Origin of the sequence: Selenomonas sp. FOBRC9 (assembly GCF_000287655.1) — a bacterium.
GTDB lineage: Bacteria > Bacillota > Negativicutes > Selenomonadales > Selenomonadaceae > Centipeda > Centipeda artemidis.
In genome coordinates this window covers 1-55,770 of sequence record NZ_ALJR01000044.1, presented here as the reverse complement: position 1 = coordinate 55,770, position 55,770 = coordinate 1, and the positions used below count along the sequence as shown (strand labels likewise).

The following is a 55,770-nucleotide window of genomic DNA, read 5'->3' as shown; positions in this document are numbered from 1 at the left end:
ACGTTCACGTTCTCCGCGCTCGCGGGCAGCGCCAGTTTCTTCGGCAGGAGGAAATTGCGGCCATAGCCGTCCGCAACCTCCACGATCTCGCCCTTTTTCCCGATATTTTTAACGTCAGCCTGTAGTATCACTTTCACTGCGGTCACTCTCCTCTATATATTTCCTTGCCTGTTCAATGACGGCGGCGCGCACCTCGCGCAGCGGGACGTTCTTCACCTGTGCGCCCGCGACGTTCGCGTGGCCGCCTCCGCCGAACTGCTCCATAATCACCTGCACGTTCATATCGCCTGAGGCACGCGCGCTGATGCCGACCGTGTCGACGGTCATTTGGAACACATAGATGCTCATGCGCACCCCGTCCACGCGCAGCATCCCGTCCGCAGCCTGCGAGGCGATGATCTGTCCGTTCTGAATCTGCTCGGGGATGCTGCCGACGATGAGCCCGCCGGGGAAAAACTCCGCCGTCGCCTTCGCGCGTGCGAGCGCGACCGTCGTCTCGTAGTCGCTCTGAAAGAGGCTGCGCACGAGCACGGGATCCGCCCCCGCACGGCGCAGGTACGCCGCCGCGTCGAACGTGCGGATGCCGGTGTTCACGTTGAAATTCTTCGTATCGACGACAATGCCCGAGTAGAGCGCCGTCGCCTCGAACTTCGTCGGGCGGATGTTCTCGCCGAAATACATGAGCAGTTCCGTCACCAGCTCGCTCGCCGAGCTCGAAGCGGTCTCGATGTAAACGAGCAGGGGATTTTTGACAAAATGCTCACTGCGGCGGTGGTGGTCAATGACGACCACCTTCGGGATGCGCTCGAGCAGCGACGGATCCGCGAGAATGTGGGGGATATGCGCGTCAACCACGACGAGCAGCGCCGATGCGGACGCGACGCTCGCGATGTCCCCCGCACGGACAAAGACGTCCGCATAGGACTCGTCCTTGCGCAGGACGTCTTCGAACCGGTCGATGCCCTCGTTCATATCACTGAGGACGATGTGCGCCTTTTTCCCGAGCGCGCGTGCCATGCACAGCGTACCCATCGCCGCGCCGAAGCAGTCATAGTCCTCGTTGTGATGTCCCATGATATATACTTCGTCCGCGCCCTCCATGATGTCGCGCAGGGCGTGTGCCACAACGCGCGCCTTCACCCGCGTGTGTTTTTCAACCGCCTTTGCCTTTCCGCCAAAGAACTGCGTCTTGCCGCCGATATCGAGCGCGACCTGATCGCCGCCGCGCCCGAGCGCGAGGTCGAGTTTCGCTTCCGCCTCCTCGCCGAGGGTTTTGAGCGACTGATCGGTCGAGAGCGACAGCCCGATCGAGAGGGTTACGGGCAGCCCCTTCGTATTCGTCAGTTTGCGCACCTGATCGAGGATATCAAACTTCTCCGCAATCGCGTGATCAAGCGCTGCGCGGTCGAGCAGCGCGACGAACTCGCCGTCCGAGATGCTGCGTATGAACCCGCCGAGTCCCTCCATCCATGCGTCGAGACGTTCGCGCACGGCGAGCAGCAGCAGCGAGCGCTCCGCCTCCGTCTGCCCCTGCATGATCTCGTCGAAATTGTCGATCTGGATGTAGAGGAGGGCAGTGCGGCTCGCGTGGAACCGCATCTCGAGGTTCGCCTGCTCCGTCTCGTCCTCCACGTAGAACGCCATCAGCGGATCGTGCTGTGCGGGCGTCGGCAGCGGGCGATGATAGACCCGATACGTCCGTCCTTCGTGCGTAAAACGGTACTCGCCCTCCATCCCCCAAAGGAGCTCGATCACGAGTTCCTGCCAAAAATCCGCTACGGCAGTTCCTTGCTCCGGCGGGGGCGTCCCGAGATAGTCGCCAAGCTGACGATTGCACCACTCGAGATGACCATCCTTGCTCACAACGAGGATCGCCTGCGGCAGTCGATCCACCGCATAGTTCATTACCTCGTTTACATTACGGATAATGCCCATACAGTAGCGTTCAAATCGCCGCTCTCTGTCATGACAACGTTCCCACGCGAACGCGGCAAGGGCAGCCCACAAAACGAGCGCCGCCATGCCGACATAGGTATTGTAACAAAACGTCACGAGCGCAAGCGCAAGCATGACGATCAAATGAATCGTCAAATCGATCCACGCGGATAAATTCCGCGGCATAGAATCACCTTCTTCCGAAACGTGAGAAGTGCATCCTCACCGTTTCGCATTCCCCCTGGCGGGGTATTATTGCAAGTTTATATCTAATATATGGTTATTGTATATTTTGTTTATCGATACCAAGTTTTTTCCGATAGTCATAGACCATGTCAAACAACCCCGTCCACGAGACGACCTGTGTCACGAGCCCGTTGATCGCCACGAACACATAGAGCAGCGTGCGGACAAAGGGCGCAACCTCAAAGCGTGTCATCATAAAGTGCATCAGCGAGAGCCCTTGGATGAGTCCCGCAAAAAACGAGATAAGATACGCGTTGAGCGCCGCCTCGTACAGCAGCGTAACATCTCTTGTAGAGCCCCAGTACAGCCCCACAATAGCAAATCCGAAGAGATACGGGAAGAACACCGGAAACCGCCACATCGTAAACGGCGGCAGCGATACAGTCACAATGCCGATGCGGCGCAGCACCCGCTGCAGGATTGTCAGCGACAGTGCCGCCTCCGCGAGTGCACTCACGATGAGAAGCGCAGGCAGCATCTGTACGAAGAGCGTTAGCATTTGCTCGCCCGCCGCACGCAGCTGCGTGATCTCCGTCTCCGCGATACCGAGCGACCGATAGATCTCGATCGTCCGGTCGAGCGCCGCCGTCATATCCGCCGCGTCGATCATCAGCGGATTGAGCCCAAAGAGCGCGAACATCAGCGCCGCGCCCATGACCTTGCCGCCGAGCGACGCCGCCGCCCCCGCAAAGAGCGTCTGCACCGCCGAACGATCACGCCGCACGAGCGCCCCGAGCACGAGCCCCGTCGGCGCGAACGCGAGCACGAAGAACGCGCCCATCACAGGCGTCGCAAAGAGCATCAGGAGGAGAAGAGACGCGGCTGTCATCAGCACGCCCCATTTGAGCCCAACGCGTACGACCACAAGCGCCACAAACACCGGCCAGAGCAGCCCCAGCACCATCGTCAGCATGGGCAGATAGATCGCCGCGAGCGCATAGACCACCGCCGCGGCCGTCATCACCCCCGCCGTCGCGGCAGGGCGCGCACCTTGCTCGTTCATCCCGTATCCTTTCCGCGGCGTGCCGCCCGTCATTTCCATCCCATAAAATACGTTCCTATTATAGCAGGTTTTTAGCATACTGTCACGAAAACACATAACAGGACAAGCGTTATGACACAGTGATACGCCAAAATCCCGCGTCACGTCAATATGCCTGCCATACGGAGGAGGTACTGTGCATTCGTCGTCCTGCATCTTCCCTCGCGGATCTTGAAATCAAAGAGAATCTTATCTCCCTCGTAGTGCTCCTCAAAGTGTGCATTCCTGATCGGAATGCCTTCCTTGCCAAGGTCGCACAGCTCAAAGTCGTGCGTCGTGACGATCGTGATTGCGTGCGGCAGCGTCAGGCGGCGGATCGCCTCGCGCGCGCCGACGATGCGGTCGGCGGAGTTCGTCCCGCGGAATATTTCGTCAATCAGGATGAGCATGGGGCGCCCCTTGCGGCTGTATGCCATCATCTTTTTGATGCGCAGGAGCTCGGCGTAGAACGTCGAGATGCCGCCCGCGAGATCGTCTTGAATCTGTATTGAGGTGTAAACCGCCATCGGCGTCAGCGCAAAGGATTTTGCACATACAGGTGCGCCTGCGTATGCCAGCACCATGTTAGAACCCAGCACACGCATATACGTTGTCTTGCCCGACATATTCGAACCCGTGATGACGAGCATCCCCGCCGAGAGATCCGCATCGTTCGGCGTGCCCGCCTCCTCGGTGAGCACAAGCGGCATCGCGCCCTTTGCAACAAGACGCGGCGACGCATCGTCGAGGAACGTCGGGAAGGCGTGCTCCTCGCGCGTATGTCCGATCATCGCGAGCGAGAGCAAGACCTCCATCTCCGCCCACACCTCAAGCCACCCGGGCGCCGCAGCCCCCGCTCGGGTGCGCCACCGTGCAAAATATGCGCGGCAGTGGAAATCCCACAAAAACAGCGCATTTGCGAGGACGAAAAAGACAAAGTTCCGACGCATCGCCACGCAGTCCGCAAGCCGCGTCAGGCTGCTCTGCGCCCGCGTCGCACGCATGGGCGTTGAGAGCGGGGCAAGCGTCTCGCGCAGGGCATCCCCGCGCAGCGGCGCACGCTCGAGCGCACGAAAGATATTCCCGTAGAGCCGCAGCTCCTGCGCCATCCGTCCGAGCGGCGCGAGCACGCGCTGTGTGCGCGGGTAAAAGACGAGCGCGAGCGCCATATTGAGCGACCATATCGTGAGCGGCAGTCCCCACGTCCCGCCGCCAAGCAGCGCCCACAGCAGCGCCGCAAATCCCGCGAGCGAGAATACCGCCCCCACCGCGCAGTATAGGCGGGGCGAGATGGAGACCTGCTGCGCGAGCTCCCGCACGAGCGCACGCGTGTCGTGCCCATCCGGCAGCCGCGCCCCGCGCGCCGTGAGCTCGAGGCAGAGCAGGGGATGCGCCAGCAGCTCCGCCACCGCCGCCTGCCGCCGCCGCGTCCGCATGAGATCACGCGGCGTCGCCGTGAGCGCGCGGGCAAGCCGATCCCGCCCTGCGAGTGTGCGCGCACAGCAAAGGTACTGATAGAGCGACGCCGTACCGAAGATATGCAGATCCGCATCGGGCGGACGCTTCGCCTTGCGGTACTGCGCCCCCGTCACCGGCTCGCTTTTCCACGTTCCCGCAAACCGCGCCAGATACCCCGCCACGACTGAGAGATACGCCTCCATGAAGCGCCGCCGCCTCTCCAGGCGCGCGTGCCGCGCCACGAGCACGGCAAAGAGGACGACGAGAAACAGCCCGAGCAGCATCTCTCCCGCCGCTCCGCGATTATATCCGTGGATCAGCGCCGCCCCCGCCGCCGGGAACACAAGCGTACGCGCGAACACGAGCCGCCGATGCTCCCTGCGCAGGGATGCCGCGAGCATGAGTGCATTTTCCCATGCGTTTTCATAAAAATCTTTCTTCAAAAGGACGCCTCTCCTTCCAATCTTTTTGTAACAATGGCAACGTATATTATAAATCATCCGCACCAAAAAAGACAGTGCGGGCGCCGTATCATAATCTGACCGGACGAATCGTTCGCCCAAAAGGGATGTTTTTCATGATGGCTTTTGGAACGCCGGAAAGCTCAACCTGATGAGCGTCCTCATGATCATCTTCACGGTCATTGAGCTGCGCAAAAAGACCGACCGGCATCACGAGATCATCCTCTATCGGGAGGGCATCGCCATTCGGAATGAAACGGCGGGGGAGGAATACTTCGCGCCCAAAGAAGCGATCTCCTTTTCACGGGATCTCGCCGCCGATACCGTCACCATCCGCGCCGCAGCGCTGCCGCACACCCTCGTGCTGCGGTTCGGCACCGGCATCTTCTCCGATGAGGGCGTGCTGCAAAACAATCTCGAACGACATTTCTTCTAACGGCGCGCCGCCTATGAGGAGCTGCTGCATGAGGGAACTGTGCAGCAGTCCCTTTTCGCATCCGCGGAAATTATAATACGCGCAGCAATCATGTTTCACACGTGCACAAAAGGAAAGGAGCCGCATGATGTTCGGAGGCAGACCGATACAGCATGTCCATCCGCATCCGACAAAAAGACGGCCGACAAAGCAGCACCTATTACTTTTCACCGGGCGTATACAATCCCGCCAAGGAATTATACTCCGCGCAGTCGGACATTGAGGACGCGATGCGGCGCACCGCCGTGCTTCTCGAGACCATGCACATCCCCTATGAAGTAACAGAAAAAGAAGAATGGCGCCCGTTCCTTTTGTGACGCGGCACCCGCCGAATACTTATGAATACGGAGGAGGAGCAGGGGACTATGACCGCTGAAGACAGCGCAGTTCGCCGCCTGGAGGCGGCAATCGCAGCACTGAATGCGCGGATGCGCGGCGCTGCCGGGGATCTCGACTACGAATCCTATCTGCACGAAAAGCGCACCCTTGAGCGTGCGCTCCATTCCCTCAAGCAGAGACAGCAGCAGACAAAATGAAACCGGAATCATTTCATTCTGATTTCAGCGACATATGATAGACTGAACATACGAAAGAAAGGAAGATACCTATGTCACAGCGTATGACGATGGAAGAAGTCCTCAAAGAATACGGCGTACCGCAGCTGCGGCTGGATGTCCATGCGACGCGCAGCGACCTGCTGAAACTCCGCGAGAAGCTCATCGCGATCCGCGATCTCTCCGACGGGCGCGAACAGGGCTATCTCGACATCGACTGCAAACTCTACATTGACGTTGACGATATCGACCGCTATCTGTCGGGAGAGCTTGATACGGTGGGGGAGATTTATGCATTTCCGGAAGATGTGAAGTCTTATAAGGAGTGACGCGGGATTTTGGCGCATAGCTGTGTCATTTTCGTCAAACGCTTCGTCGACGTAGGGCTCATCTACGCCTTCCTCGCGTTTTCCTCAATTCCTTGCTCTGCATCCAAACTTCCGCGTCACTTACTGTACGGTTTGATCTGCGGGATTTTGGCGTATAGCGGTGTCATTTCATACGGCGATTCGTTATGCCGCCCTAAATCGTTTGAGGGCTCAGCCGCGCGGCGTTTGCCGCAGCGATTTTTAAGCGCCGCTTTTTTGACAAGGCAAATGCCAAGCGGCGCCGCCGCGGGACAAATAGACGTAAACATCATACACCGAATTTTACATAAAAAAGGAGAATCATAAATGAACCTCAAGAAAATCCTCGCCGCCGCGATGATCACCTCCATGACCGTCGCCGCCGCGCCGATCCTCGTACCGACCGCCGTGCAGGGCGTCCTCGTATCGGAGGCCGAGGCTGCCCGCGGCGGCGCCCGCATCGCACCGCGTTCCGCGCCTGCCGCACCGAAGGCAGCGCCCGCGCAAAACAACAGCGGCAAATCCGTCTCCGGCAACGGGGGCAGCTACGCCCCCTCCAAGAGCGCAAATGATCTCGGCAAGACCGCTCCGAACGCCGCCAAGCCCGGCACGGCGGCGGGCACGGCAAACGCCGCAAGGAGCGGCACCGGCTGGGGCAACGCCCTGCGCAGCATCGGGTTCCTCGCGGGCGGAATGCTCCTCGGCTCCATGCTCGCCTCCATGTTTGGCCTGGGCAGCGGCTTCCTCGCCGATTTGCTCGGTGTCCTTGCAAACGTCGCTCTCGTCTTTATCGCTGTCATGGCGATCCGCTGGATCTGGAACCGCTTCCGCGGTCGTAAAGAAGAGGAGAACGTCTACCGCAGTGCGCCGCGCGTCCATGATATTTCTCCCCGTCCCACCGTCACCGACATCCGTCCGCAGGGCGTCTCCAGTCCGTCACCGACCGATATAAACGTCAGCGACAGCCCCCGCAGCATCGCCGACCGCTATCGCAATCGCTAAAACGAGAATGCACCTAAACTGCCCGCGAGGGCGGTTTTATCCATAAAGGAGATCGCTATGCTTCCTGAAAAATTCTTTGACTGCCTGAAATATGAAGGCGTCGTCGCCATCGGCACCGCCTCCGCAAGCGGCGAAGCACATATCGCGAATACGTGGAACAGCTACCTGATCGTCACGGACGAGGAGCAGATCCTCATCCCGGCGGCAGGGATGCGCAAGACCGAGAAGAACAGCAAAGAGAACCCCCATGTCGAACTCACACTCGGAGCGCGCGAAGTCGAGGGATATATCGGCCCCGGCACCGGATTTCTGCTCACGGGAACCGCATCCTTCCTCAAAGAGGGCACATTATTCACCCGCATGAAAGAAAAATGCCCCTTTGCCGCACGCGTCCTTGTTTTCACCCCGGAAAGCTGCCGCCAAACACTATAATTTCATAGCATCACTGCATCTAAAATAACCGCTGCGCGTTTATATTTCGCACGGCGGTCTTATTTTTTCCTCTAAAACCGTCTGTAGGAAAATAAATAAAAATCAATTCAATAAAATAAATATAAATATCTATAAATAAAGATAAATAACTTTAAATTCGATGAAGATCCTCCCTCTGAACAGTGCAAAACATTCGTATTCTGTTGCTGCACGCATATAGATCCCGGGAAGCCCCCCGCGTATCGCCCCCGGCAACTGCCGGGTACAACGTATCGCCGCCGGATATAACACTGCGTGCGCCAAGTCCCCGTTGCCTCTCTCCTCTTGAAAAAGCCGGCTGAGCCGCTATAATAGAAGGTACAGTAAGAATCATAAAGGAGCATAACATCATGGTCAAACCATCCACCTACGCCGCCGTTGATACGCTCATTGCACGCTATCCCGCACTCGAGGGATGCGGCACCGATATCCGCGCGGCAATCACGGCGCTCTGCGAATGCTACCGGGCGGGCGGCAAGCTCATCGTCTGCGGCAACGGCGGCTCCGCCTCGGACGCCGAGCACATCGTCGGCGAGCTGATGAAAGGGTTCCTCCTGCCGCGCCACCTCGATGAGGCAATGCTCGATAAGCTTCACGCGGTATGTGACGCGAAAGATCCGCGCGCCGTCGATTATTTCATGCAGAACTTACAGGGTGCACTGCCTGCGATCTCGCTGCCTTCCCAGCTCGCCATCAGCACGGCGTTCTCAAACGACCAGGCGCCCGATCTGACGTTTGCGCAGCAGGTATTGGGGCTGGGGAAGGAGGGGGATATACTCCTCGGCATTACGACCTCGGGCAATTCAAAGAATGTCATCTATGCATTTGAGATCGCAAAAGCACTCGGTCTTACGACGGTCGCTCTCACCGGAACACCCGGCGGGCGCGTCGCGGCAGACGATCTTGCGGATATCGTAATCAAGGCGCCCGCAAGCGAGACGTACGTCATTCAAGAATATCATCTGCCGATCTATCATGCGCTGTGTATAGCTGCCGAGGAGGAATTCTTCGGATAGACGTGAGGCGCGATCTTTGCGCACAGCGTTGTCATTTGTCGAATACTTCGCTTGACGTAGCTCTTAACTACGCCGGCGCTCATATTCTCCGCATTCCTAGCTGTGCATCAAAGCTTGCGCCTCACTCAGGTTGCGGCTATGATGCGGGACTCTGGCGCACAGCGATCACGCTTCACTGTACCGATAAACAAGGAGGATGACCATGCCCTTAACCCACGCCGACTTCATGAAGCTCGCAAACGGCAGCGACATCCGCGGCGTCGCCGTTCCCGGCGTTCCGGACGAGCCCGTAACGCTGACCCCGGAGGCGGCGAACCGTATCGCGGCCGGCTTCATCCGTTTCCTCGCGGAGCAGACGGGCAAACACCCCGACGAACTGCGCATCGCCGTCGGGCACGACTCGCGCATCTCCGCACTCGCCATCAAGGACTGCGTGCTGACGGGCATCACCCACACGGGCGCGCACGGCATTGACTGCGTGCTCGCCTCGACGCCCGCCATGTTCATGGCGACCATCTTTGAGGACACTGCCGCCGACGGCTCCGTCATGATCACCGCGAGCCACCTCCCGTACAACCGCAACGGGCTGAAATTTTTCACCCCGGCAGGCGGCACGGACAAAGAGGATATCATCAAAATCCTCACATACGCATCGGAAGCGGAGGAGGCGCACGGTACGCTCGACCATGTGATGAAATTTGACCTCATCGGGCGTTACAGCGAATATCTCGTGGACAAAATCCGCACGGCGCTCGGCGGCGGTGCGCAGCCGCTCACAGGAATGCATATCGTCGTCGATGCGGGCAACGGCGCGGGCGGCTTTTTCGCCGGCCGCATCCTCACCCCGCTCGGCGCGGACACGACGGGCAGCCGCTACCTCGACCCGGACGGGCTTTTCCCGAACCACGTGCCGAACCCCGAGGATCCCGCCGCCATGCGCGCCGTCAAGGAAGCCGTCATCGAGTCGGACGCCGACCTCGGGCTCATCTTCGACACCGACGTCGACCGCATGAGCGCCGTACTCGCAGACGGCACGGACATCAGCAGGAACGCCCTCATTGCCATGATGGCGGCGATTCTCGCCCCCGACTATCCGGGCAGCACCATCGTCACCGACTCCGTGACCTCCGACGGGCTCACCGAGTTCCTCGAAAATCATCTCGGGCTCAAACATCTCCGCTACATGCGCGGCTACAAGAACGTCATCAACGAATGTATCCGCCGGAATGAAGCAGGGGAGGTCTCCCCGCTCGCGATTGAGACCTCGGGGCACGGCGCGCTCAGTGAGAACTACTACCTCGACGACGGCGCGTATCTCGCGGTGAAACTCCTCATCGCCGCCGCAAAAGCGCACAGCGAGGGGCGCACTCTCGCGGATCTCATCGCCCCGCTGCGCGCCCCCAAGGAAGCGCGCGAGCTGCGCATCAAAATTGAAGGCGCGAACGATGTAAAAGCATACGGCACGAAGGTTCTCGCTGCATTCGAGCAGCGCGTACGGGATGCGGGTCTCTCGATTGCCGCCCCCTCCTACGAGGGCGTACGCGTCGTTTTCCCGGACGGCTGGGCACTCCTGCGCATATCCCTGCACGATCCGAATATGCCGCTCAATATCGAGTCGAACGCCGAGGGCGGCGCAGATGAGATTGAACGGCGCGTTAAATCATTTCTTTCCGGCTTTGACCATATCAATCTATCTTGTTTTAGCGTATAGTACAGAATACTCGTACCACGCACTGCCTTCTTCAATAGAGAGGCAGTGCGTTTTTCATAAAAAGGATATATTTTCTGCTTGGACTGTGCTATAATGAAAAAAATATGTAAATATATCTGCAATCAAATTAATGTTCTTATTGGGGAGAATATGGCAGCCGGGGGGATGCCTGTATGAACAAGATTGTATCTTTCCCGCGGGGCAATTGGATTACCCTGCTTTCCGTTACATTGCTGACACTCATCGTTGCCTCGGCATGGCATACACTCAAGACACCGCTCGATCCCTCGATCCGGGCGGAGTATGCGTACATCGAGGGCGAACCGGACTATAAGGATGTCATTGGATTCCGTGCGGATCGCTACGATTGGCACCCTTATGATTTTCCGGTGCCGCCAAAGGTGCCGAAGGGAACGACGACCGTTTATATTTCGTTTGAGATTCCGGTTTCGGCACGGTTCGTCGGCGATCACATCCTTTTCACAACGTCAAATCAGGATGCCTATGTTTACGCGGACAACGATCTCGTCTACACACACGGCGATTGGTCGTCGCTGCTCGACACGCGCGGGCGTGCGTTTCACTATGTGCACTTTGACAGCAATCTCGCGGGCAAGCGCCTGACCATCATGCTGCGCAGCTCCGATCCGAACTGGCTGGGAAGCATCGGCTATCTCGCATTTGGCAACGAGGGGAACCTGATACGCAAACTCAGTACGACGGATGCCATCTACATCTCGAGTTTGTCGATTGCCGTCACGCTGATCATGCTCCTCCTCATGGGGCTCATGTGGCGCGACTCGACACACAGGCGAAAGACCCATCTCTATCTCATCACATTCCTCGGCGTCTTTATCCTATGGACGGCGGGAACCTCATCGTTCTTTCCCCGCGTCTTCGGTCTGAGCCATCTATGGTGGGAGCTGCATCTCATCACGCTTTATATCCTGCCGCTCTCCGTGATCCCGGTCATCCGGGAAATCGTCTCGCCGCGCTACATCGGGCGGATCCAATCGACCTGGCGCATATTTGTCCTGGTCTTTGCCGTCTCAACGCTGACCGAGATTGTCGGTCTGAGCGGCTATACGAATTTCCTCTACATTTATTATCCGGTTCTGCTCGTCGGGTTCCTCGTACTCATCCACGCTGTGATCCGCTCGAGCTGGAAGCATCACCCCGCGTGCCGCTACGCCTCTTTGACGCTCATCTCGTTCGTCATCTTCGGCGGCATCGACGCCTATCATTGGGAGTACCATCAAACGGCGGTCATGCTCGCAACGACGGTATTTTCCGTCTATACGACCCTGCCGTTCATCTTCTTCCTCATGCGCGAGCAAATGCTGAGCGACGCAAAGCTCGCCCGCGAGAATACGGAGCTATCGCAGGAGCTGCGCGAGTCGCAGGAAGAGGCGGTGCGGGACGCACTCACGGGCTGCTATAACCGGCTCCAGCTCCAAAAAAGTTTCGATGCATTTTCTGCGCTTGCCAATGAGCGCGGATTCAAATTCTCGTTTGCGATCTTTGATGTGGATCATTTCAAGTCGGTCAACGATACGAAGGGGCATCTCGAGGGTGATAACGTACTCAAAAAGATCGCGCGCACCGTACACGACGAGATCGACCGCCGCCATGTGTTCATCCGCTACGGCGGCGACGAGTTTATACTGCTCGCCCTGCACTATGATCTCGAGACGATGGCCGCATTCTGCGAGGAGCTGCGCCGCAAGCTCGAGGTCGTCCTCGCCGGTGTGACCATGAGCTTTGGCGTATCCACATGGCACGGAGACAAGGATCGCCTGCGCGCCCTCATCGACCGCGCCGACCGTGCGCTCTACGTCTCCAAGGAAAAGGGGCGCAACGCCGTCTCCACCGAAAACGAGGAGACCGACGGCTAGAGAGCTTCCATATACCAAAGGTCATCCGCAGCAAACCGCGGCGGATGACCTATTTGATTGAAAATTTTTCATGCTGCAAGCCTTCGGAACGGCTTGCGGCACCGAGAGGAGTCTTTATGCATACGGTATCGTCCCTGCGCTTTTTCACCACGGCGGGTCGATTGTCCCGGCGCAGTTTTGCCCTGACGCTCGCCGCACTGTTCGGCGGGACGGGGCTTTTTCTCACGTTTTATAACAATCTGGCTCTCCCGATCGTCTACAGTGTCTCCGCTTCTTTCCCCGGTGAGCCGCTTCGGGCATTCCGGCTTCTCAACACCGCAAGTTCTCTGCCCGCATTCTTCATCGGTCTGTTCCTCTTCCCGCTGCTCGCCGTCCCCGCCGCCGTTCTCTCATTCCACAATGCGGTGCCGAGCCTGATCTCCGCTGCGCTCGTCTCACTCACCGTCCTCTGCTGCATCGTCAGTATTGTCAGTATCGCCCGTTTGCTCCAAAAGGACACCCGACAATACATTTGAGCTGCGTCACGTTTCTATGGTATAATGATAAACGTACGATCATCGTATTATGAAAGGAGCTATTATGCACACCATCGATAACGGAATCAAGGAGAACTTCTTCAACTATGAAGGACGGCTCAATCGGAAACGCTATCTCTTCCGCAACCTTGCGCTGTTCGGCATCGGCTTTGCACTTTACATCATCATCATGATCCTCTTTATAATCGCCGCCGGCATCCAGCCGCAGCCCGCACAGAACGGGGGGGCACTTACGGCGGCGATGCTCGGTCTATATGGTCTGTTCTTCCTGCTCTGCCTGCCGCTTACGGTCTCCGCCTACATGCTGATGATCCGCCGTCTGCACGATCTCAATATGTCGGGCTTCTTCTGCCTCCTGAATTTCGTGCCGCTCGTCAACATCGGCCTCGGGCTCTACCTGTTCTTCAAAAAGGGAACCGAGGGCGACAACGACTACGGTTCCGATCCTCTCGATATGACGGGGTATGTCTACGGCGAGACTGCGCCCGCAGTGCCGGAGCATAACGACAATCCCTACGCCCGCACAGATACCGCGCCGAAAGAATAATATCATATGAAACGAGGGGGTGCCGCACGAGTTTGTTTCGTGTGACACCCCTTTGCTTTTCCTCTGCATAACTTTTAATGTTTTCACGATACCGTAAATGAAAGGATTCCCATGCACCCGATCGACCATGGCTTCCGCGCTCACTTCTTCGCGTGGCGCGGCCGTCTCAACCGCATGCGTCATTTCAAGCGGCAGCTTGCCGTCTTCGGCCTCATGTGCGCAGCGATGCTCCTGCTTGCCTCCGTCTTAGATCTGCTCAGTCCGCATTTGCGCCATAGTGAAATCGTCACATGGATCATCATAGCTCTCATGGGGGTCGTGGTACTTGCATACGCTGTATCCAGTGTCATGCTCCAGATTCGCCGCCTGCACGACCTTAACCTGTCAGGCTTCTTCCTGTTGCTCCGCCTCGTCCCGTTCGTCGATGTCATCCTCTGTCTGTATCTCATATTTGCAAAGGGAACGGAGGGCGACAACCGGTTCGGCCACGATCCGCTCGGATCCGCCGACATACGCGATTTCACGAAAGAACCACCCCCCGTATGCGCCGCCCCCGGCACACCCGCCACACAGCAAGGCGAAAATCACAATAGGCACACAAAGAAGGGAGAATATATCCCCCTTGATCTTTTTTCCCGCAGCGGCAGACTCTCGCGGCGTGATTTTGCACTGACCGTCGGCATCCTATTCGGGGGCTCCGGCCTCATATTCCTGCTCCTAGAGGTGCTCTCCATTCCTCTCATCTACTACGTCGCGGCATTTTTCTTTCGCGATATGACGACCGCATTCTGGACGATGATGACCGGCGCTTGGTTCATCGCGTGTATCGCCGTTTGCCTCGCCCTGTTGACGCTCTCGCTCCCCGCCGTCATTCGCCGCCTGCACGATATGAACTGCAGCGGCTGGCTCGCCCTGCCGCTCGTCCCGTGCTCGCTCATCATCCTTGGGCTCACGCTCGTCTCGTCCCTCCTAAGCATCGGCATTACCTTGTCGGTGATGATCAGCGGCACCCCGACCGGATACATCGGCGGATTCCACTTGACGACTGATATGAATGATATTCTCGCCGGCTCGATTTTTTTCATCGTTCTCATATTTATGGTCACCCTTCCGCTCCTATCAGCCTACGCTGCATTTCTCTTCTTCAAAAAAGGCAGTCCCGCTGAGAACCGCTGGGGGGCTCCGTCTATCTCTAATAAGCTCCCGCCTATGCGCGCGGCCTTCCTTTCCACGAACGGCAGTATCGAGCGCAGACCGTTCATCGTACAAACGCTGTTGCTCCTTACTGCCGCGGGCATCATCGTCCCAACTGCCCTATATCTCGTCAGCGTTCCGATATTCTTTATCCTCATAGGGCTCGGCCTCCTGCCATTCGGCACACATATGCACCTATTCGCCATGGCTCCGGCGCTTTATCCCATCGCTGCGCTCCCGCTCGTCATCCGCCGCCTGCGCACGCTTGGACGCAGTCCCTATGAAGCGGTCTTTGTCTTCGCTCCGCTCATTCCCATTCCCTTCGCGCTCTTGCCGATATCGGAATCCTTCGGTATCCTGCAATTTATCTCATTCGCCCACGATATACCGCTCCGCAGGCTCCTCGACCCGCTCGTCGTCGCGCCAACCGACGGCTCCCTCATGTTCGCCGCATTCTCCTTCGTCTGTGCCGTCGCCGGCATCATCGGCATCGCCCGACTCGTCAAAAAATGAAAATTGAGCCCCAACGAAAAGAACGGAGCCGACGCACATTTTGGCTGTGCATCGGCTCCGTTTTCTATGCGGTTTTTGATATTTTCTTATTCCATCGGCGGATCGACGGTCATGTTCATGGTTGCCATGGAGGCGACGCGGTCGTTCTCGGCGATGGTCATGAGCTTGACGCCCTGCGTGTTGCGGCTGATGAGGGAGATCTCGTCGACGGTCGTGCGGATGACGATGCCCTCGGTCGTAATCAGCATCAGCTCTTGACTGCCGCGGACGACGCGGATGCCGACGACGGAACCCGTTTTCTCCGTGACCTTCATATTGATGAGCCCTTTGCCGCCGCGCGTCTGCGTGCGGTACTCGTCCGCCGCGGTGCGCTTGCCGTAGCCGCCCTCGGTGACGGTGAGCACCTCGGAGCCGCTCTTTAGGATGTCCATGGCGACGACCTCGTCTCCGTCGGAGAGGGTGATGCCGCGCACGCCGCGCGCGATGCGTCCCATGGAGCGCACGCCGTCCTCGGGGAAGGTGATCGCCTTGCCGTGGCGCGTGCCGAGCATGATGCGGTTCTCGCCGTCCGTGAACTTCACGCCGATGAGTTCGTCGTCCTCGTCGAGATTGACGGCGCGCAGTCCGCTCTTACGGATATTCGCAAATTCGGCGAGCGGGGTCTTTTTCACGACGCCCTTGCGCGTGCCAAGGAAGAGGAACCGGTCGGGCTTGAACTCGCGTACCTGAATGACGGCGGTGATGCGCTCGTCCGCTTCGACGGCGAGCAGGTTGACGATGGCAGTGCCCTTCGCCGCGCGTCCGCTCTCGGGGATTTCATATGCCTTCAGCACAAAGGCGCGTCCGCGGTTCGTAAAGAAGAGGATCTCGTGATGCGTGGTCGTGATGAGGAGGTCGCTCACGATGTCCGTTTCCTTCGTCCCCATGCCCTTCACCCCGACACCGCCGCGCCGCTGGCGGCGGTAGGTGTCGAGCGGGATGCGCTTGATGTAGTTGCTCATGGTGAGGGTGACGACGACGTCCTCCTCGGCGATGAGGTCTTTGATGTCCATCTCGCTCGCGTCGAAGGTGATCTCCGTGCGGCGCTCGTCGCCGTACTTGTCGCGCACCTCGATGAGCTCGTTTTTGATGATGGCGAGGACTTTGCTGCGGTCGGCAAGGATGCTCTTGAACTCTTCGATCGCGGCGAGCACCTCTTGATACTCCTGCTCGATCTTCTCGCGCTCAAGTCCTGTGAGACGCTGGAGACGCAGATCGAGGATCGCCTGCGCCTGTTTCTCGGTGAGCTTGAATCCCTCCATGAGCGCGGTGCGCGCGATGTCGGCGGTGCGGCTCTCGCGGATGGTGGTGATCACGGCGTCAAGGTGGTCGAGCGCGATGGTCAGTCCTTCGAGGATATGGGCGCGCGCTTCCGCCTTTGCGAGCTCGTACTGGGTGCGCCGCGTGATGACGGTCTCTTGGTGACTAATATAATGCCCAAGGACTGACCGCAAATTCATGATGACGGGCTGTCCGTCAACGAGCGCGAGCATGATGACGCCGAAGCTGTCTTGGAGCTGCGTGTGTTTATAAAGTTGGTTGAGGATGACGTTCGGCGCGCTGTCGCGGCGCAGCTCGATGACGATTCGCATCCCGCTGCGGTCGGATTCGTCGCGGAGATCCGTGATGCCGTCGATCTGCTTGTCGCGGACGAGCTCGGCGATTTTCTCAATGAGACGCGCCTTGTTGACCTGATACGGGAGCTCCGTGACGATGATGCGCGGCTTGCCGTTCGACATGGTCTCGATGTGGGCGCGCGCGCGCATCTTGATGACGCCGCGTCCCGTGGTATATGCTTTGCGGATCTCCTCCGTGCCGAGGATGAGTCCTGCCGTCGGGAAGTCGGGGCCTTTGATGACGCCCATGAGCTCCTCGACAGTCGTGTCGGGGTTGTCGATGAGCATGAGCGTGCCGTTGATGACCTCGGTCATGTTGTGCGGCGGGATGTTCGTCGCCATGCCGACCGCGATGCCCGCCGTGCCGTTGACAAGGAGCTGCGGGAACTTTGCCGGCAGGACGGTCGGTTCTTTCTCCGAGCCGTCGTAGTTGTCCGTGAAATCGACCGTTTCCTTATCGATGTCGCGCAGCATCAGCTCCGCGATCTTCGACATGCGCACCTCGGTGTAGCGCATCGCCGCGGCGGAGTCGCCGTCGACCGAGCCGAAGTTGCCGTGTCCGTCGGCGAGCATGTAGCGCATGGAGAAATCCTGCGCCATGCGCACGATGGCGTCGTAAACGGAGCTGTCGCCGTGCGGGTGATATTTACCGAGCACTTCACCGACGATACGCGCCGATTTTTTGTACGGCTTCGTGCTCGTCATGCCGGAGCCCTGCATCGCGTAGAGGATGCGGCGGTGCACCGGCTTTAGCCCGTCGCGTACGTCCGGCAGCGCGCGCGCCACGATGACGCTCATCGCGTAGTCGATGTAGGAGTTCTTCATCTCGTGCTCGAGATTGACCGGGACGACGCGGCCCTCTCCAAAATTCAAATCCAAAATGTCACCTCTTCGTGTTCGTCTCATAAAAATCCACGGTCATTATAGCATTTTCGCGGGGAAAAGTCTACGCACGAGGCGGAGTCTGCGTGAAAGCATGGCGAAACGCACGGATTTATGATAGAATTATCCTATACAATGTTTTCAATGCACGATAAGGTGGTTGTTGCAGTGGATCGGATGCCGCAGGAACTCATGGAGCTCGTACGCGGCGGTGAAAGCGTCACCGTCGAGTTTAAGAAGTCGCAGACGGACATCACGAAGGATGTGTATGAGACCGTGTGCGCTTTTTCCAATCGCAACGGCGGGCATATATTTCTTGGTGTAAATGATCACGGCAAGATCGTCGGAATTGCGCCGGATCACATTGACCGGATGAAGAGGGACTTTGTGACATCCATCAACAACGAAAATAAAATGTACCCGCCGCTCTATCTCGCGCCGATGGAATACGAAGCGGAGGGAAAACGTCTCCTCTACATCCGCGTGCCGAGCGCGCAGGAGGTCTGCCGATGCCGCGGGCGGATTTTTGATCGGAATCACGACGCCGACATTGACATCACGCATCATTCGGACGAGGTGTTTCGGCTCTATGCGCGGAAAAGCGGCAGCTACTATGTGAATAAAATCTTCCCGGTCTTTGGCGTCAGGGATCTCCGCGCGGATCTGCTCGATCGTGCACGCAGGATGACGCGCATACGCACGAACAATCATCCATGGATGAGCATGACGGACGAAGAGATCATCCGCAGTGCGGGTCTCATGCTCACAGAGCATCACACGGGGCGCGAAGGCATCACGCTCGCCGCCATCCTGCTGTTCGGCACGGATCAACTGATCATGTCCGTCCTGCCGCAGTACAAAACGGATGCGCTGTTCCGCGTGTTCAATACCGACCGCTACGATGACCGCGACGTTGTGACGACCAACCTGCTCGAAAGTTACGATCGCCTGCTGGCATTCGGGCAAAAACATCTGAGCGATACGTTCCACCTGGAGGGCGTGCAAAGTGTCAGTGCGCGGGATCATATTTTGCGCGAAGTAGTATCCAATTTGCTCGCGCATCGGGATTTTTCGAGCGCCTACGTCGCAAAACTCATAATCGAGAAGGAGCGCATGTTCACGGAGAATGCAAACCTTTCGCACGGTTACGGCACCCTGAATCCCGCGGCTTTTGAGCCGTTTCCGAAGAATCCGCCGATCTCAAAAGTGTTTCGTGAGATCGGGCTTGCCGACGAGCTCGGCTCCGGGATGCGAAACACCTATAAATATACGGAAATGTACTCCGGCGGCGCGCCGCAGTTCGTCGAGGGAGACGTGTTCCGGATCAGCATCCCGCTGCCCGAAGCCGCAACTACTATGGTGGGGGCGGTCGGGGATGATACGGATAGAGGGGATATAAATGGGGGTATAACCGGGAATGATACGGATCATGGGGGTATAAATGGGGGTATAAATGGGGGTATAAATGGGGGTATAAACGACACCGGCACTATAAATGATACTATAAAACTATCCGCAGCAGAAAAAAATGTCTTGCTTGAACTCCAAAAGAATCCAAGAATAACAGGAAAAGAGCTATGCGTTGTCCTTGGTATCGGAAAAAATACAGTCACCCGCGTTACAAAAAGACTAAAAGAACACGGGCTGATTGAGAGGATCGGTGCGCGAAAGACCGGCTCTTGGAAGGTCAACCTATAACCCGCGCGGGCGATGCCTTGCAGCATCTGAGATCCACATGACGCCCCGCGCCGTCCGGCATATTCCCTTGTATCACACAATCTATGGCTATAAAATTTGAACTGAAAGGCGGTCACTATGTCTAACATCATCCATATCGCCCCGGACGACACGGCGGGGATAAGTGCCGTGCGCGCCCTCTTAGAGCACGAGGGGCTGCGGCTCGACGCGCATGTGGACTACACCTGCGCGATCCGCGATGCGGACGGCACATTCATTGCGACGGGGAGCTGTGCGGGGAATACACTGCGCTGTTTTGCGGTCGTCACCGAACACCGCGGCGAGGGGATGCTGCGCCGTTTGCTCGATCACCTCATGGGCGTACAGGCGGCGCGCGGGAACGGGAACGTCTTTCTCTATACGAAACCGACGACCGCACCGTATTTTAAGCAGCTCGGATTCTACGAGGTCGCACGCGTGCCGAACCGCGTGGTCTTTATGGAGAATCGCCCCGACGGCTTTTCCGGAATGCTTGCCAAATGGAAGGCGGAGACGCCCGCAGGCACATATGAAAACATCGGCGCGGTCGTGCTCAACGCGAACCCGTTCACACTCGGGCACCAATATCTCATCGAATACGCCGCCGCGCGCAGTGGTCTCCTGCACGTCTTTATCGTCAGCGAGGACGTGAGCTTTTTCCCCGGCGCCGTGCGCGAGCGGCTCGTGCGGGCGGGCACGGCGCATCTGCCGAATGTCGTCTGCCACGCGAGCGGTCCCTACATCGTCAGTCAGGCGACGTTCCCGAGCTATTTTCAAAAGGATGAGGACGAGGCGATCCGCGGACATGCGGCGCTCGACCTCGTCGTCTTTACAGAGATTGCCGCCGCGCTCGGCATCACGCGCCGCTTCGTCGGTGCGGAGCAGGCGAGTCACGTCACGAGCCTCTACAACGACAGTATGCACCGCCTCCTCCCGCAGGCGGGCATCACCTGCGAGATCATCCCGCGCAAGGAGCACGCGGGCGCGCCCATCAGCGCATCGAGCGTCCGCACCTGCATCCGCGAGGGACGCATGAAAGAGCTTGCCGATCTCGTCCCCGCGCCGACGCTTGCCTATCTGACGTCCGAGGAGAGCGCCGATGTACGCCGTGCAATCCGGCGCGCCGAGAACGTCATACATTATTGACCGCCCCAAAATAACAGAACACTGCATGAAAAAGCTGCCGCATGACAAATACGGCAGCTTTTCTCGTCTATAAATATTATGCTGCGCCGCGGAAAAACCAGTTCGAAAGAACGGGCGTCCCTCCTAAATAATAGAATAGCCCCCATATGCCCCAGAAAACGGCGACGCTCACCCCTGCCCGCGCTTTTCCATACCGTCAAAAAATATCGCAGAAGCAGCAGCGCGACCAGTTGAATCACGATGTACGACACCACGAGAATCGTAATCTCAAACAGCCGATCTTCCAGAAACTCCGGCTCCACCAAAAGGAGCGCCGCGCCGTACAGGAGGAAAAACCCGCCCCCGGCAGCGAGACAGAGCCGTCTCCACGGGATTTCCTTGACAATAGGAACAAACGGAACGATCACCAAAATCGCGGGAACGGCGACCCCGACGCCGTATGCGCCGCCCTTGCCGCACGCAATCAGCGTATAGACAGCGAGAAATATCAAATCAAAGGCAAAATAAAACGACACCGCCATGTAAACGGCCAGTGAAATACAGCGCATCCGATCCGAAGTATCTCGATCCATTTCCTTTCCTCTATGGACGCAGCACATCGGGTTGGAACTCTGCGCCCCCGCAGGATTCGACGAATAATGACGCTAGGCACAAAAATCCCACCTCTCATCACCGCAGCCTAAGTGACGCGGAAGTTTGGATACACGGCTAGGAATGAGGAGAATGCAAGTGACGGTGCCTTCTTATGAACCCGCAGCAATCCACGCCGCCCCCGTAGGGGCACGGCACTGCCGTGCCCTCAAGCTCGCTATGGCGGCGTAACGTACTGCTGCATAAACTGACGACGCTAGGCACGAAAATCCCGCCTCTCAATACCGCAACTTAAGTGACGCGGAAGTTTGGATGCAGAACAAGGAACAAGAAAAATACAAGCGAAGGCGTAGTTAAAGACCTACGTCGAGCGCAGTATTTTTCACAGTGACACAGTTATGCGCCAAAATCCCGCGTCACGTCTCCACCGGCGTGAACGACACCGGCACCTCCGTCAAATCCGTCTCCATCCGCCGGCACACAACGCCCGCAGAGGCGAGCATCCGCTTCGATGCCTTCGTGCTGTCGGTGGCGGCGTATTTATCGGAGAGATAGACGACCTCGCGGATGCCGCTCTGGATGATGGCTTTGCAGCACTCGTTGCACGGAAAAAGAGAGACGTAGATGCGGCAACCCTTGAGCGATGTGCTCGCGTTGAGGATGGCGTTGAGCTCAGCGTGGACGACGTAGGGATATTTTTGATCGGCGAACTCACCCGTCCGCCCCCACGGGTACTCGCTGTCATCGCACCCGTTCGGCATCCCGTTGTAGCCGACGCCGACAATGTGCTTATCCTCGTTGACGATGCACGCGCCGACCTGCGTGTGCGGGTCTTTGCTCCGATAGGCGGAGAAAATCGCGATGCCCATAAAATACTCGTCCCATGTGATGATCATTGTACTTCCTCTTTTCCACAATCAAGCCACGTCCACGCGGAGCACCCCGTCCACCTGCCGCAGCGCATCCACAATAAAGGCGGGTTTGATGTTCTCCGTGTTAAAAACCTCAAAGCTGACGTAAATGCGCCGCTCTCCCGCCTGCGGCGCCTCGTCCTCGTCCGTATGCACCTTCACCCCGCGCGAGCGCAGATGCAGATCCTCGATGCATGCACTGATGCGCATGATCTGTCCCGGGCGGTCGACCGTGTGCACCGAGAGCGAGAGCAGGCGGTCGCTGTCCACCCACGCATCGAGCCGCGAGAGATTGCCGAGGACGAGGAACACGATGAGCGTCGTCACCGTCGCGCTGAAGTAAAATCCCGCGCCGACCGCGAGTCCAACGCCTGCCACAACCCAAAGGCACGCCGCCGTCGTCAGCCCCGTGACGGTCAGCCCCTCCTTCATAATCGCGCCCGCCCCGAGGAAGCCGATACCGCTGACGACCTGCGCCGCGAGCCGCGCGGGATCGGCGTTCGTCTTGCCCTCGACGTTGTCGTAGAGCGCCTCGGACATGATCATGATGAGACACGAGCCGAGCGAGACGAGCATGTTCGTTCTGAGACCCGCCGATTTGTGCCGCATCTGCCGCTCGTAGCCGATGATGCCGCCCATGATGCACGAGAGCACGAGCCGCAGACAGATTTCCCATTCTTGCATATGTAAAAATACCTTTCCGATGAGAGCAAAACATAAAATTAACACATTGTCATAAGTTATCCCCAGCTGTGTAAAAGTCTGTGGATAAATTTGTGTAAAAGCCCGAAAATGCCTTTATCCACATATCTTTGCACAGTGTGGATAAAAAATCCGAACGATGCTCCGATTTCTGTGGATAATGTGGATAAAGCAGTGGATAACCCTATATATAGAATCTGAAAAGTATCTGAATCCTATATTTTGTAGGGAGCCTCATCTCACTTATCCACAGACCGGAGTGGATGAACACCGCGTTCCTCCGCTGTCCACAGTATGTAGGGATGCGCGATCAGCGACGAATTGTAGTAACGTTTTTCCCCCGTAACTTCTCTTGTTATCCACTGAGGGAGGTCGATTTTTTCCTGCTCATCGCCGAGCTCCACCTCGGCAACGCAGAGCCCTGCGTTCGCCCCGTGAAAGATGTCGACCTCCCACAGATGCCCCGCGTGCGGGATCCGGCAGCGCGTTTTCTCTACAAGAGGCGCATCGCAGAGCGCGAGTAATTCCCGCGCGTCGGCGGCGGGGATCTCATACTCGAACTCCGCACGCGCGGCACCGACGTTTTTCCCCTTTATCGTCAGATAAGCACGCTCTCCCGCGATGCGCACCCGCACCGTCCGTGCGGGATCGCGCGAGAGATACCCCTGCGCGATCGGCGTTCCGGCAGCATCCGGATGAAAATCCTCCCGCACAAGAAATTTTCGCTCGATTTCAACCCCCATGAGAACCGCGTCCCTTCTATGAATACTTGATGAAATAGGTTGCATAATGGCGCCGTTTGCTATATATTATTGTGATACCAAGGGAATATTATATAGTAGTATAATCTAGAATGACGTGAAAGTGCAAGGAGAACAGTTAAACCATTGAGCAAATTACCACCTCCGCTCCGACCGACAAGACCAAAGAAACGTATCTGGCCGTTTGTCGTCCTCGGTACGATCTTCATCTTTGTCCTTGCGGCGATCGCGGGCGTGTTCTTCGCCGAGAGCAGTCTGCTCGACAAGCGCAGTGACACGCAGCAAAAAGAAGAGCTCCTGACCGCCAAGGACAAGGCGACCATCATGATCATGGGCGTCGACGAGCGCGCGGACGACGTGGGACGCAGCGACACGCTCATGGTCGCGACCATCGACCCGGCGAAAAAGGAGACGGCGCTCCTCTCCATCCCGCGCGACACACGCGTCGCCATCCCGCGCAACGGCTACGATAAAATCAACGCCGCCTATGCCTACGGCGGCGAGAAGCTCACACAGCGCACGGTCGAGGATTTCCTCGGCATCCGCATCGACCATTATGTCATCATCAACACGCACGCCTTTCAAAAGATTGTCGACGCCATCGGCGGCATCGACATCAACGTGGAAAAGCGCATGTACTATGAAGACCCGTGGGACGATGACGGCGGTCTCATCATCGACCTGCGCCCCGGGATGCAGCACATGGACGGCAAAACCGCCGTCACCTACGTGCGCTACCGCGACGAGGAGGGGGACATCGGGCGTGTCCGGCGTCAGCAAAAGTTTATGAAGGCGTGCGTCGACGCCATCACCACACCCGCCATCCTCCCGCGTCTGCCGGGCATTATCAGCAGCGTCATCGACAGCGTAAAGACCGATCTCTCCCTGCGCCAGCTCCTCGAGTTCGCGGGGACACTGCGCGAATCCCAGGCGCACGGTCTGCGCACCGAGATGGTTCCCGGGCGCCCGATGTATATCGACGAGGTGAGCTACTGGATTCCGAACATGTCGGAGCTCCGCCGCTCCATGGCGAGCAACCTCGGCATCGTCCTCAGCTCCGCCGAGCGCAGCCGCATGGAACGCGCCGTGCGCGAGTACGAGGAATCCATCCCGGCGGGCGCCACCGAACTCCCGGCAGGCGACACCTCCGTCGGGCGCGCCGTCAGTGCCGACGAGGCGCGCGGAGAAAAGAACGGCAAAAAGGATGCGGAGGACAAAGACGCCAAGAGCGGCGGCAAATCCTCCAAATCCCGAACGCCGGGCAGTTCCTCCGCCGCATCGGGAAAGGACGGAGACACATCGTCCTCCTCCCGCACGCGTGGAAGCACCGGCGGCAGCACATCGACAGAGTCAGCGGACACCGGGCGCCATGCCTCCTCGCGCGAGAACGGCAGCGGCACCGACGTGCGCAGCTCTTCCGGCGGAGCGCAAAGCAACGCCCCCACACGGGGCACTCCCGGCACCGGGAAACAAGAGTAATTTAGGAGAAAGAAAGGAAGTCCATCACCATGGCAAGCAAATTTGATGCAGAAGCACTCGACCTCCACAAGAGCCACCACGGCAAACTCGCCGTCACCCCGACCGTCCCGCTGACCTCGCGCGACGATCTCAGCCGCGCCTACACACCGGGTGTCGCGGCGCCGTGCCTTGCGATCAAGGACGACCCCGAGAGCATCTACGACTACACGACGAAGGGCAACATGGTCGCCGTCGTCACCAACGGCACCGCCGTCCTCGGGCTCGGCAACATCGGCGCAGGCGCAGGACTCCCCGTCATGGAGGGCAAATCCATCCTCTTTAAGGGATTCGCCGGCGTCGACTCCGTCCCCGTCTGTGTGAACAGCCCCAAGGTCGAGGACGTCGTAAAGGTCTGCCAGCTGATCGCCCCGACTTACGGCGGCATCAACCTCGAGGACATCAAGGCGCCCCAGTGCTTTGACATCGAAAACGAGCTGAAGAAGACCCTCGACATCCCCGTGTTCCACGACGACCAGCACGGCACCGCCATTGTCGTCGTCTCCGCGCTGCTCAACGCGTACAAGTACCTCGGGCGCGACCTGCGCACCGCGCGGATCGTCATCAACGGCGCAGGCGCTGCAGGACAGGCGATCGCGCGTCTCCTCTTTGCATACGGCGCAACCACCGTCGTCCTCTGCGACACCACGGGTGCGATCTACGAGGGACGCCCCGAGAACATGAACCCGTACAAGGAGAGCATTGCAAAGGTCTCCAACCTCCAGAAGGAGCGCGGCACACTCGCCGAGGTCGTGAAGGGCAAGGACATCTTCATCGGCGTCTCCGCCCCCGGCAGTCTCACGCAGGAGATGATCAAGACCATGAGCCCGGAGCCCGTCGTCATGGCGATGGCAAACCCCGTCCCCGAGATCCTGCCCGACGAGGCAAAGGAAGCGGGCGCGCGCATCGTCTGCACGGGTCGTTCCGACTTCCCGAACCAGGTCAACAACCTCCTCGCATTCCCCGGCATCTTCCGCGGCGCCCTTGACGTCCGTGCCAAGGAGATCAACGAGGAGATGAAGATCGCCGCCGCCGGTGCCATCGCGTCCCTCATCCCCGAGAGCGAGCTCAACGAGACCAACATCATCGCGAGCCCGCTCGACCCGCGCGTCGCCCCGACTGTCGCCGCCGCCGTCGCAAAGGCAGCACTCGAGACGGGTGTCGCACGCAAGACAGACATCACACCGGAGGATGTGGCAAGGCATACGCGGGAGCTGTTAGGACAGAAAGTGTAAGGCGTGAGCCGCGATCTTTGCGCACAGCGTTGTCATATCGGTGAACGCTTCGCTAGGAGTAGCTTTTTACTACGCCGTCGCTCGCGTTCACCTCATTCCTAGCCGTGCATCAAAGTTTACGGCTCACTCACTGTACGGTGTGGCGTGACGCGGGATTTTCGCTTTTCACTTGGCTATACAAAAAAGGACACGATGAAACGTGTCCTTTTTCTATCGGTAATGATTACGGGAGAGATTTTATGAAGGAAGCAAGCTGTATCCCACAGGGAACAGAAATCGAACGTACCGGATTTCACTATACACTGTCGCTGATCGGCGGTAAATATAAAATGGCTGTGCTCTACCTGCTCGCAGAACACGACGCCCTGCGGCACAACGAGCTGCACCGCCGCATTACGGGCATATCGTTCAAGACCCTCGCCTCCGTACTGCGCGCACTCGCCCGTGACGGACTCGTTGCGCGGACGGAATACCCGCAGATTCCTCCCAAAGTAGAGTATGCGCTCACACAGCGCGGACGCTCGCTGATCCCCATCCTCTACATGATGTGCGATTGGGGGGAGCGCCACCGCAATATGCGCAAAACCCTATGACAACGCTGCCGCAAAGCGGGCATATTCCTGCGCGCTCGCCTCAACCTCCCACGCAGGCGAGCTGTAATCTTCGCCTGGCACATCTTCGGCACCGTAGAAGACAAAGAACGGTCGGTAATCCGCGCGGCAGTAGATGCGCAGCATCGTTTCAAACGGTGCGAGGAGTTCCGCGAGCGTATAGTGATAGCGGCCGCCGCGGTCATAATCCTCCGCGCGGATGCCGGTACTGACAGCAAGAGCGATTTTGCGCCCCGCGAGCTTGTCCCCGCCGTTTCTCCCATAGGCCCATCCGTGTGTCAGCACCGTATCAAACCTTGCTTTGAGGATCGGCGGACAGGAAAACCAATAAAACGGGAACTGAAAGATCAAGCTGCCGTGCGTCTCAACCAAATGCTGCTCGCGTGCCGCATCAATGCAGCCGTCCGGATAGACGTCCGCAAGCACATGAATCGTATATTGATCAGGATACTTTTGCAGCTCACTGAGCCAGCGTTTATTGATCACAGAGTCTTTCAGCGCGGGATGCGCCGCAATAACGAGTGTTTTCATCAAAGCGCCTCACTTTCTTCTCGAAGAAAGTATAGCGCTGTCGCACCGCGGTGACAAGAACGCACCTTTGCGCACAGTACTTACCTCGGAGAAAGTATTCGACATGATGCGGCACAAAACAAAGATATGTTTTCAAAAAATTAACATCTCATTGCAGGAAAACCACATCCGCTTAACGAAATCAAATACAACAAAAAATGACGATTTCGATATTATTTCTGATAAAATCCGGATGATCCTTCGCTTGTTTCAGGCACGGGAAAAGGAGATATAAACCGAAGATATTCATCGCTACAGTTGTATTGCGGTTCTATCACAAACGTGATACAATCGAAAAAGGGAGATGATACTATGCCAAAGACAGAGACACTGCATATCCGTGTGACACCTGACCTGAAAGAGGATGTGGAAACGACCCTGCGTCCATTGGGGCTGTCCACGGGTGAAGCGGTGACGATTTTCCTGCATCAGGTTCTCCTGCATCGCGGACTGCCGTTCCCGGTGCAGACACCGCATTACAATGCACGGACGCTAGCCGCTATGGAAGAGGCGCGCGACATCGCGGAGGGGCGCATCCCTGCGAAATCCTATCGCTCGGCAGAGGAGTTCATCGAGGATATTCTTCATGCTTGAAATCAAGCTCACTGGGCAATTCAAAAAAGACTTAAAGCGTATAGAAAAACGCCGCTATGATTTATCGTTACTGACCAATGTTGTCAATGCGTTGGCACGCGGTGAAAAATTAGCGTCGCGGTATCGTGATCACGCATTGACGGGGAATTTTAAGGGCTATCGTGAATGTCATATCGCTCCGGATTGGCTGCTCATTTACTTCATCAGGAACAACCAACTCGTCCTTACACTGTCGCGCACGGGGACACATGCCGACCTGCTCAATATATGACAATATAAAAGGACAACCCATGCGGATTGTCCTTTTTTGATGGCACCGATTCTTAAAGATGTTATTCAAACGATGCATCTTCATATCCGCCGCGGTTATAGCGGCGGCGTTTGGGAACGATGACGACGTAGCGGCGAGGATTCTCGCCGGCGCTGTAGGTGGTAACGCGGCGATTGTCCTGGAGCGCCATGTGGATGATCTTGCGTTCGTGTCGGCTCATGGGTTCGAGACGGATCTCTTCGCCGATGCGGCATGCCTTGTCCGCGAGATGTCCCGCGAGGCGCGTGAGGGTCTCTTCGCGGCGCGCACGGTAGTCCTCGACATCGAGGATGATGCGGGTATAGCCGCTGCCGGGATTCTTGTTGACAACGAGATTGGTAAGGTACTGGAGGGAGTCAAGCGTCTGTCCGTGCTTGCCGATCAGGATGCCGAGGTTGTCTCCCTGCATGTTGTAGACGAGTCCGATAGGTGTTTCGCTGGGGATGAGGGTGACGGTGAGTCCCATAGCGGCAAATATTTCGCTGAGGAATCCTTCGGCGCGGGCGCGCATCTCGGGCGATGCAGGGATGAGCGGCAGTTCGCCCTCTCTCTTGGCACGTTCTTCGTACCGCGGGCGGTCATAGGAGGGGCGATCCTCCTGATGGCGTCGTGCAGAGCGTTCGCTGTTGTCGCGGTCATAACGGCTGCGCCGCTCGGGACGTTCCGTGCGCTCAGGATGCACGGCGGATGTATGGCTGCCTTGCTCCGGTTTTGGAGCGCGGGCAGTGCTGCGAAGGTCGGTATGGAAACGTTTCTGTGGACGCGGGAATTCGTCTGCCGCTGCGGTGACGGTGGGGGCGGGAATATTGCTCGTTTCGCTGCGCTGCACAGGGATGACCGGGCGCGTCGTGACGCGGATGTGCGCCTCGCGCTTGCCCCAGAGTCCGAGGAATCCGCTCGAGGGTTCCTGTATGATTTCATAGGTGACTTCGCTGCGTCCGCAGCCGAGCTTGTCGAGGGCGGCGGCAAGTGCGTCTTCTACGGTTTTTCCTGTGCTTTCTACGATTTCTGCCATGTTATGCTGCCTCCTTGGGGGCGGTTTTTTCGTCGCCCCGGTACATCCACCACTGCTGCGCGATTTGGACGATGTTCATGGTGACCCAGTAGAGGACGAGTCCTGCGGGGAAGTTCAGACTGATCCAGCCGATGAAGAGCGGCATGACGGTCATCATGATTTTCATCTGCGGATTCATCTCGGTGCTCGTCATTTTCTGCTGGAGGAATGTGGTCAATGCGGAGAGGACGGGCAGGATGTAAAGGGGATCCGGCGCGGATAGGTGCGGGATCCAGAGGAACGCTTCGGCGGCTTCGCTCGGGTAGGCGAAGTTAAAGAGTGCGTAGTACATGCCCATGAGGATCGGCATCTGGACGAGGAGAGGTAGACAGCCGGCGAGCGGGTTGACGCCTGCCTGGCGGAAGAGTTCGCCGGTCTTTTGCTGGAGCATCCGCGGGTCGTTTTTATACTTTTCCTGGATTTTTTTCATCTTCGGCTGGATTTCCTGCATCGCCTTCATGGATTTGACCTGCTTGACGGTAAGTGGGTAGGTGACCAGTTTGATGAGGATGGTGAGCAGAATGATGGGGAAGCCGTAGCTCTCGAGTCCGGCGGCGCCGGTAACGGTGTAAAATGCGCTGAGGATCATCTGAAGCAAGTGGATGATCGGCGCGAACAGGCTGCTGAAAAATTCGATCAAGGATTGTTCCTCCTCTATGCGCGCGGTTTTTGTTGCGCATATGCAATACTGTGAATATTCTGCGGTTTTATTTGTTTTTGAAACTATGGGGTATGATTTTTGGATTCGAGATGAATTGTATCTTTAGTTCGCGGGCACATTCTTGTCGCTGCGCAAACGGCATGCGATGCGAAAAACATTAGGGCAGCGCAGGGTTGACGCGCGGCTCAGGGTATCTTTCTCACCGCGTTACAAACGGCACGCACAATCGGAACATAGTGTGAGACGTGCGCCATATTAAAGAATACGATCCCCATTTCACCGGCTGATGATTATACGATGCTCCGTCATAGCGGACAGGAGGGCGCGTATCACGTGCAGGTTTTTCCCACGATGTAATGACGCCAAAATCCCGCGTCACGTTTCACACCGTATAGCAAGTGAGGCGTCAGCTTTGATGCACAGCTAGGAATAACGAGAATGCGAGCGACGGCGTAGTAAAAAAGCTACTCCTAGCGAAGCATTCGAAGTTATGACAACGCTGTGCGCAAAGATCACGTCTCACGCCTTACGGGATCGTAGCCGCCCTCATGCCACGGATGACACCTGAGTATCCTCCGCACCGCCATCCATCCGCCGCGCCGCGCGCCGTACCGCTCGATCGCCTCCATCGCGTACGCGGAGCAGGTGGGTTGATACCTGCACATGGGCGGGAGGAACGGCGAGATGCAGCTGCGGTAAAACCGGATGGCAACGAGAAGAACCCGCTTCATGGATGCCCCTCCCGGCACGGCGCATGTCCCGCAGGAATGAGAATCTTTGCACGGCGCGCGAGTTTCTTCAAATCTGCAGCGGCATCCTGCATTTTATGGTCGGCAAGCCCTGCGCGTCCGATGAGCAGGATGCCGACATCGGGGCGCAGTTCATACTGCATGAGGCGGTATGCTTCGCGCATAAGGCGCTTTGTGCGGCTGCGCACGGGTGCAGATCCCAATTTTTTCCCCGCAGCAAAGCCGACTTTGCCCGCAACGCGCGCATCACGCAGGATATAGAGGATTATATACCGCCCCGGGAAGGCGGTTCCTTTATGATAGACGTTTTGAAAATCGCTGCGCCGCTTGATCATCTGCGCGCGCAAGAGCGTATATCTCTGCTTGTTCATGATTCATAAAAAAGAGGTCACCCGCGGTGACCTCCTGCTTTCAGTCCGGCGCCGTCTCGCGTGATTCGATCGGTGCCAAACACATTACGCCGAGAGTTTCTTTCTTCCGCGCCGACGCCTTCTCTGTAGTACGAGGCGGCCGCCTTTCGTTTTCATGCGCTCACGGAATCCATGTGTCTTTTTTCTCCAACGGTTATTCGGCTGATACGTTCTCTTCACCTCATCGTCACCTCCTTTACCGCTACATTGATTGCAGCTTTTCAAATCTATGATTTCACTTCGGTCATTATAGACGAAGAAAAGCCGCGCTGTCAAGGCGCGCGGGGCGTATTTTGTTATGTTTTTTTCGTCAAAGAGTCAAAAGCCAATATTGATAAGTCCATTACTTTTTGCTAAAATATTCCTGTCAAAGTGCGTGGGGTCTATTTTTGTGTGCTTTTTGTCAAACGAGCCGAAACTGCTATTGATAAGCTTGTTATTTTTGCTGAAATATCCCCACTCCATTGTTGAAAACCTGTGCAAAAATCGTGCATAATTTTTCACATACTTGCATTTTCTTATAGTTCGCACCGATGAACTTATCAACAACTGTGAATAATCCTGTTGATAAACAGGTACCAAAAAAATTTTTTTGAAGGGATTCGATTGCATGTCGGAAGAAAAGCATCCCCAAATTACCGCTCTATGGCGGCAGATTTTAGAAAAGACGGACGGTATTCTGCCGCAGGAAGCAGTGACGAAGTGGCTTCCGCGGATCGTTCCCATCACGCAAAACGGCAGCGAGCTGGTACTTGCCGTGCCGGATGCATTTACAAAACAGTTCATCGAACAGCGCTATCTCGTTCTGCTCAGCGACGCGGCACATGCCGCGCTCGATGCCGCCTACACGTTCCGCCTCGTTGTGGATCCCTCCACAGCACCGAAATCCCCTGCACCACGGGAACATGCGAGCAGTTCTTTGGACGGTGCGGGCACGACGACAGATGAGATTGCTTCCTACGGCAGTTCTTCGCCTGCACAGGGCGCACTCCCGCTCACGCCGCCCACGCCGGATGCCGGAACTTCTCACGCAGCGGCGCCGGACGATGCAACAACGCTGAATCCGAAATATACCTTTGATGCATTCGTCACAGGACGATCAAATCAGTTTTCCTATGCCATGGCAAAATCCGTCGCAGAGGCACCGGGACTGCCTTCCAACAATCCGCTCTTCATTTACGGCGGTGTGGGGCTCGGCAAAACACATTTGATGCACGCGGTCGGTCATAAGATCCTCGCAGATCATCCCGATAAGCGCGTGCTCTATATCGCCAGCATGGATTTCACGAACGAATTCATCAGTGCCATCGGCAAAAAAAATACGGATGAGTTCCGTGAAAAATATTATGCTATTGACGTATTGCTCATTGACGATATTCAATTCTTCTCCGGACAGCTGCAAACACAGGCGGAGTTTTTCCAAATGTTCAACAAGCTGCGCGACAGCGGGCGCCAGATCATTATGACCTGCGATCGTCAGCCGCAGGAAGTCAAGGGACTTGAGGATCGTCTCATATCGCGGTTTTCCGGCGGCGTTGTCGTGGATATTCAGCCTCCGGAGTTCGAAACACGCATGGCAATTCTTCAAAAAAAGGCACAGTCGGAGGAAATCGACATTCCCGGCGATGTGATGACCTATATCGCGAGCCGCGTGGACAGCAATATCCGTGAACTCGAAGGCGCGCTCACGCGTCTCATCAAATACGCATCAACCATGCGCCTGCCGATCGACGAGTCGACATGCGTGGCGGCGCTCGGAAATTATCTGCGCGGAGAGACGGGGCGGCGGATCACAATGGAAGTCATTGAGAGCATGGTCTGCACCCATTTCAAGATAAAGAGCGAAGATATCCGCTCAACCAAGCGCAGCAACGATATTGCATTTCCGCGGCAGGTGGCGATGTATCTCTGCCATGAGCTGACGGATGTATCGTGGCCGACGATCGGCGGATTCTTTAACCGTGATCATTCGACGGTGATCCACGCACATAAAAAGATTCAAAGCCTTGTGAGCGAAGATGCGGCGACGGATGCGCTGATAAAGAGTTTGACCGTCCAGATCCGCGGCATTTAGACGTGGCGCGGGATTTTTGCGCATCGCTGTGTCATGCATTCGGACACTGCGGTTGACGTAGGTTTCATACTACGCCTGCCCTTGTGTCCTCCGCATTCCTTGCGCTGCATCAAAACTTCCGCACCACTTACGTTACGGTTCTGCTTCCTCATATTTGCCTCAATTCCTAGCTATGCATCCAAGCTGACACATCTCTTATTTTTTCGGTATAACACGGGTTTTTTGTGCATCGCTGTGTCATGCATTTGGACATTGAGGTTGACAACGGTAATCTAAGACCAATCTCCCTGTGCATATCTATGTGAATTTTCCCCCTCATATCATGTGGACGTACTGTGCATAACTCAACATCTGCTGCCGATCTGTCTAAACTGTGGATAACCGCACAATTATTCTCCACAATTTTTCCACAATCAAGATCAAGCAATTACGATACACACAACCACATTTCAACAAATCCACAGCCCCTACTACTACGGCTACTATATTTATTTTATACAAGTGACCATAGAAAAACGGCACGCCCTTCGGCGCGCTTCCTCCGCAGAAAGGACACCATATGAACATCACGCTCGGCAAAAGCGACCTCCTCACCGCTCTTCAAATTGTCAGCAAAGGACTCTCGACAAAGCCGCAAACACCCATCCTCTCAGGAATCTATCTCTCTGCAAAGGACGGTCAGCTTGAACTTCAGTCTACAAACTACGAGATCGGATTCATCCTTACCATCCCCGCAGAAGTCAAAACGCCGGGCGCAGCAATTCTTCCCGGCAAATATCTCACCGAGTTCACACGAAAGCTTCCGGCCGACGAGGTATCTATCGACTGTATCAGCGAAGACGGTCTTGGCGTAATCACATCAGGAAACGCACGCTTTACACTGCGCCAAATGGAAGTCGATGACTTCCCAAAATTACAGCGTATGGACGGAACACTGCGGTTCACTATCAAAGACCGTGTACTTGCACATCTTGTCAAGAAGTCTGCATTTGCCTGCATGAAGGAAGAACAGCGCGACCGCCGTCCCGTATTTACCGGCTGTCAGCTCGAAGTCGAGGGAAGAGAAATCACGCTTGCGGCGACGAACGTACATCGTCTTGCTGTAAAAAGTGAGCACATCGAATCGGATGCAGGGCAGATTCGCGTCGTCATTCCTGCGAAATTCCTTGAAGAAGTAACGCGCACCATCACGAGTGAAGTTCCGACGGACATCGAGATTGTCTGCTCCTACAACCAAATCAGCATGTCGGCAGAGGGCATCTATATGACCTCACGACTCATTGAGGGCAGTTTCCCCGATTATCACCGCGTCATTCCAAGAGACGAAAACATCCGTACAAAGGTCACGATGAATGCCGGAGATTTTGCCGCTGCTGTTGAGCGCGCATCACTTATATCGCGCACGGATCAATATAACATTGTGAAACTTGAATTTGAGGATAACCTTCTTCATATCACATCGAACAGCCCCGATGTTGGACGTGCCGAGGAGACCATTGAAGCCGAAGTTGAAGGCGATCCTGCGGTCATCGCATTCAACGCCTCCTATCTGCTTGACGCGATGAAATCGCTCGACAGCGATATCTGTATCCTCTCTTTGCAGGCACCAAACGAGCAGGGGCAGAACCTCTCGCCGATCACCATTCGTGAGGAGGCGGATAAGGATTATATATACGTTGTAACGCCTGTAAGAACACGATGAGGATACATTGACGTGATGGATATAGAGATTCATACGGCGTACATCCAGCTTGATCAGTTTTTGAAACTTGCGGGAGAAGTGCCGAGCGGCGGCATGGTCAAAGAGCTGATTGCAGTGGGGCGCATCAAACGCAACGGCGCTGTTGAGACAGCGCGCCGGCGTAAACTTGTGCCGGGAGATATTGTTGCAATAGAGGGCGGCGGGATCTACCGTGTCACTGCTTTGTAATTATGCGGATCACACGACTCGAGCTTCACTCTTATCGTAATTATGAAACACTGGATCTCCGGTTTGATCCCGGTGTTCAGATTTTTCTCGGCGCAAACGCGCAGGGCAAGACAAATATCATCGAGGCGCTTTACTACGCTTCGTTTGGACGCTCCCATCGCACGACGAGCGATGCGGAGCTCATTCGTATGGGGGAGAGCGCGGGGCGGATTGATCTCTCATTTCTGCGTCATGATGTTCCGGGAGAGCTATCATTTACATTTGAGCGTGGGCACAGGCGGCGTATTCTGCGTGCGGGAGAGCCGCTGCGTCAGCGTGAGCTTGTAGGTCTTCTTCCTATGGTGCTCTTTTCCCCGGAGGATCTCTTCCTCGTTAAGGGCGCGCCTGCACTCCGTCGGCGCTACCTCGACGCTGAGCTCTCTCAGGCAAGCCCCGCGTACTATGGAGAGCTTCTGCGCTATACGCACATCCTGCGTCAGCGCGGCGCGATCCTAAAGGACATCCGCGAGCGTCTTGTCCCTGTCGATGCACTCGAGCCGTGGGACGTGCAGCTTGCACGGAGCGCAGCGCGTATCGTCACGCGTCGGATCGCGGCGGCGGAGCGTCTCGGCGCGCTCTCCGGGCGGGTTCAGGCGGTGCTCGCCGCGGGAGAAAAGCTGATGATCGCCTATGAGATCGCTCATGTGCCGGAGGATCTGACGGGAGAAAAAGACGGCATGGCAGATCGGCTCGAATTATGGTATAATAAGACGTTGGTCGAATGCCGTGTCCGCGATATTGCGCGCGGGTCGACGGGCGTGGGACCGCATCTCGACGATCTCGTTCTTTTTGTCGGCGGCATGAGTCTGCGCAGTTACGGCTCGCAGGGACAACAGCGTACAGGAGCGCTCGCGCTCAAACTCGCGGAGCTCTTCTACCTGCGGGATAGTGTAGGCGAGGCACCGATCCTGCTGCTCGACGATGTGATGAGTGAGCTTGACGCCGACCGCCGCGCTGCACTCCTCTCCTTCATCCGCAGTGAGCACATCCAGACGTTCATCACAGCGACGGATGCGGCGTATTTCCCGGCGGAGGAGATGGGGGCGACGTATCGGTATGTAACTCATGGAATGGTTCACTCCTAGCGTCGTTATTTTGTGTATGGATCGTTGTACGCGTCCTGCGATGCATATCGCGCGCGCCGTTTGCAATGTGGTGAGAAACATGCCCCGGAGCGGAGAGATACAAAAAATTGTCGCGAAGGACATCCTAGAACGGCTCTTAATAGAAAAGTAAGTTGAAAAAATATATCAACTCTGAAAGGAGGGGCTCTCCCATGCGAACCACCCTCGGCACTGCCGCGGCGGATGCGGACGTGCGCGCAGCGATTCGGCGGCTCGGTGCGAAATTTGAACGCAATTATATTGTCCATACAACGCTGGGGCATTGGCATGACATCATGGGGGAGATGGTCGCACGCCGCGTGCGCGCCGTCTATGTGAAGGACAGGAAACTCTTTCTCTATGCGCCCGATGCCGTTTGGAAAAACGAAATGCGGATGAGTGCACCCGAGATCGTTCAGCGTGTCAATAATTATGCGGGCAGCCGCATGGTATGCGAGATCGCATTCACCCGCCGCGCACGCGCCGAGATCCCGGACGAGGAGGGCGCGGACACGGAGACCCCTGCGGCATACGCGCGCGCCGTGAAGAAAACGGGACTGAGCGATGCGGAGATCGCGCGCGGTGCATCCATCGCAGACGCCGCAGAGGATGCGGAGCTGGGCAAACGCATCCGGCGCGCCTATCAGGTATCGCGCAAGGCGCGCCGCCTGAAGGAAAGCCGCGGCTATACACCGTGTCCCTCGTGCGGTCGCCTCATCGAAGGAACGCATTGTCACGACTGCGCGCGCGCGCAGCAGCGCGAACTGCGGCGCGCCGTGCGCCGTGTTCTACGTGCACAACCATGGGCAAAGCTTGCCGATGTTGTCAGAGAGGTTCCCGCTTGCGATGCGCTCCTTCTCGGCAGTGAGCGTGCCGATCTTGTCCGTGAGATCGCAAACGCGACCGAGTACAAAGATCAAACGAGTGACAACGCCTATATGATCACGATGCTTCACCGCAGCATCCCGCGCGATCAGGTCACACCGAAACATATCAGACTTACCTTTTGGGAATTACGGAACGAACTTGTGACGACGCGGGAGTTTTGGGAAGAAATAAAGCGCCGCAAGACGTAAGACGTGATCTTTGCGCACAGCGTTGTCATAACATCGAATGCTTCGCTTGACGTAGGTCTTAAACTACGCCTGCGCTCGCATTCTTGTTATTCCTAGCTGTGCATCAAAGCTGACGCCTCACTTAGGTTGCGGCGTGAGGGAGACGTGACGCGGGATTTTCGCGCCTAGCGTCGTTATTCGTTGAACGCTTCGCAGGAGTAGGTTTTTACAATTCATACGCTCTCATATCCATATTTTTATAGATAAAGATCCCGTATCATGCCGTAAGGAGAGGAAATAATGGCAAAAAAAATATCCCCCGAAACACAGGAAGAGCAGACCGAAGTCCGCCCGCTCACACCGGAGGAGATGAAGGAAGCCGCCGAGATGGCGGACGCGCCCGATCTGTCGGGGATTGCGATCTCCGCCGAGGAGATGGGCGCGGATGTCACTGCCGTCGACGCCGACTACGGCGCGGGGCAGATTCAAGTGCTCGAGGGACTCGAGGCAGTACGAAAACGCCCCGGTATGTACATTGGCTCTACATCGGAACGCGGATTGCATCACCTTGTCTATGAGGTGGTCGACAACTCCATCGACGAAGCGCTCGCGGGCTACTGCGATACCGTAGCCGTGACCATCCACCGGGACAACAGCATCACTGTCGTCGACAATGGACGCGGCATCCCCGTCGACATGCACGAGAGCGGTATGCCTGCGGTCGAGGTCGTGCTCACCGTCCTGCACGCGGGCGGTAAATTCGGCGGCGACGGGTACAAGGTCTCGGGCGGACTCCACGGCGTCGGCGTCTCCGTCGTCAACGCCCTCTCCTCCTCCATGGACGTACAGGTGCGCCGTGACGGACACATCTATGAAATTTCCTTTGCGCGCGGCAACACGACGGAAAAACTGCACGAGATCGGCACCTCCGAGACCACCGGGACGCGCGTTCACTTCGTCCCGGATCCGGAGATTTTCACTGTCACCACATACAGCTTTGAGACGCTGAAACACCGCCTGCGCGAGCTCGCGTTCCTCAACCACGGCATCACCATCACGCTCACCGACGAGCGCGGCGAGGAGCTACGCAGCGAGACGTTCCACTTTGACGGCGGTATCCGCTCCTTTGTCTCCCACCTCAACCGCAAGAAGGAGACCATCAATGAGGAGCCGATCTACTTCAACGGCGTGAAGGACGACACCGTGGTCGAGATCGCCATGCAGTACAACGACAGTTATCAGGAGAACATCTACAGCTTCGTCAACAACATCAACACCGAGGAGGGCGGTACGCACCTCGCAGGCTTTAAGATCGCCCTCACGCGCGCGGCGAACGACTTTGCCCGCCGCCTCAGCGTGCTGAAGGAAAAAGACGGCAATCTCTCGGGCGAGGACGTCCGCGAGGGGCTCACCGCCGTCATCAGTCTGAAGGTGCGCGAGCCGCAGTTCGAGGGGCAGACCAAGACGAAACTCGGCAACTCCGAGGTGCGCGGCATCGTCGACTCCATCGTCACCGAGGGACTGACCGAGTATTTCGAGGAAAATCCGAACGTCACGAAAAAGGTGCTCGATAAGGCGCTCATGGCGTCCCGTGCCCGTGAGGCGGCGCGCAAGGCACGCGAGCTGACGCGCCGCAAGAACGCGCTCGAGGTCTCAAGCCTGCCCGGCAAGCTTGCCGACTGCTCCGTCAAAGATCCCGACCAATGCGAGATCTACATTGTCGAGGGCGACTCCGCGGGCGGTTCGGCGAAACAGGGACGCGACCGCCGCTTCCAAGCCATTTTGCCCCTGCGCGGCAAGATCCTCAACGTCGAGAAGGCGCGCCTTGATAAAATTTTTGCCAACGCCGAGATCCGCACGATGATCACCGCGTTCGGCACGGGCATCGGCGAGGAGTTCGACCTCAGCAAGCGCCGCTACAGCAAGATCATCATCATGACCGATGCGGACGTCGACGGCGCGCACATCCGCACGCTCCTGCTGACGTTCTTCTACCGCTACATGCGCCCGCTGGTCGACCACGGGCACGTCTACATCGCGCAGCCGCCGCTCTATCAGATTCGGAAGGACAAGAAGCATTTCTACACCTACACCGACGAAGAGCAGGCAAAGAAACTCGACGAAATCGGGCGCGACGGCGTGACCATCCAGCGGTACAAGGGTCTCGGCGAGATGAACCCGGAGCAGCTCTGGGAGACGACCATGAATCCTTCCGAGCGCACCATGCTGCGCGTCGCCGCCGAGGATGCCGAAGCCGCCGACGAGCTCTTCACCATCCTCATGGGGGACAAGGTCGAGCCGCGCCGCCAGTTCATCGAAGAGAACGCACGGCTTGTCAGGAATCTTGATATTTGATATCGTCACGTTCCGTTTTTGTTGACTGAGCGCCCTGCAGGGCGCTTTTTGCATTCTATTAGAAAAATCCTTCATCAGAGAAGGATATTACAATAAACGCCCATGCGGCGGAAAGAGGTATGGGCATTTGGATCGTAGTACGATTTGTTTTAATGGCAGTACGATCCTTTGATTTTTGGTTTGAAATTATATTGTGTTACATATGTTCTTATGTTATACTGCATATAGGCACTGCTCACAACGGTAGGCGGTCATTCTTTGCCCCTTTCATTTTATTGAGAGGGGGTGATGATATGGATATTTATGAGATTTTTATCTTTATGATCCTGTTCATCGCCTTGATTCTCGCAATCAAGTTATAAAAAAGAAAAACCCGCCTCGAGCGTCCAATTCGTAGGCGGATAATTCTTCCGATTACAAGGGGCGACCGCATATCGGCAGTGCCTTTTGTATTTTTATTTTACCATTTCAATCATAATTCGTCAACAGGTTCATAGATCCGTTAAGATGCGGGAAGTGCTTCGTGCAATACGTCGCCGATCGGTTCTCGTATCACCAGTTCCGCCCGCCCGTCCGCGCGTGTCTCGGTACGGTTGATGAGAACGAGGTGCTGCCCGTGGAAATAATCGATCAGTCCTGCCGCAGGATAAACGATGAGGGAAGTGCCGCCGATGATGAGCGTGTCGGCAGCGCGGATTGCCGCAATAGAACCCTCGATCGTATCATTGTCGAGACTTTCCTCATAGAGGACAACATCCGGACGGACAATCCCGCCGCAGTCCGTGCAATACGGTACAGGACGATGATGCAGGATGAAGTCGAGCTCGTAATGCGCGCCGCAGCCCATGCAGTGCGCACGGCGAATGGATCCGTGCAGCTCATAGACCGTCTTTGACCCTGCCGCCTGATGCAGACCGTCGATGTTCTGCGTCACAACGGCGGCAAGATTGCCGCGGCGCTCCAGCTCCGCGAGCGCATAATGTCCGGGGTTCGGCTCTGCCGCGAGGTAGACAAAGCGGGATCGATAAAAATCGAAGAACTCCGCCGGATGTGCCATGAGAAACGAGTGCGACGCCATCTGTTCGGGTGTGTACTCCTTGTGCAGCGACTCGCTGTAGATGCCGCCCGCACTGCGAAAATCCGGAATGCCCGACTCCGTCGACATCCCTGCGCCCCCAAAGAAGACAGCGCGCCTGCTCGCGGTAAGAATGTCTCTGAGTTGTGCAATTTTATCCATGAGAACCTCCTTCCATTGATGCATGTGTCCAATTTAATTGTATCGATTCACCTACAGGAAATCAACCATTCTTTCGCATTGAGATCAAATTATTATTCTTGCAATTTTATAAGATAAATATGCTAATATTGCCGGGTATCATGGCGAAGCGGGATCCCGTCGAAAAGGAGAGATTCTATGCGTAACAAACTGCTCTTAGTACCCTTGGTTTTACTGCTTGCGTATATACTCTTCCTCCCGGCGGCACGGGCGGATGCTTCCCGGATTCTATCGCATGTGACGACGGTTGACTACGCGCCTTTTTTGCTGCGGGACGGCGATATGCAGCCCATATATTTTGCGGATGCGCCTCCGCTGCGCTTCATCAAGCAGGGCAATACGCTGCGCCTTTTGAACATAGAGGATGAGGAGCTGCTGCGCCTCGTTGCGGGTGATCGCAGGGGAAATGTCGATATCGATGCGGCGCAGCTTTACCCGTTTTACATTGTTGGGGTTCATACGGAGGATCCATCTCTGCAGCTCTTCGTGATTCAGGCGGGATACGGCGGATCGTTCAGTGTTCACGAAGGATTCTGGATCGTCGGCAAACGCGGCGATGCGTGGACGGTCTATGCCGCGCGGGACGATCTTTATCGCGCCGCGCCGGCGCTGCTGACGCCTGCCGATCGTATCGCATTTTGTGACAGGATCGACGATATGGAAAAATTGATTCTTACCATCCGTGCACCGCTGTATGAAGCTCCTTGGGAAACAATCAGAATCGGCGTCTTTTGGGATGCCGATCAAGAGATCCTACAACTCAAAGAGATGCCTGACGCGGAGGAAGGTGTCAAGTAAATGGATGCGGCTTCGCCGTTCGCAGCATTTCAAATCGTTCTCATATCGCGCTGATACGCGTTTTGCACCGAATCTTGGTGTCTGCTATACTCCTATCAAATAAAACATTTGTTTGAAAAGGAGTAGAAAAATGTATGATGAAGAGACACGGAGCATCCTTCGCGATCCCTATGCGCGCCGCGCATATCAGCCGCTGACAAAGGCGGAGGAGGATCATCTCATTGTGCGTGCGGTGCGCGGGGAGGCGGCGGCACTGGCAGAGATTCTCGGGCGGTACCGCGGACTGATCGTCAATGAGTCGCGTGCGTCCTATCTCAGGAACACGGCGCTTGCGCATGAAGCCGAGAGCATCGCCGAGCTTGCCTTTATGGAGGCACTGCACGACTACGATCCGAAGCACGGCGCGCCATTTGCGGGCTTTGTCAAAAGCCGCGTCCATATGGCGCTCTATGGTGCGTTCCGCCGCGAGCGCCGCCTGTGGGAGCGGGAAAGTCACCCGGAGCAGGATGAGGGCGGCAGGGACGCATGGGAGCGTATCGGCGGGATGAGCGATCCGAGCGTAAATGCGGATCGCCGCCTCCTCTTGCATGACATTCTCACGCGCGCCATGCATCGCCTGACCGAGCGGGAAAAGAAAATCCTATCGCTGCACTATTACGGCGATCTCACCCTGCGCCGCATCGCCGATCTTCTCGGCACTTCCGCCGATGCCGTCAGCAAGGGCAAGGCAAATCTACTGCGAAAATTACGCGCGAATGCCGCTCTTCCTATTGCACCTGCATGAGAAATGTGCTATGCTATAGCCGGTAACGGGTGTATAAAGGAGCTGTTCACATGGCACAGACCGGCATCAGCATTCGCATGGATACAGAGCTCAAAAAGAATTTTGAGAGTTTTTGCGCCGCCGTTGGCATCAATATGTCCACTGCGCTCAATATGTTCGCGATCGCCTGCGTCCGGCAGCAGCGCATCCCCTTTGAGATCTCGGCACAACGTGCCCTGCCGGGGGAGTCGCTTGATCTCTTTACAGAGACCACATGGAGCTCGGACGCCCATTGACAACATACGCGTGAAATGGGGGGACCCGCCGCATACTGCCGCCTGAAAGGCAGCGTGCGGCGGTCTTTTTTTGTGTTGTTTCATAAAAAAATCGTATTTTCCTCATGTGTAACTTGAGCAACAGCAGCATATTCCAGGTTCGGCTATACTATGTCTATTGATGAAAACAACTTTCATTTACATAGAAAGAGTGATACCGATGCCGGAAGAGAAAAGACCCGAACCCGGACATGAGTTCCTCGCGCGGCTTGGCAAGACGCGTCTGCGCCCGGGGGGACGCGAGGCGACGGAGTGGCTGCTCAGTCATGTGGACTTTACCGCCGACACGCGCGTGCTCGAGGTTGCCTGCAACATGGGGACGACCATGGTTGCGCTCGCCGAACTCCACGGCTGCCGCATCACAGGGCTCGATATGAATCCGAAGGCGCTCGAGAAGGCGCGTGCAAATATCGAAAAACACAGACTTCAGGACGTCATCGACGTTGTCGAGGGCAACGCGCTCGCGCTGCCGTTCCCCGACGCGTCGTTCGACGTTGTGATCAACGAGGCAATGCTGACCATGCTCCCGCGCGAGAAGAAATCCGTCGCGCTCGGCGAATATTTCCGCGTCCTGCGTCCGGGCGGCATCCTCCTCACGCATGACGTCGCCCTGCGCGCACGGGATGAGGAGCACGCGGCGGAGCTGCGCGCGGGGATCTCCCGTGCCATCGGCGTCAACGTCGATCCGCTGACAAAGGACATGTGGACAGGGCTGTTTGAAAAAGCAGGCTTTGCCCCCGAGGTGCAGACGGGCGACATGACCCTACTCGATCCTGCCGGACTCGTGCGCGACGAGGGATTCGACGGTGCGATGAAGATCATCCGCAACGGGCTGCGCCTGGAGAACATCGACCGCTTCCGCAAGATGTTCAACTTCTTCTTCGACCACAATAAGGAGTTCTCCTACATTGCGGTTGCGAGCAAAAAATAAAATACCGCCCAAGTGACCGGGCGGAGATACAATGAGGAACTGAAAAATCGCCTGCAGAACCGGAGAAATCCGTACCGCAGGCGATTTTATTAATGGAATTGTTTTTGATAAAATAAATTACAATAAATAAATAAAAATATCGATAAATAATAAAAAATATATGGTATTAGAGGAATGGGACATGCTTGGCGATCACTTTTACTGCTGATCATCCTCCGGCATATGTTCCTTTTCCTTTAGGCGATTGCGCGTATACTCGCTGAGCAGCGTATAGACGGCGCTGAAGACGGGGACACCGAGCAGCATCCCGAGAACGCCGAAGAGTCCGCCGCCGACGATGATCGCAATGAAGCTCCATACTTCGGGCAGCCCGAGCGAGCGCCCCATGATCCGGGGATAGATGAAATTACTGTCGATCTGATGCAGGACAATGAGGAGGATGATGAAGATGAGCGCCTGTGTCGGTGATTCGACAAAGATGAAGACTGCGCCGATCGCGCCGCCGATGACACCGCCGACCATCGGTATCAGCCCGGTAAAGACGACGATGGCGGAGACCATCGCGGCATGTGAGATGCCGAACAGAATCATCCCGGTGAAGAGTCCCATCATAAAGATAAAGGAATCGAGCATTTGACCGCAGACAAACGCATAAAATTTTTGCCGGAAGACGTCGCCGATATGTGCGATGCGGTCGGCATTTTTTCGTGTGCAGAAGGCATAGAGCATTTGCCGCATCTGCCGCGTGAGCATTTCCTTTGTGCCGAGGAAATAGATGCCGAGGATGATGCCGACGAACGTCTCGACCATCGTTGTAACAAACTCCGCAGTTGTATGGACGGCGCTGTAGACCGCTTCTGTCTGTCCGCTCGCGAGATATTCCTGCACACGCTGCATCATTTGGTTCCAGTCCACAGACTCGAGTTCAACGACGTATTTTTGCAGCGTAGGAACGCCGCTGAGCGCCGCCGCGACCTCATGCAGCGCCTCCGGCAGTGCCGTTCCAAAACCGCGCAGTGTTTGAATGAATTGCGGAATAAAGGCGTTTGCGAAGAGAAAGAGCATGATGATGCCGCCCGTCAGTGAGAGCGCAATCGAAATGCTTCTTGCATGTGACCGCATTTGCCGATGCCGGCCGAGAATCTTCTCTAACGCCTCCTGCGGAATGCTCAGGACGAAGGCAAAGGCGACGCCCACAAAGATTGGATAGAGCACTTGCAGGATAGAGCGCAGTACGAGGGCGGTCGCCTCATAGTGATTGACGGCTGCGGCGAATGCAATGGAGCAGAGGAGCACGAGCAATAATTTGTTGAAAAATCGGCTGCTCTCCGGCAGTAAATTTTTTTGTTCCATAGGATCCCCCTGTGTTGGCGTCTATATTACTGCCATTATAGCATAGCCGGCAAAGACGCAGTACGGACGATGGGGAAAAAATTCCCGCACAGATCGCGTCTGTGCGGGAATTTTTATATCATAATAAGGTTATTCATGCGCTTAGAGATCGCCGTGGAGAGTGGAGGCGGCATACACAAGCGCGATACACCCGAGCACAAAGAGATACTCGCGGAAGGAACCGACGGTGAAGAGACGTACACCGATTTTTTGGGACGGGAGGAGGAACGGGACTTTGCCGCAGACGGCATCCTCGGCGATGTGCATGAGCGCGCCGAGCAGCATCCAGCGAAGGATGGAGAAGAAAGCGGCATCGTAGAAGAAATATCCCGCTGTGTGCGATAGTATGCCGAGAAGGGCGATGTAGAGCATCGGCCAGTGCGACCATCCGCGGTGGCGGCTGCGCCACGACTTCCAGCCGACGGAGCCGGGCGTCCCCTCCACTTTGTCGGGGAAGACGGCACCGATAGCTGCCGCCGCAGCAGGGAGCGGATCCTGCGTTGCCGCGTAGGAGACCACTCCGGAGAGCGTTATGTGGCTGATCCACTTCATTTGGTTACGCCTGCGCCGTGCGCTTTATCTCCTGCCGCGCATCCTCTGCGATGTTCGCGAGCGTCATCCCCTCCATGGCGCGCTCCATGGCACGCTGGATGTCCGCAAGCCGGTTGTCGAGGACATCGTGGATGCTGCGTCCGACGGGGCAGGCGGGGTTCGGGTTCTCGTGGAAGCTGAACAGCGTGTCGCCCCCAAGGCTCTCGACCGCGTGAAAGACATCCGCGAGCGTGATCTCGGAGAGTGGGCGCATGAGGTATGCGCCGCCTTCGCGCCCGCGCATGACGCGGATCAGACCCGCGCGGCGCAGCTGTCCGAGAATGCGGCGGATGACGACGGGATGCGCGCCGATGCTCCCCGAAAGGGACTCGCTGGTCTCGGTTTCCGTATCGCCAAAGACGTCAATACAGATGAGAATGTGCACGGCAATGGTAAATCGACTTGAAATCTGCATATTGTATCCTCCGGTGTTATGTATCGTTATCATACAATGGAGGTGAGAAAAATGCAAGCGTTTCCTGTCGTATTGGACGCGGCGCCATACAGGATTCAATGCAGCGTGCCGGTACAGGCATATTCCTCCACGACAGAGAGTCGGCGGCGCTCCGTGACGATCATCTTCCAGTGGACGCCGCGCGCCTCGTTCCGCATCTGTACGATGGTGGGCGCCTGCCAAAGCGCGCGCACAACGTCGCCGCTGAGCAGCAGGATGTCCGCGCCTTGTTCCTTGCCCGGCGCGATGACATGGTCGTGTGAAATATTGATATACCCGAGCGTACCGCGCCGCCCGTCCACGGGGCGCATCATCACGGGGATGAGGACGCAGCCGATGTCGATGGGCAGCGGGATGTTGCGCCGCCGTGCGAGTTGGCGCCCCGCGTTGCGGCGGATGAGCCGCAGATCCTTGTCTTCGCGCTCCGCCAAACAGGAGAGCACATATTCTGCCGCGGCGATGAGAGGAAAACTGCCGCCCGCGACGGGGTAGATGTGCGTTTGGTTTCCGCCGTCTGCACCCGTCACCGGAACGACTGCCAGAATGTCCGCCGCCGGGGGCAGGCACTGCATCAGTTTTTCTCTTTTGGAAAAATTCATATTCGGATCTCCTTTCTCCGGCTGCCGCGCATGATTGGCGAGATCATACGGCGGCGAGCACATGTATATTGGATCACCTGTTTCTTTCTGATTAATATTATATAGAAAATATGTTCTTATGTAAAGAAAATTTTTAACAACGACTCCTCTTTTTTTGAGCGCCGGCAGGTACACGGGTGTAAGGCTTACGAGAACGAAGAGAAAGGAGTTGATTTCCATGGCACGCAAGAATGCGACGAGCAGACTCACGCTGAAGGTTGCAACGGGCGTTGACGCGACGGGCAAGAACACCTACGCGAACCGCTCGATCGGCAACCTCGCGCCTGCGCTGACCGACGAGGATGCACTCGCCATCGGCAAGGGCTTCGCGGGGCTGCAAAAGCACGGTCTCGGAACCGTAATGCGCACGGATTCGGCAGTCCTCGAGGGTTGACCGAACAATGAATGAGAAGAAAGGAGGAACGCACGATGGAAACGAAGAAGCTGCGCATGACGCTCGGACTCACGAGCGGCAAGACCATTACGATGAGCCTTGCCGACCCGAAGGACGACCTCACGAAGGCGGAGGTCACGAGCTGTCTCCAGAACGTCATTGACAAGAAGGCGATCGTCTCCGGCACGGCATATCCGGTCTCTATTAAGGAGATCGAGGTGCAGACCGTGGAGACGCAGGCGCTCGCCTAAACCAAAAAGCGCTTCGGCGCATAGAGAGAACCCCGGCGGTAAGCATCGCCGGGGTTTTTACTGTGCAAAAAAGACGACCGCATTGCGCCGAATGCAGTGCGGTCGTCTCTTTTGGATTTTGTTTTCGCAGGTGTGTTACTTCTTCCCGCCGTCGAGTTCGTTGAGGTCGACGCGGTTGGAGGTGTTCACAGTGTCGTTGAAGTCGTCGATGACCTCATTGCTCTTTTCCTTGCCTGCAAGGTAGCTGCGGAACGTACCGATGAAGGTATTGACGTCACGCTTGTACGACTTGGTCTCGCTCGTATCGGGGAGCTGTCCGACGAGGTTCGTGATCTCGCCGATCTTTGCCTCCGCCGCCGCCTGATCAACCGGTTCATGGTCGAGCATATCGACGAGGTCGCGCACCTTCATGGTTGCTTCGATGAAGTTCGCGGCGTTGGGTTTGCCGTCTTTGCGCATCTGCTCGAGCTGTGCGGTACGCAGTTCCTTGTGGTGGACGGAAACGGCGTCGTCGAGTTTTTGATAGGCGGCTTCGAACTTGTCATAGAGCGGGAGATACTGGGCGATCATTTCCGTGCCGCCTTTGTAGCCGTCCGTCATATAGGTCTTGGCTGAATAGTAGTTGTCCATCTTTTGCGCGAGCGGCGCGAGGTCTTTCAGTACGGCGATGACGCCGTCGGCGGCTTCGTCGACGTCCTTGAAGACACCGTCGGTTGATTTGTCCGCACGTGCCTTCTCAAGTGCCTCGAGCAGCCGGTCAAAGCTCGGCACGGAGATATTATCCACCTGCTCGCCGCTGCGCATCCTCTGAAGGCTCGGATCATAGCTGAAGGCGAAGGTAACGGCGCTGTCGTTGTAGCTGTTCGTTGCCTCGACATAGGGCGCGAGCGCCGCCGTCTTGCTCTCCACGGAGTCGCCCGCGAGCATGGATGTGACGCCGGAGACCGCAGAGCCGGCCTTCTCGGCGGAGTTCCCGCCAAGACAGCCGGTCATGAGAAGGGGAGGGGCGCAGAGAATCCCTAGGGTGGCGAGAACGGAGAGGGCACGACGCATCGAATGCTGAGACATGAAGATCCTCCTTCAATCGTACAGTGAAACATTTGGCCGGCAGAGAGTCCGACCCATTGATCATAAAAAAATGATAAACTTAGTATACTATGAATAAAACATTTGTGTCAAATTTAGGATATATGACCCATGTTATCTAGCCGATTCCTACTATAGCAGCAAGTCCGCGGAAGATACCGCCAATGGCATTGCCGATGATATTGGCACCGCTGTGTTTTTTGACGCGTTTTTCGACGCGTTCGAGCTGCGCGGAAAGTTCCGTATCCGTCTTATCGGAGGCTTCCCATGCGCGCCGGAGAAATTTGGCGGCCCATTTGTATTTCTTGTGACGTTCGCAGATGAGACCATAGTATTGATCGCCGCGCCACAGGGGATAGACGGTGCTCTCTTGCGCCACCTCGTCTGCGGCGGCAAAGCTGCGCACGGCATTCTCGTCGTCGCCCAGATCGTAGTATGCGCGCCCGCGCAGAACGTGCGCGTAGGCGAGCGCATCGCCCGTGACGCGGGGATCGCCGATGAGACGCGAGATCTCCTGTACCGCTGCAGCGGATTCGCCCGCATCGATCAGACGCTGCGTCTCGTCGAAGATGTCGCTGTAGGGCACGGCGTCCTCGAGCCGCGATCCGCGCGCGGCGTCAGCGGCGTTCTTTGCGACCTGCTCGCGCAGGCGCATGGCACTGTTCTGTGCGCGGAGCGCATCGCGCTCCTGCTCAAGACGCGCGATTTCCTCCTTTTTATGCGCGAGGGACGCGACGTCCACCGCGTCTGTGTCCACGGTACAGGTGAGACGGACGCGGTACTGCCATGTCTTGCCGTCGACGATCTCGGGAATGGCTTCCTCCCGGAGAACCTTCAGAATGCTGCCCGCAACAACGCGTACCTCGTCCTTGGTGAGGGTGAGGTTTTTCGCCTCGGTATAACTCTCTACGTAGACGCCCGCCTGCTCGGTCGCCGCGCGCAGCGCCTCTTTGCGTGCGGCATCGCGGGCGTCTTTGGGCGCGTCGGTGTCACCGACGATACAGGTACCCTCGGCGGTGATGGTCTGCGGCGCGGCAGATGCGGGGCTGCTGCAAAAGGATGCCAGCGTCAGGCAAAGCAGAAAGAGCAGTCGCTTGCCCATGATTTACTCCCCCTGCGATTGCTGCATTGATCCCCGGATGATCTCGGTGATGACCTGTGTCCAGTTGATGCCGCGCCGCGCGCCGCCGTCGCCGCGCTCCATATGGCGGCGCTCCTGATCCGCACGCTGTTCGGCACGCCGCAGGTTCATCCAGAGCTCGTCGTCCGTCTTGTCCGAGGCGTCCCACGCCAGACGCAGCTCTGCGGCGGCATCGTCATAGCGTTCTTTCTCGTAATAGATGCGCCCGCGGTATTGATGGAGGCGCCAGATGGGATAGAGGTCGTCCGTATGCGGGGTGCGGTCCGCGGAGGAAAAGTCCGCGAGGGCGAGATCATCGCTGTGCAGTTCATAGTAGGCGCGTCCGCGCAGGTAATAGGCATATGCGCGCGGGCTGCCCGTAACGCGCGGATCGTCGATGAGATGCGAGAGTTCTCCAATCGCACGGCGTTCCTCGCCGCGCTGGATCATCGCCGCCGCTTCGTCAAAGACGCGCCCGAGCGTGTAGCTCTCCTCGAGCTGGATGCCGATCGCCGCTTTCTCCGTCCCCTGCGCGCGTTCGTAGCGGGCGAGGAGGTCGTCGTTCTGCTGTTTCAGCGCATCGCGCTCCTTCTGGAGACGCGCGATCTCCGCCTTATTTGACGCGAGCGATGCGAGATCGACCTTTGCCGTGTCCACCTCGCAGACGAGGTGCACGCTGTAGCGCCATGCGTCGCCGATGAGTTCCGGCGTTGCTTTCTCCTGTAAAACGCGCAGAACTGTGCCTGCGACCATGCGCACTTCATCCTTTGTGAGCGTGAGGTTCTGCGTCTCTGTATAGCTCTCGACATAGACGCCCGCCTGCTCGGTCGCGGAGCGCATCGCCTCCTGCCGCGCCGCATCGCGCGCGATCTTCGGCGAATCGTTGTCGCCCATGGTGTATACGCCGTCCGCCTCGATGATCTGCGCCGTGGCGCCTGCCGTGCCGGGCAGGGTCATGCAGAGGACAAAGAAGACGGCGATGACAGCGCCGCATAGTTTTTGTATCATTATATCGTTCACTCCCGGGGTATGGGGCGCAAAGCCCCGCTCTCTATTCATTACAAGCGTATTCTTTCAAATATTCATTAAACCGCGTTGAAAAATGCATTAGGGAGACGTTGAATTTTCGGCGGATGTATCGAAAAATATTGATGCGCAGGGTTGACAGCATGGGGGTTTTTGGATATACTTACTTAGCAATGCTGATTTAGCTCAGTTGGTAGAGCAGCTCATTCGTAATGAGCAGGTCGTAGGTTCAAGTCCTATAATCAGCTCCATTTGAAGCGAATAAAAGGCTCCCGAGGATGTCGGGAGTCTTTTTCTGTATATAGGCGTGATGCGGGATTTTCGCGCCTAGCGTCGTCATTTTCGTCGAACGCTTCGTCGACGTAGGGTTCATCGTGTGTTTTTTATGGAGAGGGAAGCACGTGAGAAATTATCAAAAGGTGATGAGTGCGCTGTCGATATTTTTTTGCACGCTTTTTTCCGCAAGCGCAGCGTTCGCGGCGACGCCAAGTGTGATTGACAGGGCGCATCTGCTCTCCCCGACGGAGCGCCGGATGCTCGCGGAAAAGATTGCGGCGCTCGAGGAAAAATACGGCGTACGGATTGTCGTCGGTACGCAAAAGAGCATTCACGGACAGGCGCCGGACACCTACGTGGATGCGGTCATCGAAAAGTACTATGGAGGAACACCGGGCGGGACGATTCTCCTGCTCGTCGCGGATGATATCAAAACGCAGATCGTCGGCGCCGACAGCGCTATGCGGGAGCGCATTTCCTGCGGCTACGGGAGACAGTACGCGGAGGACGCGATGCGTGCGGATGCGGCGGCGGGGCATTATGCCGTCGGCTTTGCGAAATACGTTGATGCGGTGGATGAGATGCTCGCGTTCCATCGGGAACATGGGCGCGCCATGACCGCCGCGGATGAATCCATGGGCGTCGTGCCGATCCTTACGGTACTCGGTATCGGTGCGGTTGGATTTTGGATGAGCCGCGTACGCATGCGGCAGACAGCGAGGAATGATACCGACTCTGCGGCACACTGATTTCCGGTTTTATACATTTATCATAAAACACGGTATCATCTTCCTATCGCCGTCTTTCTATCGTCAAAGGAATATGACATGCAAAAACTACGCGAGCTGCTCGCACTCTGTTTTTCCTTTCGCGGGACGATCGCGCCAAAGCCCTATGTGATCGGCTCCCTGCTCGTGATCGGCGTGCTCCTTGTACTGTCTGTCGTGGTAGATGTGCTGATCTTGTTGCTGCTCCTAGAGAACGGTCTCGCTGCGGAGACGGACGCGGAGCGCCTCCGCCTGGCAGCATTCCTCCTCAGACTGCTCTACCTCGCGCCGCTTGCCGCGCAGTTTTCTCTCGCTGCGCGCCGCCTGCGCGACGCAGGGCGCCCGCTGACCTATCTTCTCATCCCGCCGGGGCTCTTCCTCGGGATCGGCGGATCAATTGCACTCGCCCTGTGGACAGTTGTCTCCCATGAGCTGAGTCACCTCTCGCCGGGCGATCATGGACAGGGGATCGGCTTCGGCGTGATCCTCCTCTTCGGACTCGGCATCCTCCTCGCCGCCTTTATCGCGCATATTTCCTTTTTCCTCTTTGCGCGTCTCAAACGGCGCGTGTAGATATAAAAAAACTGCTGCATCGGAACACTGCGTTCCGTTTGCGGCAGTTTTTTGTTTGGATACGATGTTGTCAGCTGAGCGCGCAGTCCGCGTCGTCGGGGGCGTGCGCGAAATCCCCGGGAGATACGCCTACCGGTCGCGTTCGCGGATCGCTTCCTCAATATCGATGTCGATCCCGTGCTTCTTGAGGATGTATTCGACGCCCTCCGCGATGCTCTCGCGTGCCGCCGTCTCGATCTCGCTGTCGTGCTTTTCGAACTCCTCCTCCAAATCGTTGATGGGGTTGACGATCTCGTCGAGCTTCGCCTGGATGGGATCGATGTCCTTCACACCGCTCATAAGAAATTCGTCCAATTTGAGCAGCTGCGCTTTCACCTTATCGACGAGGAAATCCGGGAAATATTCGTCGTCATACATATCGCCGAGCAGCTCGTAATCGGACGAAAAGCCGAAGCCGTCCGTCTCTGCGAGCGGCTGCGGCGCCCGTGCAATCGCAGCCATCGACGCGCATTCCGCCTCCGAAAAGCTCTCAAAATTCCGCGCCGGCACATCGAAGGGCATGCCGTTGACGACGATGTGATATGTCTTTTGCGTTTGGGTGTATGTGAAATGGCTCTTTTCGATATGCGGAATCGTTTTGTCCGCATACTTGCCGAGATCGAGCGTCCCCGCCGCAAATTCCTCTGCAAATCTCTGATACTCCTAGCGGTTCAAACAAAATAATTTCCCATCGACCGATGCAATGTAATTCATCGTGCGCCGCCTCCTTTTCCTTTATTCAAGCGAATAGCCCTTCCTCTTGCAAGGGGGATAAAAACTTATTGTCCCCCAATCTTCCTCCGCAGCCATATCTTCAAATAGAACAGAGGATCCTGATAGGGACCATAAAAGAACTCTCCCTGCGCATTGTTCGTTTCCTTCAAAAATTTTTCATGTGCTTTTTGCTCCGCTTCCGACAGCTGCTCCGTATGATTGACAATATTCAATCGTCCATGAAGTTGGTTTTGCCTTTTTAAGAGGGCGCGATATAAGCCGTCATAGGAATGCAGGCGTTCAATCGCACTCAGATGATGTCGGTCACGATCGGCGATCCCCTGATTGATCCCGCGAATCTCCTCATCTGTCAACGCAGGATTATATAATGTATCCGTACGATCATACAGGTGAATGATCCAGGTGCCGATACCTCCTTGAACAAGCAGGTACTCACCCGTTTCAAGAAAATCTTGTACGGTGTCCAGCGTAATACTCTCACCAGCTTCTTCTTTTTGGAACCATGTACGACCTTCATCGCGTGATTCTTTATCAAATAGGGGAGAGGTAATCACGACATAATCTTTGGGCGCCGTCTCTTGATAGATGAAAAAGGCAATAAATATACCTAAAAGCAACACGCCTGCTGCAAGGATATAGGAGATGAGATTGCAGTGTCGGTTCTTCACTGTCGATGCCTCCCGAAATCTCGTTCTTGAATTTTATTCGTTAGCGAAACTAAGATAGCTATGATAGCCCCACTGAAAGCGCTCCTGCACCTTTTTAAGTAGTTCGTTGCAGTAGTTTAGTTCAGGAAGATACTTTCCTTGCAGGCGCAAAGCTATATCCGTCGCTTCATAAAATTCAACTGCACCTTGCAGCAGTGTGGTCAGAAACTCTTTTTCCGGCAGCCAATATCGTTTATCGTTCCAATCGGTATGAAGCTTTATGAAGCCGCGCGGGTGTTCTTTGAAAGATAGATCCCCCGGGTGGTCCGGCATACAGAAGTGAGCTTCTCCGGTATTTAAAATTTCTTCTACGGCCATAGCAAAATATATCCAAAGAGATACCATAGGATCCCAATCACTAAACGACAATATTGGATCATCATAGTAACTTAGTAAAATCGCACCTTCCAGGTATTCTTTGTCAACATACTGAGCAATTTTTCTAATCCCTTCGATATCCGTTACTTCTGTGAAGATTGTAGGGTCTATATTGTCTAGATCTAATATCGTACAACGAAGATCCAATAAGAATGATTTGCATATGAACATGCGGCGCCTCCAAATGATGGTATGTAAAATTGACCGACGTTTCCGTCCGTAAGACCTACCATATATCCGATACCATTTACTACAGCTTCTAATTTTTATTAATTTTGCTGTGTCTCTACCGAGAGCAGAGCGTTCTTGATTCAGATGCTCGCGCACGTCAATACTGCCCGGGGCAATGGCAGATTTGGTTGTGCTTGCTGCATCGCCTTTGGCGGCGACGGAAAGAACGGGCGTGAGCCCTTTCATGTTGTAGCCTTCTCCTGCGCCGTATGTGCCATCCGCGAATTTACGGTAGGAAAGCCCCTTGCTGCTCGTGCTGTAGGAGGCTCCAATGTCGGGACTTTGACATCAATAGGTCTTAGGAAGTTTTATATGTTTGATCTGTTATTTGCTTTGTCATAGATATTTATTTCCTGCAAAGTTTGAATGAAAGTAAGTTCATTATATTTTCTCATATTTTTCTACAACCGTTTTAACGTTTCTATCACCTCTCTAGATTTGTTTTCGTCGTAATTATATCGGTTCAAATAGTACTCCATTTTCATCGGCGTCTCCTCTGCCTCTTTTTTGAGTTCAAGAAAAATATTTTGATCTTCACTAGATAGGTCTTCTAGGTTCATTTTTATTCGTAATTTATCTCCATATGCGCATTGTAATTCCTCTAACGAACTATATGCATTACTCCCATACAGTTCCGGATTATTTTTATAATATGCGCTATTCACGACTTTTTCTACGTATTCTCTGAAAGGAGAAATACACAGTTTAGTATACCCACTTGCACCATAAGTATAAATATAGGGATACTCATAGCGATAAGAAAAACAAAATGATTCCAATGAAACCGATTTACCCTTATCCCATAACATACGCTGACTAAACGGCATCTCATAGCGAAAGAATCCCACATATAGGCTATTCCAAGGGTCTTCAATTCTAAAAGGAAATCGGTATAAAAAGGCTATAGAAACGCTCAGCAAACATGCTGTGATAAGAAAAATAATACGATTTTTCATTTATTGAGTCTGTGAAGAAAAGTCTGTAAATCGGATCTTCTA

Annotated in this window: 60 protein-coding genes and 1 tRNA gene (1 of these 61 only partly in view); 34 read left to right on the top strand and 27 right to left on the bottom strand. The window is 56.2% G+C overall.

The genetic code is table 11. The annotated features are described in order from the left end of the window. From rplI to HMPREF1147_RS10325, 4 genes are all read right to left on the bottom strand, one after another. Positions 1-137 carry the 5' end (the start) of a 50S ribosomal protein L9 gene (gene rplI / locus HMPREF1147_RS10340; RefSeq protein ID WP_009439470.1) on the bottom strand. The gene continues 307 nt to the left of window position 1, outside the view, so 137 of the gene's 444 nt are visible here — the first part of the coding sequence; it begins with the start codon at positions 135-137; its stop codon lies off the left edge, out of view. Beyond that, positions 115-2,121, bottom strand: coding sequence for a DHH family phosphoesterase (locus HMPREF1147_RS10335; protein ID WP_009658787.1), 2,007 nt, complete (start codon positions 2,119-2,121; stop codon positions 115-117). Before HMPREF1147_RS10335 ends, rplI begins: the two co-directional genes overlap by 23 nt. 94 nt (positions 2,122-2,215) lie before the next feature. Continuing rightward, on the bottom strand, positions 2,216-3,184 hold the full coding sequence (locus tag HMPREF1147_RS10330) for a YybS family protein (RefSeq protein ID WP_198002994.1): 969 nt from the start codon (positions 3,182-3,184) through the stop codon (positions 2,216-2,218). Positions 3,185-3,324: 140 nt separating this feature from the next. Beyond that, entirely contained in the window at positions 3,325-5,160 is a 1,836-nt protein-coding gene (locus HMPREF1147_RS10325) for a DNA mismatch repair protein MutS (RefSeq protein ID WP_050992882.1), read from the bottom strand. Positions 5,161-5,272: 112 nt separating this feature from the next. On the opposite strand from HMPREF1147_RS10325, the gene HMPREF1147_RS10320 reads away from it, so the two are divergent. From HMPREF1147_RS10320 to HMPREF1147_RS10270, 12 genes are all read left to right on the top strand, one after another. Then, the gene (locus HMPREF1147_RS10320) at positions 5,273-5,557 is read left to right on the top strand and encodes a hypothetical protein (protein WP_009658844.1); all 285 of its coding nucleotides are present in this window, start codon (positions 5,273-5,275) and stop codon (positions 5,555-5,557) included. A 152-nt stretch (positions 5,558-5,709) separates the two neighbouring features. Beyond that, complete coding sequence (locus tag HMPREF1147_RS10315; RefSeq protein WP_009437983.1) at positions 5,710-5,913, top strand: hypothetical protein; 204 nt, start codon at positions 5,710-5,712, stop codon at positions 5,911-5,913. 48 nt (positions 5,914-5,961) lie between these two features. Further along, entirely contained in the window at positions 5,962-6,132 is a 171-nt protein-coding gene (locus tag HMPREF1147_RS12180; RefSeq protein ID WP_009658850.1) for a hypothetical protein, read from the top strand. Positions 6,133-6,203: 71 nt separating this feature from the next. Further along, entirely contained in the window at positions 6,204-6,479 is a 276-nt protein-coding gene (locus tag HMPREF1147_RS10310; protein WP_009658779.1) for a hypothetical protein, read from the top strand. A 345-nt stretch (positions 6,480-6,824) separates the two neighbouring features. Continuing rightward, the gene (locus tag HMPREF1147_RS10305) at positions 6,825-7,499 is read left to right on the top strand and encodes a hypothetical protein (protein ID WP_009658872.1); all 675 of its coding nucleotides are present in this window, start codon (positions 6,825-6,827) and stop codon (positions 7,497-7,499) included. Between the two features lie 57 nt (positions 7,500-7,556). Next, positions 7,557-7,931, top strand: a complete 375-nt coding sequence (locus HMPREF1147_RS10300; RefSeq protein ID WP_009658827.1) for a pyridoxamine 5'-phosphate oxidase family protein — start codon at positions 7,557-7,559, stop codon at positions 7,929-7,931. Between the two features lie 389 nt (positions 7,932-8,320). Next, positions 8,321-8,986 carry an SIS domain-containing protein gene (locus HMPREF1147_RS10295; RefSeq protein ID WP_009350830.1) on the top strand — a complete coding sequence of 222 codons (666 nt, stop codon included), beginning with the start codon at positions 8,321-8,323 and terminating at the stop codon, positions 8,984-8,986. Between the two features lie 202 nt (positions 8,987-9,188). Beyond that, positions 9,189-10,697: a phosphoglucomutase gene (locus tag HMPREF1147_RS10290; protein WP_009658822.1), complete on the top strand. Its 1,509-nt coding sequence runs from the start codon at positions 9,189-9,191 to the stop codon at positions 10,695-10,697. Positions 10,698-10,870: 173 nt separating this feature from the next. Continuing rightward, positions 10,871-12,592: a GGDEF domain-containing protein gene (locus HMPREF1147_RS10285; protein ID WP_009658869.1), complete on the top strand. Its 1,722-nt coding sequence runs from the start codon at positions 10,871-10,873 to the stop codon at positions 12,590-12,592. A gap of 116 nt (positions 12,593-12,708) precedes the next feature. After that, positions 12,709-13,107 carry a hypothetical protein gene (locus HMPREF1147_RS10280; protein WP_009658803.1) on the top strand — a complete coding sequence of 133 codons (399 nt, stop codon included), beginning with the start codon at positions 12,709-12,711 and terminating at the stop codon, positions 13,105-13,107. 64 nt (positions 13,108-13,171) lie between these two features. Continuing rightward, on the top strand, positions 13,172-13,675 hold the full coding sequence (locus HMPREF1147_RS10275) for a DUF805 domain-containing protein (RefSeq protein ID WP_009437984.1): 504 nt from the start codon (positions 13,172-13,174) through the stop codon (positions 13,673-13,675). 111 nt (positions 13,676-13,786) lie between these two features. Next, positions 13,787-15,382, top strand: coding sequence for a DUF805 domain-containing protein (locus HMPREF1147_RS10270; protein WP_009658842.1), 1,596 nt, complete (start codon positions 13,787-13,789; stop codon positions 15,380-15,382). A gap of 86 nt (positions 15,383-15,468) precedes the next feature. Here HMPREF1147_RS10270 and gyrA read toward each other — a convergent pair whose 3' ends face one another. Next, positions 15,469-17,916, bottom strand: a complete 2,448-nt coding sequence (gene gyrA, locus HMPREF1147_RS10265) for a DNA gyrase subunit A (protein ID WP_009658873.1) — start codon at positions 17,914-17,916, stop codon at positions 15,469-15,471. A gap of 147 nt (positions 17,917-18,063) precedes the next feature. Between gyrA and HMPREF1147_RS10260 the strand changes: the two genes are divergently transcribed. Then, positions 18,064-19,617 carry an RNA-binding domain-containing protein gene (locus HMPREF1147_RS10260; protein WP_037351495.1) on the top strand — a complete coding sequence of 518 codons (1,554 nt, stop codon included), beginning with the start codon at positions 18,064-18,066 and terminating at the stop codon, positions 19,615-19,617. Positions 19,618-19,734: 117 nt separating this feature from the next. Beyond that, entirely contained in the window at positions 19,735-20,781 is a 1,047-nt protein-coding gene (gene citC / locus HMPREF1147_RS10255) for a [citrate (pro-3S)-lyase] ligase (RefSeq protein WP_009658835.1), read from the top strand. Here the strand turns inward: citC and HMPREF1147_RS10250 are convergent. From HMPREF1147_RS10250 to HMPREF1147_RS10235, 4 genes are all read right to left on the bottom strand, one after another. Further along, entirely contained in the window at positions 20,775-21,353 is a 579-nt protein-coding gene (locus HMPREF1147_RS10250) for a hypothetical protein (protein WP_009658777.1), read from the bottom strand. The genes citC and HMPREF1147_RS10250 overlap by 7 nt on opposite strands. Positions 21,354-21,788: 435 nt before the next feature. Next, positions 21,789-22,268: a dCMP deaminase family protein gene (locus HMPREF1147_RS10245; RefSeq protein ID WP_009350842.1), complete on the bottom strand. Its 480-nt coding sequence runs from the start codon at positions 22,266-22,268 to the stop codon at positions 21,789-21,791. A 21-nt stretch (positions 22,269-22,289) separates the two neighbouring features. After that, positions 22,290-22,967, bottom strand: a complete 678-nt coding sequence (locus HMPREF1147_RS10240; protein WP_009350843.1) for an MgtC/SapB family protein — start codon at positions 22,965-22,967, stop codon at positions 22,290-22,292. A gap of 257 nt (positions 22,968-23,224) precedes the next feature. After that, positions 23,225-23,728: a CYTH domain-containing protein gene (locus HMPREF1147_RS10235; RefSeq protein WP_009658840.1), complete on the bottom strand. Its 504-nt coding sequence runs from the start codon at positions 23,726-23,728 to the stop codon at positions 23,225-23,227. A 144-nt stretch (positions 23,729-23,872) separates the two neighbouring features. Between HMPREF1147_RS10235 and HMPREF1147_RS10230 the strand changes: the two genes are divergently transcribed. The 3 genes from HMPREF1147_RS10230 (at position 23,873) to HMPREF1147_RS10220 (ending at position 27,089) form a co-directional block, all read left to right on the top strand. Beyond that, complete coding sequence (locus tag HMPREF1147_RS10230) at positions 23,873-25,225, top strand: LCP family protein (RefSeq protein ID WP_009658845.1); 1,353 nt, start codon at positions 23,873-23,875, stop codon at positions 25,223-25,225. A gap of 29 nt (positions 25,226-25,254) precedes the next feature. Next, a complete protein-coding gene (locus tag HMPREF1147_RS10225; protein ID WP_009350846.1) occupies positions 25,255-26,496 on the top strand; it encodes an NADP-dependent malic enzyme in 1,242 nt (413 codons plus the stop codon). Between the two features lie 239 nt (positions 26,497-26,735). Then, entirely contained in the window at positions 26,736-27,089 is a 354-nt protein-coding gene (locus tag HMPREF1147_RS10220) for a helix-turn-helix domain-containing protein (protein ID WP_009437992.1), read from the top strand. Here the strand turns inward: HMPREF1147_RS10220 and HMPREF1147_RS10215 are convergent. Continuing rightward, complete coding sequence (locus tag HMPREF1147_RS10215; RefSeq protein WP_009658798.1) at positions 27,084-27,638, bottom strand: NAD(P)H-dependent oxidoreductase; 555 nt, start codon at positions 27,636-27,638, stop codon at positions 27,084-27,086. The two genes, HMPREF1147_RS10220 and HMPREF1147_RS10215, sit on opposite strands and share 6 nt — an antisense overlap. Positions 27,639-27,989: 351 nt before the next feature. On the opposite strand from HMPREF1147_RS10215, the gene HMPREF1147_RS10210 reads away from it, so the two are divergent. Then, positions 27,990-28,271: a type II toxin-antitoxin system RelB/DinJ family antitoxin gene (locus HMPREF1147_RS10210; protein WP_009437968.1), complete on the top strand. Its 282-nt coding sequence runs from the start codon at positions 27,990-27,992 to the stop codon at positions 28,269-28,271. Further along, entirely contained in the window at positions 28,264-28,542 is a 279-nt protein-coding gene (locus tag HMPREF1147_RS10205; protein ID WP_009437976.1) for a type II toxin-antitoxin system YafQ family toxin, read from the top strand. Before HMPREF1147_RS10210 ends, HMPREF1147_RS10205 begins: the two co-directional genes overlap by 8 nt. A gap of 61 nt (positions 28,543-28,603) precedes the next feature. Here the strand turns inward: HMPREF1147_RS10205 and jag are convergent, their stop codons facing one another. The 5 genes from jag to rpmH all read right to left on the bottom strand — a co-directional run bounded on the left by jag (position 28,604) and on the right by rpmH (position 31,635). Then, positions 28,604-29,596, bottom strand: coding sequence for an RNA-binding cell elongation regulator Jag/EloR (gene jag / locus HMPREF1147_RS10200; RefSeq protein ID WP_009658865.1), 993 nt, complete (start codon positions 29,594-29,596; stop codon positions 28,604-28,606). Between the two features lies 1 nt (position 29,597). Continuing rightward, positions 29,598-30,275, bottom strand: coding sequence for a YidC/Oxa1 family membrane protein insertase (locus tag HMPREF1147_RS10195; protein WP_009658782.1), 678 nt, complete (start codon positions 30,273-30,275; stop codon positions 29,598-29,600). A 533-nt stretch (positions 30,276-30,808) separates the two neighbouring features. Next, entirely contained in the window at positions 30,809-31,027 is a 219-nt protein-coding gene (gene yidD / locus HMPREF1147_RS10190; RefSeq protein ID WP_009658776.1) for a membrane protein insertion efficiency factor YidD, read from the bottom strand. Then, positions 31,024-31,416, bottom strand: coding sequence for a ribonuclease P protein component (rnpA, locus tag HMPREF1147_RS10185; RefSeq protein WP_009658885.1), 393 nt, complete (start codon positions 31,414-31,416; stop codon positions 31,024-31,026). The genes yidD and rnpA overlap by 4 nt, the downstream gene beginning before the upstream one ends. 84 nt (positions 31,417-31,500) lie before the next feature. Then, the gene (gene rpmH / locus HMPREF1147_RS11775) at positions 31,501-31,635 is read right to left on the bottom strand and encodes a 50S ribosomal protein L34 (RefSeq protein ID WP_009350867.1); all 135 of its coding nucleotides are present in this window, start codon (positions 31,633-31,635) and stop codon (positions 31,501-31,503) included. 430 nt (positions 31,636-32,065) lie between these two features. On the opposite strand from rpmH, the gene dnaA reads away from it, so the two are divergent. The 6 genes from dnaA to gyrB all read left to right on the top strand — a co-directional run bounded on the left by dnaA (position 32,066) and on the right by gyrB (position 40,011). After that, entirely contained in the window at positions 32,066-33,529 is a 1,464-nt protein-coding gene (dnaA, locus tag HMPREF1147_RS10180) for a chromosomal replication initiator protein DnaA (RefSeq protein WP_009658882.1), read from the top strand. 559 nt (positions 33,530-34,088) lie between these two features. Further along, complete coding sequence (gene dnaN, locus HMPREF1147_RS10175; protein WP_009658851.1) at positions 34,089-35,231, top strand: DNA polymerase III subunit beta; 1,143 nt, start codon at positions 34,089-34,091, stop codon at positions 35,229-35,231. Positions 35,232-35,243: 12 nt separating this feature from the next. Further along, positions 35,244-35,459 (top strand): RNA-binding S4 domain-containing protein, encoded by a 216-nt coding sequence (locus HMPREF1147_RS10170; protein WP_009658812.1) that lies wholly within the window; start codon positions 35,244-35,246, stop codon positions 35,457-35,459. Positions 35,460-35,461: 2 nt separating this feature from the next. Next, complete coding sequence (gene recF, locus HMPREF1147_RS10165) at positions 35,462-36,583, top strand: DNA replication/repair protein RecF (RefSeq protein ID WP_009658862.1); 1,122 nt, start codon at positions 35,462-35,464, stop codon at positions 36,581-36,583. 191 nt (positions 36,584-36,774) lie between these two features. After that, positions 36,775-37,677: a DUF721 domain-containing protein gene (locus HMPREF1147_RS10160; RefSeq protein ID WP_009658783.1), complete on the top strand. Its 903-nt coding sequence runs from the start codon at positions 36,775-36,777 to the stop codon at positions 37,675-37,677. A 279-nt stretch (positions 37,678-37,956) separates the two neighbouring features. After that, on the top strand, positions 37,957-40,011 hold the full coding sequence (gyrB, locus tag HMPREF1147_RS10155) for a DNA topoisomerase (ATP-hydrolyzing) subunit B (protein ID WP_009658884.1): 2,055 nt from the start codon (positions 37,957-37,959) through the stop codon (positions 40,009-40,011). 502 nt (positions 40,012-40,513) lie between these two features. Here gyrB and HMPREF1147_RS10145 read toward each other — a convergent pair. Then, positions 40,514-41,248: an NAD-dependent protein deacylase gene (locus HMPREF1147_RS10145; RefSeq protein WP_009658785.1), complete on the bottom strand. Its 735-nt coding sequence runs from the start codon at positions 41,246-41,248 to the stop codon at positions 40,514-40,516. A 177-nt stretch (positions 41,249-41,425) separates the two neighbouring features. On the opposite strand from HMPREF1147_RS10145, the gene HMPREF1147_RS10140 reads away from it, so the two are divergent. The 4 genes from HMPREF1147_RS10140 (at position 41,426) to HMPREF1147_RS10125 (ending at position 44,114) form a co-directional block, all read left to right on the top strand. Next, a complete protein-coding gene (locus tag HMPREF1147_RS10140) occupies positions 41,426-42,085 on the top strand; it encodes a hypothetical protein (protein WP_009658834.1) in 660 nt (219 codons plus the stop codon). A gap of 130 nt (positions 42,086-42,215) precedes the next feature. Next, the gene (locus tag HMPREF1147_RS10135; RefSeq protein ID WP_009350878.1) at positions 42,216-42,869 is read left to right on the top strand and encodes a sigma-70 family RNA polymerase sigma factor; all 654 of its coding nucleotides are present in this window, start codon (positions 42,216-42,218) and stop codon (positions 42,867-42,869) included. A 50-nt stretch (positions 42,870-42,919) separates the two neighbouring features. Beyond that, positions 42,920-43,144 (top strand): type II toxin-antitoxin system RelB/DinJ family antitoxin, encoded by a 225-nt coding sequence (locus tag HMPREF1147_RS10130; RefSeq protein ID WP_009658889.1) that lies wholly within the window; start codon positions 42,920-42,922, stop codon positions 43,142-43,144. A gap of 199 nt (positions 43,145-43,343) precedes the next feature. Further along, positions 43,344-44,114, top strand: a complete 771-nt coding sequence (locus HMPREF1147_RS10125; RefSeq protein ID WP_009658817.1) for a class I SAM-dependent methyltransferase — start codon at positions 43,344-43,346, stop codon at positions 44,112-44,114. Between the two features lie 198 nt (positions 44,115-44,312). On the opposite strand, the gene HMPREF1147_RS10120 is transcribed toward HMPREF1147_RS10125, so the two are convergent. The 4 genes from HMPREF1147_RS10120 to HMPREF1147_RS10105 form a co-directional block, all read right to left on the bottom strand. Further along, the gene (locus HMPREF1147_RS10120) at positions 44,313-45,467 is read right to left on the bottom strand and encodes an AI-2E family transporter (RefSeq protein ID WP_009658828.1); all 1,155 of its coding nucleotides are present in this window, start codon (positions 45,465-45,467) and stop codon (positions 44,313-44,315) included. A 141-nt stretch (positions 45,468-45,608) separates the two neighbouring features. Then, the gene (locus HMPREF1147_RS10115) at positions 45,609-46,058 is read right to left on the bottom strand and encodes a metal-dependent hydrolase (protein ID WP_009658814.1); all 450 of its coding nucleotides are present in this window, start codon (positions 46,056-46,058) and stop codon (positions 45,609-45,611) included. A gap of 4 nt (positions 46,059-46,062) precedes the next feature. Beyond that, positions 46,063-46,512, bottom strand: coding sequence for an Rrf2 family transcriptional regulator (locus HMPREF1147_RS10110; RefSeq protein WP_009658858.1), 450 nt, complete (start codon positions 46,510-46,512; stop codon positions 46,063-46,065). A gap of 95 nt (positions 46,513-46,607) precedes the next feature. Beyond that, positions 46,608-47,150, bottom strand: coding sequence for a hypothetical protein (locus HMPREF1147_RS10105; protein WP_232208084.1), 543 nt, complete (start codon positions 47,148-47,150; stop codon positions 46,608-46,610). Between the two features lie 217 nt (positions 47,151-47,367). Here HMPREF1147_RS10105 and HMPREF1147_RS10100 point away from each other — a divergent pair, with 217 nt between their 5' ends. After that, positions 47,368-47,583: a DUF1659 domain-containing protein gene (locus tag HMPREF1147_RS10100; RefSeq protein ID WP_009658780.1), complete on the top strand. Its 216-nt coding sequence runs from the start codon at positions 47,368-47,370 to the stop codon at positions 47,581-47,583. 35 nt (positions 47,584-47,618) lie between these two features. Beyond that, positions 47,619-47,834 carry a DUF2922 domain-containing protein gene (locus HMPREF1147_RS10095; protein ID WP_009658806.1) on the top strand — a complete coding sequence of 72 codons (216 nt, stop codon included), beginning with the start codon at positions 47,619-47,621 and terminating at the stop codon, positions 47,832-47,834. Positions 47,835-47,969: 135 nt separating this feature from the next. Here HMPREF1147_RS10095 and HMPREF1147_RS10090 read toward each other — a convergent pair whose 3' ends face one another. The 3 genes from HMPREF1147_RS10090 to HMPREF1147_RS10080 form a co-directional block, all read right to left on the bottom strand. Next, the gene (locus HMPREF1147_RS10090; protein ID WP_009658843.1) at positions 47,970-48,902 is read right to left on the bottom strand and encodes a DUF3829 domain-containing protein; all 933 of its coding nucleotides are present in this window, start codon (positions 48,900-48,902) and stop codon (positions 47,970-47,972) included. Between the two features lie 136 nt (positions 48,903-49,038). Further along, positions 49,039-50,022, bottom strand: a complete 984-nt coding sequence (locus HMPREF1147_RS10085; protein ID WP_009658784.1) for a hypothetical protein — start codon at positions 50,020-50,022, stop codon at positions 49,039-49,041. A gap of 3 nt (positions 50,023-50,025) precedes the next feature. Further along, positions 50,026-51,048 (bottom strand): hypothetical protein, encoded by a 1,023-nt coding sequence (locus tag HMPREF1147_RS10080; protein ID WP_009658881.1) that lies wholly within the window; start codon positions 51,046-51,048, stop codon positions 50,026-50,028. Between the two features lie 193 nt (positions 51,049-51,241). Between HMPREF1147_RS10080 and HMPREF1147_RS10075 the strand changes: the two genes are divergently transcribed. The 3 genes from HMPREF1147_RS10075 to HMPREF1147_RS10065 all read left to right on the top strand — a co-directional run bounded on the left by HMPREF1147_RS10075 (position 51,242) and on the right by HMPREF1147_RS10065 (position 52,682). Next, positions 51,242-51,317 (top strand) — tRNA-Thr (locus tag HMPREF1147_RS10075). Between the two features lie 150 nt (positions 51,318-51,467). Further along, positions 51,468-52,091: a YgcG family protein gene (locus tag HMPREF1147_RS10070; RefSeq protein ID WP_009658848.1), complete on the top strand. Its 624-nt coding sequence runs from the start codon at positions 51,468-51,470 to the stop codon at positions 52,089-52,091. Between the two features lie 78 nt (positions 52,092-52,169). Next, complete coding sequence (locus tag HMPREF1147_RS10065) at positions 52,170-52,682, top strand: hypothetical protein (protein WP_009658788.1); 513 nt, start codon at positions 52,170-52,172, stop codon at positions 52,680-52,682. Positions 52,683-52,811: 129 nt separating this feature from the next. Here HMPREF1147_RS10065 and HMPREF1147_RS10060 read toward each other — a convergent pair whose 3' ends face one another. From HMPREF1147_RS10060 to HMPREF1147_RS12090, 4 genes are all read right to left on the bottom strand, one after another. Next, positions 52,812-53,243: a DUF5713 family protein gene (locus tag HMPREF1147_RS10060; RefSeq protein WP_009658794.1), complete on the bottom strand. Its 432-nt coding sequence runs from the start codon at positions 53,241-53,243 to the stop codon at positions 52,812-52,814. A 257-nt stretch (positions 53,244-53,500) separates the two neighbouring features. Next, positions 53,501-54,124, bottom strand: coding sequence for a hypothetical protein (locus HMPREF1147_RS10055; protein ID WP_009658805.1), 624 nt, complete (start codon positions 54,122-54,124; stop codon positions 53,501-53,503). Between the two features lie 33 nt (positions 54,125-54,157). Beyond that, a complete protein-coding gene (locus tag HMPREF1147_RS10050; RefSeq protein ID WP_009658825.1) occupies positions 54,158-54,958 on the bottom strand; it encodes a hypothetical protein in 801 nt (266 codons plus the stop codon). 215 nt (positions 54,959-55,173) lie between these two features. Then, a complete protein-coding gene (locus HMPREF1147_RS12090) occupies positions 55,174-55,728 on the bottom strand; it encodes a hypothetical protein (RefSeq protein ID WP_156791328.1) in 555 nt (184 codons plus the stop codon). Positions 55,729-55,770: the final 42 nt, after the last annotated feature.

What these genes read in the sequence shown, in the direction of transcription:
- HMPREF1147_RS10335 (WP_009658787.1), bottom strand. Translation starts at nt 2,121, where the DNA reads ATGCCGCGGAATTTATCCGCGTGGATCGATTTGACGATTCATTTGATC.
- HMPREF1147_RS10330 (WP_198002994.1), bottom strand. Translation starts at nt 3,184, where the DNA reads ATGAACGAGCAAGGTGCGCGCCCTGCCGCGACGGCGGGGGTGATGACG.
- HMPREF1147_RS10325 (WP_050992882.1), bottom strand. Translation starts at nt 5,160, where the DNA reads ATGATTTATAATATACGTTGCCATTGTTACAAAAAGATTGGAAGGAGA.
- HMPREF1147_RS10320 (WP_009658844.1), top strand. Translation starts at nt 5,273, where the DNA reads ATGAGCGTCCTCATGATCATCTTCACGGTCATTGAGCTGCGCAAAAAG.
- HMPREF1147_RS10315 (WP_009437983.1), top strand. Translation starts at nt 5,710, where the DNA reads ATGTCCATCCGCATCCGACAAAAAGACGGCCGACAAAGCAGCACCTAT.
- HMPREF1147_RS12180 (WP_009658850.1), top strand. Translation starts at nt 5,962, where the DNA reads ATGACCGCTGAAGACAGCGCAGTTCGCCGCCTGGAGGCGGCAATCGCA.
- HMPREF1147_RS10310 (WP_009658779.1), top strand. Translation starts at nt 6,204, where the DNA reads ATGTCACAGCGTATGACGATGGAAGAAGTCCTCAAAGAATACGGCGTA.
- HMPREF1147_RS10305 (WP_009658872.1), top strand. Translation starts at nt 6,825, where the DNA reads ATGAACCTCAAGAAAATCCTCGCCGCCGCGATGATCACCTCCATGACC.
- HMPREF1147_RS10300 (WP_009658827.1), top strand. Translation starts at nt 7,557, where the DNA reads ATGCTTCCTGAAAAATTCTTTGACTGCCTGAAATATGAAGGCGTCGTC.
- HMPREF1147_RS10295 (WP_009350830.1), top strand. Translation starts at nt 8,321, where the DNA reads ATGGTCAAACCATCCACCTACGCCGCCGTTGATACGCTCATTGCACGC.
- HMPREF1147_RS10290 (WP_009658822.1), top strand. Translation starts at nt 9,189, where the DNA reads ATGCCCTTAACCCACGCCGACTTCATGAAGCTCGCAAACGGCAGCGAC.
- HMPREF1147_RS10285 (WP_009658869.1), top strand. Translation starts at nt 10,871, where the DNA reads ATGAACAAGATTGTATCTTTCCCGCGGGGCAATTGGATTACCCTGCTT.
- HMPREF1147_RS10280 (WP_009658803.1), top strand. Translation starts at nt 12,709, where the DNA reads ATGCATACGGTATCGTCCCTGCGCTTTTTCACCACGGCGGGTCGATTG.
- HMPREF1147_RS10275 (WP_009437984.1), top strand. Translation starts at nt 13,172, where the DNA reads ATGCACACCATCGATAACGGAATCAAGGAGAACTTCTTCAACTATGAA.
- HMPREF1147_RS10270 (WP_009658842.1), top strand. Translation starts at nt 13,787, where the DNA reads ATGCACCCGATCGACCATGGCTTCCGCGCTCACTTCTTCGCGTGGCGC.
- HMPREF1147_RS10260 (WP_037351495.1), top strand. Translation starts at nt 18,064, where the DNA reads ATGCACGATAAGGTGGTTGTTGCAGTGGATCGGATGCCGCAGGAACTC.
- citC (WP_009658835.1), top strand. Translation starts at nt 19,735, where the DNA reads ATGTCTAACATCATCCATATCGCCCCGGACGACACGGCGGGGATAAGT.
- HMPREF1147_RS10250 (WP_009658777.1), bottom strand. Translation starts at nt 21,353, where the DNA reads ATGGATCGAGATACTTCGGATCGGATGCGCTGTATTTCACTGGCCGTT.
- HMPREF1147_RS10245 (WP_009350842.1), bottom strand. Translation starts at nt 22,268, where the DNA reads ATGATCATCACATGGGACGAGTATTTTATGGGCATCGCGATTTTCTCC.
- HMPREF1147_RS10240 (WP_009350843.1), bottom strand. Translation starts at nt 22,967, where the DNA reads ATGCAAGAATGGGAAATCTGTCTGCGGCTCGTGCTCTCGTGCATCATG.
- HMPREF1147_RS10235 (WP_009658840.1), bottom strand. Translation starts at nt 23,728, where the DNA reads ATGGGGGTTGAAATCGAGCGAAAATTTCTTGTGCGGGAGGATTTTCAT.
- HMPREF1147_RS10225 (WP_009350846.1), top strand. Translation starts at nt 25,255, where the DNA reads ATGGCAAGCAAATTTGATGCAGAAGCACTCGACCTCCACAAGAGCCAC.
- HMPREF1147_RS10220 (WP_009437992.1), top strand. Translation starts at nt 26,736, where the DNA reads ATGAAGGAAGCAAGCTGTATCCCACAGGGAACAGAAATCGAACGTACC.
- HMPREF1147_RS10215 (WP_009658798.1), bottom strand. Translation starts at nt 27,638, where the DNA reads ATGAAAACACTCGTTATTGCGGCGCATCCCGCGCTGAAAGACTCTGTG.
- HMPREF1147_RS10210 (WP_009437968.1), top strand. Translation starts at nt 27,990, where the DNA reads ATGCCAAAGACAGAGACACTGCATATCCGTGTGACACCTGACCTGAAA.
- HMPREF1147_RS10205 (WP_009437976.1), top strand. Translation starts at nt 28,264, where the DNA reads ATGCTTGAAATCAAGCTCACTGGGCAATTCAAAAAAGACTTAAAGCGT.
- jag (WP_009658865.1), bottom strand. Translation starts at nt 29,596, where the DNA reads ATGGCAGAAATCGTAGAAAGCACAGGAAAAACCGTAGAAGACGCACTT.
- yidD (WP_009658776.1), bottom strand. Translation starts at nt 31,027, where the DNA reads ATGAAGCGGGTTCTTCTCGTTGCCATCCGGTTTTACCGCAGCTGCATC.
- rnpA (WP_009658885.1), bottom strand. Translation starts at nt 31,416, where the DNA reads ATGAACAAGCAGAGATATACGCTCTTGCGCGCGCAGATGATCAAGCGG.
- dnaA (WP_009658882.1), top strand. Translation starts at nt 32,066, where the DNA reads ATGTCGGAAGAAAAGCATCCCCAAATTACCGCTCTATGGCGGCAGATT.
- dnaN (WP_009658851.1), top strand. Translation starts at nt 34,089, where the DNA reads ATGAACATCACGCTCGGCAAAAGCGACCTCCTCACCGCTCTTCAAATT.
- recF (WP_009658862.1), top strand. Translation starts at nt 35,462, where the DNA reads ATGCGGATCACACGACTCGAGCTTCACTCTTATCGTAATTATGAAACA.
- HMPREF1147_RS10160 (WP_009658783.1), top strand. Translation starts at nt 36,775, where the DNA reads ATGCGAACCACCCTCGGCACTGCCGCGGCGGATGCGGACGTGCGCGCA.
- gyrB (WP_009658884.1), top strand. Translation starts at nt 37,957, where the DNA reads ATGGCAAAAAAAATATCCCCCGAAACACAGGAAGAGCAGACCGAAGTC.
- HMPREF1147_RS10145 (WP_009658785.1), bottom strand. Translation starts at nt 41,248, where the DNA reads ATGGATAAAATTGCACAACTCAGAGACATTCTTACCGCGAGCAGGCGC.
- HMPREF1147_RS10140 (WP_009658834.1), top strand. Translation starts at nt 41,426, where the DNA reads ATGCGTAACAAACTGCTCTTAGTACCCTTGGTTTTACTGCTTGCGTAT.
- HMPREF1147_RS10135 (WP_009350878.1), top strand. Translation starts at nt 42,216, where the DNA reads ATGTATGATGAAGAGACACGGAGCATCCTTCGCGATCCCTATGCGCGC.
- HMPREF1147_RS10130 (WP_009658889.1), top strand. Translation starts at nt 42,920, where the DNA reads ATGGCACAGACCGGCATCAGCATTCGCATGGATACAGAGCTCAAAAAG.
- HMPREF1147_RS10125 (WP_009658817.1), top strand. Translation starts at nt 43,344, where the DNA reads ATGCCGGAAGAGAAAAGACCCGAACCCGGACATGAGTTCCTCGCGCGG.
- HMPREF1147_RS10120 (WP_009658828.1), bottom strand. Translation starts at nt 45,467, where the DNA reads ATGGAACAAAAAAATTTACTGCCGGAGAGCAGCCGATTTTTCAACAAA.
- HMPREF1147_RS10115 (WP_009658814.1), bottom strand. Translation starts at nt 46,058, where the DNA reads ATGAAGTGGATCAGCCACATAACGCTCTCCGGAGTGGTCTCCTACGCG.
- HMPREF1147_RS10110 (WP_009658858.1), bottom strand. Translation starts at nt 46,512, where the DNA reads ATGCAGATTTCAAGTCGATTTACCATTGCCGTGCACATTCTCATCTGT.
- HMPREF1147_RS10105 (WP_232208084.1), bottom strand. Translation starts at nt 47,150, where the DNA reads ATGAATTTTTCCAAAAGAGAAAAACTGATGCAGTGCCTGCCCCCGGCG.
- HMPREF1147_RS10100 (WP_009658780.1), top strand. Translation starts at nt 47,368, where the DNA reads ATGGCACGCAAGAATGCGACGAGCAGACTCACGCTGAAGGTTGCAACG.
- HMPREF1147_RS10095 (WP_009658806.1), top strand. Translation starts at nt 47,619, where the DNA reads ATGGAAACGAAGAAGCTGCGCATGACGCTCGGACTCACGAGCGGCAAG.
- HMPREF1147_RS10090 (WP_009658843.1), bottom strand. Translation starts at nt 48,902, where the DNA reads ATGTCTCAGCATTCGATGCGTCGTGCCCTCTCCGTTCTCGCCACCCTA.
- HMPREF1147_RS10085 (WP_009658784.1), bottom strand. Translation starts at nt 50,022, where the DNA reads ATGGGCAAGCGACTGCTCTTTCTGCTTTGCCTGACGCTGGCATCCTTT.
- HMPREF1147_RS10080 (WP_009658881.1), bottom strand. Translation starts at nt 51,048, where the DNA reads ATGATACAAAAACTATGCGGCGCTGTCATCGCCGTCTTCTTTGTCCTC.
- HMPREF1147_RS10065 (WP_009658788.1), top strand. Translation starts at nt 52,170, where the DNA reads ATGCAAAAACTACGCGAGCTGCTCGCACTCTGTTTTTCCTTTCGCGGG.
- HMPREF1147_RS10060 (WP_009658794.1), bottom strand. Translation starts at nt 53,243, where the DNA reads ATGCCCTTCGATGTGCCGGCGCGGAATTTTGAGAGCTTTTCGGAGGCG.
- HMPREF1147_RS10050 (WP_009658825.1), bottom strand. Translation starts at nt 54,958, where the DNA reads ATGAAAGGGCTCACGCCCGTTCTTTCCGTCGCCGCCAAAGGCGATGCA.
- HMPREF1147_RS12090 (WP_156791328.1), bottom strand. Translation starts at nt 55,728, where the DNA reads ATGAAAAATCGTATTATTTTTCTTATCACAGCATGTTTGCTGAGCGTT.